The organism is Cupriavidus sp. FW305-F7 (genome assembly GCF_058782875.1).
Genome location: NZ_JBYSYC010000019.1, coordinates 68,321 through 125,648, shown reverse-complemented (window position 1 = coordinate 125,648; position 57,328 = coordinate 68,321). Strand labels below are relative to the sequence as shown.

At 60.7% G+C, this 57,328-nt stretch carries 50 protein-coding genes and 2 pseudogenes; 28 read left to right on the top strand and 24 right to left on the bottom strand.

The features are described 5' to 3' along the window. The first annotated feature begins 107 nt into the window (after window positions 1-107). Entirely contained in the window at window positions 108-566 is a 459-nt protein-coding gene (locus AC3WL8_RS19180; protein ID WP_492378626.1) for a VOC family protein, read from the top strand. A gap of 144 nt (window positions 567-710) precedes the next feature. Here AC3WL8_RS19180 and AC3WL8_RS19175 read toward each other — a convergent pair whose 3' ends face one another. The 3 genes from AC3WL8_RS19175 to AC3WL8_RS19165 all read right to left on the bottom strand — a co-directional run bounded on the left by AC3WL8_RS19175 (window position 711) and on the right by AC3WL8_RS19165 (window position 3,906). After that, window positions 711-1,202, bottom strand: coding sequence for a hypothetical protein (locus AC3WL8_RS19175; protein ID WP_492378625.1), 492 nt, complete (start codon window positions 1,200-1,202; stop codon window positions 711-713). After that, window positions 1,202-2,569 carry an MFS transporter gene (locus tag AC3WL8_RS19170; RefSeq protein WP_492378624.1) on the bottom strand — a complete coding sequence of 456 codons (1,368 nt, stop codon included), beginning with the start codon at window positions 2,567-2,569 and terminating at the stop codon, window positions 1,202-1,204. The genes AC3WL8_RS19175 and AC3WL8_RS19170 overlap by 1 nt, the downstream gene beginning before the upstream one ends. Before the next feature lie 104 nt (window positions 2,570-2,673). Next, entirely contained in the window at window positions 2,674-3,906 is a 1,233-nt protein-coding gene (locus AC3WL8_RS19165; RefSeq protein WP_492378623.1) for a metal-dependent hydrolase family protein, read from the bottom strand. Window positions 3,907-4,035: 129 nt separating this feature from the next. On the opposite strand from AC3WL8_RS19165, the gene AC3WL8_RS19160 reads away from it, so the two are divergent. The 4 genes from AC3WL8_RS19160 (at window position 4,036) to panB (ending at window position 7,848) form a co-directional block, all read left to right on the top strand. Then, window positions 4,036-4,968, top strand: a complete 933-nt coding sequence (locus AC3WL8_RS19160; RefSeq protein WP_492378622.1) for a LysR family transcriptional regulator — start codon at window positions 4,036-4,038, stop codon at window positions 4,966-4,968. A 165-nt stretch (window positions 4,969-5,133) separates the two neighbouring features. After that, window positions 5,134-5,415, top strand: a complete 282-nt coding sequence (locus tag AC3WL8_RS19155; RefSeq protein WP_492378621.1) for a helix-turn-helix domain-containing protein — start codon at window positions 5,134-5,136, stop codon at window positions 5,413-5,415. Window positions 5,416-5,676: 261 nt separating this feature from the next. Next, on the top strand, window positions 5,677-6,861 hold the full coding sequence (locus AC3WL8_RS19150) for a pyridoxal phosphate-dependent aminotransferase (RefSeq protein ID WP_492378620.1): 1,185 nt from the start codon (window positions 5,677-5,679) through the stop codon (window positions 6,859-6,861). Between the two features lie 111 nt (window positions 6,862-6,972). Then, entirely contained in the window at window positions 6,973-7,848 is an 876-nt protein-coding gene (gene panB, locus AC3WL8_RS19145) for a 3-methyl-2-oxobutanoate hydroxymethyltransferase (RefSeq protein WP_492378640.1), read from the top strand. A 90-nt stretch (window positions 7,849-7,938) separates the two neighbouring features. Here panB and AC3WL8_RS19140 read toward each other — a convergent pair whose 3' ends face one another. After that, entirely contained in the window at window positions 7,939-8,889 is a 951-nt protein-coding gene (locus AC3WL8_RS19140) for a LysR family transcriptional regulator (RefSeq protein WP_492378619.1), read from the bottom strand. A gap of 135 nt (window positions 8,890-9,024) precedes the next feature. On the opposite strand from AC3WL8_RS19140, the gene AC3WL8_RS19135 reads away from it, so the two are divergent. Continuing rightward, window positions 9,025-9,936, top strand: a complete 912-nt coding sequence (locus AC3WL8_RS19135; RefSeq protein WP_492378618.1) for a DMT family transporter — start codon at window positions 9,025-9,027, stop codon at window positions 9,934-9,936. Window positions 9,937-10,036: 100 nt separating this feature from the next. Here the strand turns inward: AC3WL8_RS19135 and AC3WL8_RS19130 are convergent, their stop codons facing one another. Beyond that, window positions 10,037-11,419, bottom strand: coding sequence for an MFS transporter (locus AC3WL8_RS19130; protein WP_492378617.1), 1,383 nt, complete (start codon window positions 11,417-11,419; stop codon window positions 10,037-10,039). Window positions 11,420-11,841: 422 nt separating this feature from the next. On the opposite strand from AC3WL8_RS19130, the gene AC3WL8_RS19125 reads away from it, so the two are divergent. The 8 genes from AC3WL8_RS19125 (at window position 11,842) to AC3WL8_RS19090 (ending at window position 18,099) form a co-directional block, all read left to right on the top strand. Continuing rightward, window positions 11,842-12,480, top strand: a complete 639-nt coding sequence (locus AC3WL8_RS19125) for a 2-hydroxychromene-2-carboxylate isomerase (RefSeq protein ID WP_492378616.1) — start codon at window positions 11,842-11,844, stop codon at window positions 12,478-12,480. Window positions 12,481-12,728: 248 nt separating this feature from the next. Beyond that, window positions 12,729-13,676 (top strand): MBL fold metallo-hydrolase, encoded by a 948-nt coding sequence (locus AC3WL8_RS19120; RefSeq protein WP_492378615.1) that lies wholly within the window; start codon window positions 12,729-12,731, stop codon window positions 13,674-13,676. Further along, a complete protein-coding gene (locus tag AC3WL8_RS19115) occupies window positions 13,651-14,166 on the top strand; it encodes a PhzF family phenazine biosynthesis protein (RefSeq protein ID WP_492378614.1) in 516 nt (171 codons plus the stop codon). Before AC3WL8_RS19120 ends, AC3WL8_RS19115 begins: the two co-directional genes overlap by 26 nt. An 82-nt stretch (window positions 14,167-14,248) precedes the next feature. Next, a complete protein-coding gene (locus AC3WL8_RS19110) occupies window positions 14,249-15,100 on the top strand; it encodes an acetoacetate decarboxylase family protein (protein ID WP_492378613.1) in 852 nt (283 codons plus the stop codon). Between the two features lie 3 nt (window positions 15,101-15,103). Beyond that, window positions 15,104-15,811, top strand: a complete 708-nt coding sequence (locus AC3WL8_RS19105; protein ID WP_492378612.1) for an RraA family protein — start codon at window positions 15,104-15,106, stop codon at window positions 15,809-15,811. Between the two features lie 174 nt (window positions 15,812-15,985). Further along, a complete protein-coding gene (locus tag AC3WL8_RS19100) occupies window positions 15,986-16,759 on the top strand; it encodes an enoyl-CoA hydratase/isomerase family protein (RefSeq protein ID WP_492378611.1) in 774 nt (257 codons plus the stop codon). Between the two features lie 9 nt (window positions 16,760-16,768). After that, window positions 16,769-17,449 (top strand): glutathione S-transferase N-terminal domain-containing protein, encoded by a 681-nt coding sequence (locus tag AC3WL8_RS19095; RefSeq protein WP_492378610.1) that lies wholly within the window; start codon window positions 16,769-16,771, stop codon window positions 17,447-17,449. Window positions 17,450-17,451: 2 nt separating this feature from the next. After that, window positions 17,452-18,099 (top strand): DsbA family protein, encoded by a 648-nt coding sequence (locus tag AC3WL8_RS19090; protein WP_492378609.1) that lies wholly within the window; start codon window positions 17,452-17,454, stop codon window positions 18,097-18,099. Here the strand turns inward: AC3WL8_RS19090 and AC3WL8_RS19085 are convergent. Together AC3WL8_RS19085 and AC3WL8_RS19080 are read right to left on the bottom strand one after the other, a co-directional pair. Then, window positions 18,078-18,749 (bottom strand): Crp/Fnr family transcriptional regulator, encoded by a 672-nt coding sequence (locus AC3WL8_RS19085; RefSeq protein ID WP_492378608.1) that lies wholly within the window; start codon window positions 18,747-18,749, stop codon window positions 18,078-18,080. The genes AC3WL8_RS19090 and AC3WL8_RS19085 overlap by 22 nt on opposite strands. A gap of 231 nt (window positions 18,750-18,980) precedes the next feature. Beyond that, the gene (locus AC3WL8_RS19080) at window positions 18,981-20,723 is read right to left on the bottom strand and encodes an AMP-binding protein (RefSeq protein WP_492378607.1); all 1,743 of its coding nucleotides are present in this window, start codon (window positions 20,721-20,723) and stop codon (window positions 18,981-18,983) included. 809 nt (window positions 20,724-21,532) lie between these two features. Here AC3WL8_RS19080 and AC3WL8_RS19075 point away from each other — a divergent pair. The 4 genes from AC3WL8_RS19075 to AC3WL8_RS19060 all read left to right on the top strand — a co-directional run bounded on the left by AC3WL8_RS19075 (window position 21,533) and on the right by AC3WL8_RS19060 (window position 26,010). After that, the gene (locus AC3WL8_RS19075) at window positions 21,533-22,666 is read left to right on the top strand and encodes an acyl-CoA dehydrogenase family protein (RefSeq protein ID WP_492378606.1); all 1,134 of its coding nucleotides are present in this window, start codon (window positions 21,533-21,535) and stop codon (window positions 22,664-22,666) included. Between the two features lie 46 nt (window positions 22,667-22,712). Then, the gene (locus tag AC3WL8_RS19070) at window positions 22,713-24,236 is read left to right on the top strand and encodes a CoA-acylating methylmalonate-semialdehyde dehydrogenase (RefSeq protein ID WP_492378605.1); all 1,524 of its coding nucleotides are present in this window, start codon (window positions 22,713-22,715) and stop codon (window positions 24,234-24,236) included. Window positions 24,237-24,337: 101 nt separating this feature from the next. Next, entirely contained in the window at window positions 24,338-25,243 is a 906-nt protein-coding gene (gene mmsB, locus AC3WL8_RS19065; protein WP_492378604.1) for a 3-hydroxyisobutyrate dehydrogenase, read from the top strand. Continuing rightward, window positions 25,240-26,010, top strand: coding sequence for an enoyl-CoA hydratase (locus AC3WL8_RS19060; RefSeq protein WP_492378603.1), 771 nt, complete (start codon window positions 25,240-25,242; stop codon window positions 26,008-26,010). Before mmsB ends, AC3WL8_RS19060 begins: the two co-directional genes overlap by 4 nt. 179 nt (window positions 26,011-26,189) lie before the next feature. Here the strand turns inward: AC3WL8_RS19060 and AC3WL8_RS19055 are convergent, their stop codons facing one another. The 9 genes and pseudogenes from AC3WL8_RS19055 to AC3WL8_RS19015 form a co-directional block, all read right to left on the bottom strand. After that, on the bottom strand, window positions 26,190-27,023 hold the full coding sequence (locus AC3WL8_RS19055) for an amidohydrolase family protein (protein WP_492378602.1): 834 nt from the start codon (window positions 27,021-27,023) through the stop codon (window positions 26,190-26,192). 414 nt (window positions 27,024-27,437) lie between these two features. Beyond that, window positions 27,438-28,622, bottom strand: a complete 1,185-nt coding sequence (locus AC3WL8_RS19050; protein WP_492378601.1) for an acetyl-CoA C-acyltransferase family protein — start codon at window positions 28,620-28,622, stop codon at window positions 27,438-27,440. A gap of 176 nt (window positions 28,623-28,798) precedes the next feature. Further along, window positions 28,799-29,977: a pyridoxal phosphate-dependent aminotransferase gene (locus AC3WL8_RS19045; RefSeq protein WP_492378600.1), complete on the bottom strand. Its 1,179-nt coding sequence runs from the start codon at window positions 29,975-29,977 to the stop codon at window positions 28,799-28,801. A gap of 128 nt (window positions 29,978-30,105) precedes the next feature. Further along, window positions 30,106-30,831, bottom strand: coding sequence for an NAD(P)H-dependent oxidoreductase (locus AC3WL8_RS19040; RefSeq protein ID WP_492378599.1), 726 nt, complete (start codon window positions 30,829-30,831; stop codon window positions 30,106-30,108). Beyond that, entirely contained in the window at window positions 30,831-31,046 is a 216-nt protein-coding gene (locus AC3WL8_RS19035; protein ID WP_492378598.1) for a hypothetical protein, read from the bottom strand. Before AC3WL8_RS19035 ends, AC3WL8_RS19040 begins: the two co-directional genes overlap by 1 nt. Before the next feature lie 399 nt (window positions 31,047-31,445). Beyond that, window positions 31,446-32,707, bottom strand: a pseudogene (locus AC3WL8_RS19030) (FAD-binding oxidoreductase); the annotation flags it as partial. A 123-nt stretch (window positions 32,708-32,830) separates the two neighbouring features. Beyond that, window positions 32,831-34,141, bottom strand: a complete 1,311-nt coding sequence (locus tag AC3WL8_RS19025) for an MFS transporter (RefSeq protein ID WP_492378597.1) — start codon at window positions 34,139-34,141, stop codon at window positions 32,831-32,833. Between the two features lie 217 nt (window positions 34,142-34,358). After that, a complete protein-coding gene (locus AC3WL8_RS19020; protein WP_492378596.1) occupies window positions 34,359-35,156 on the bottom strand; it encodes an enoyl-CoA hydratase/isomerase family protein in 798 nt (265 codons plus the stop codon). 33 nt (window positions 35,157-35,189) lie between these two features. Beyond that, window positions 35,190-36,041, bottom strand: coding sequence for a 3-hydroxybutyryl-CoA dehydrogenase (locus AC3WL8_RS19015; RefSeq protein WP_492378595.1), 852 nt, complete (start codon window positions 36,039-36,041; stop codon window positions 35,190-35,192). Window positions 36,042-36,365: 324 nt separating this feature from the next. On the opposite strand from AC3WL8_RS19015, the gene AC3WL8_RS19010 reads away from it, so the two are divergent. Then, complete coding sequence (locus AC3WL8_RS19010; protein ID WP_492378594.1) at window positions 36,366-37,367, top strand: GlxA family transcriptional regulator; 1,002 nt, start codon at window positions 36,366-36,368, stop codon at window positions 37,365-37,367. Between the two features lie 221 nt (window positions 37,368-37,588). Here the strand turns inward: AC3WL8_RS19010 and AC3WL8_RS19005 are convergent, their stop codons facing one another. Continuing rightward, window positions 37,589-41,113 (bottom strand): indolepyruvate ferredoxin oxidoreductase family protein, encoded by a 3,525-nt coding sequence (locus AC3WL8_RS19005; RefSeq protein WP_492378593.1) that lies wholly within the window; start codon window positions 41,111-41,113, stop codon window positions 37,589-37,591. A gap of 352 nt (window positions 41,114-41,465) precedes the next feature. Here AC3WL8_RS19005 and AC3WL8_RS19000 point away from each other — a divergent pair, with 352 nt between their 5' ends. The 3 genes and pseudogenes from AC3WL8_RS19000 (at window position 41,466) to AC3WL8_RS18990 (ending at window position 42,439) form a co-directional block, all read left to right on the top strand. After that, window positions 41,466-41,651, top strand: coding sequence for a helix-turn-helix domain-containing protein (locus AC3WL8_RS19000; RefSeq protein WP_492378592.1), 186 nt, complete (start codon window positions 41,466-41,468; stop codon window positions 41,649-41,651). Window positions 41,652-41,745: 94 nt separating this feature from the next. After that, a pseudogene (locus tag AC3WL8_RS18995) lies at window positions 41,746-41,919 on the top strand (LysR family transcriptional regulator); the annotation flags it as partial. Further along, on the top strand, window positions 41,840-42,439 hold the full coding sequence (locus tag AC3WL8_RS18990; RefSeq protein WP_492378591.1) for a LysR substrate-binding domain-containing protein: 600 nt from the start codon (window positions 41,840-41,842) through the stop codon (window positions 42,437-42,439). The pseudogene AC3WL8_RS18995 and the gene AC3WL8_RS18990, both read left to right, overlap by 80 nt. Window positions 42,440-42,790: 351 nt before the next feature. Here AC3WL8_RS18990 and AC3WL8_RS18985 read toward each other — a convergent pair whose 3' ends face one another. The 6 genes from AC3WL8_RS18985 to AC3WL8_RS18960 all read right to left on the bottom strand — a co-directional run bounded on the left by AC3WL8_RS18985 (window position 42,791) and on the right by AC3WL8_RS18960 (window position 49,245). After that, a complete protein-coding gene (locus AC3WL8_RS18985; protein ID WP_492378590.1) occupies window positions 42,791-43,966 on the bottom strand; it encodes a porin in 1,176 nt (391 codons plus the stop codon). 140 nt (window positions 43,967-44,106) lie between these two features. Continuing rightward, window positions 44,107-45,288 (bottom strand): MBL fold metallo-hydrolase, encoded by a 1,182-nt coding sequence (locus tag AC3WL8_RS18980; protein WP_492378589.1) that lies wholly within the window; start codon window positions 45,286-45,288, stop codon window positions 44,107-44,109. A gap of 35 nt (window positions 45,289-45,323) precedes the next feature. After that, on the bottom strand, window positions 45,324-45,719 hold the full coding sequence (locus AC3WL8_RS18975) for a tripartite tricarboxylate transporter substrate-binding protein (protein ID WP_492378588.1): 396 nt from the start codon (window positions 45,717-45,719) through the stop codon (window positions 45,324-45,326). 208 nt (window positions 45,720-45,927) lie between these two features. Continuing rightward, window positions 45,928-47,019 (bottom strand): porin, encoded by a 1,092-nt coding sequence (locus AC3WL8_RS18970; protein ID WP_492378587.1) that lies wholly within the window; start codon window positions 47,017-47,019, stop codon window positions 45,928-45,930. A gap of 55 nt (window positions 47,020-47,074) precedes the next feature. Beyond that, entirely contained in the window at window positions 47,075-48,100 is a 1,026-nt protein-coding gene (locus AC3WL8_RS18965) for an amidohydrolase family protein (RefSeq protein ID WP_492378586.1), read from the bottom strand. 11 nt (window positions 48,101-48,111) lie between these two features. Continuing rightward, window positions 48,112-49,245 (bottom strand): 4-oxalomesaconate tautomerase, encoded by a 1,134-nt coding sequence (locus AC3WL8_RS18960; RefSeq protein WP_492378585.1) that lies wholly within the window; start codon window positions 49,243-49,245, stop codon window positions 48,112-48,114. A 151-nt stretch (window positions 49,246-49,396) separates the two neighbouring features. Here AC3WL8_RS18960 and AC3WL8_RS18955 point away from each other — a divergent pair, with 151 nt between their 5' ends. The 3 genes from AC3WL8_RS18955 to AC3WL8_RS18945 all read left to right on the top strand — a co-directional run bounded on the left by AC3WL8_RS18955 (window position 49,397) and on the right by AC3WL8_RS18945 (window position 53,424). Beyond that, window positions 49,397-50,617, top strand: coding sequence for a LysR family transcriptional regulator (locus AC3WL8_RS18955; RefSeq protein WP_492378584.1), 1,221 nt, complete (start codon window positions 49,397-49,399; stop codon window positions 50,615-50,617). Between the two features lie 168 nt (window positions 50,618-50,785). After that, window positions 50,786-52,114: an MFS transporter gene (locus AC3WL8_RS18950; protein ID WP_492378583.1), complete on the top strand. Its 1,329-nt coding sequence runs from the start codon at window positions 50,786-50,788 to the stop codon at window positions 52,112-52,114. 11 nt (window positions 52,115-52,125) lie between these two features. After that, entirely contained in the window at window positions 52,126-53,424 is a 1,299-nt protein-coding gene (locus AC3WL8_RS18945; RefSeq protein ID WP_492378582.1) for a gallate dioxygenase, read from the top strand. 83 nt (window positions 53,425-53,507) lie between these two features. On the opposite strand, the gene AC3WL8_RS18940 is transcribed toward AC3WL8_RS18945, so the two are convergent. After that, window positions 53,508-54,389 (bottom strand): LysR family transcriptional regulator, encoded by an 882-nt coding sequence (locus AC3WL8_RS18940; RefSeq protein ID WP_492378581.1) that lies wholly within the window; start codon window positions 54,387-54,389, stop codon window positions 53,508-53,510. Window positions 54,390-54,490: 101 nt separating this feature from the next. Here AC3WL8_RS18940 and AC3WL8_RS18935 point away from each other — a divergent pair, with 101 nt between their 5' ends. Genes AC3WL8_RS18935 through AC3WL8_RS18925 form a run of 3 tightly spaced genes read left to right on the top strand, consistent with a single transcriptional unit; the run spans window position 54,491 to window position 56,982 of the window. Beyond that, the gene (locus AC3WL8_RS18935) at window positions 54,491-55,507 is read left to right on the top strand and encodes a tripartite tricarboxylate transporter substrate binding protein (RefSeq protein WP_492378580.1); all 1,017 of its coding nucleotides are present in this window, start codon (window positions 54,491-54,493) and stop codon (window positions 55,505-55,507) included. A gap of 33 nt (window positions 55,508-55,540) precedes the next feature. Next, complete coding sequence (locus AC3WL8_RS18930; RefSeq protein WP_492378579.1) at window positions 55,541-56,272, top strand: PIG-L deacetylase family protein; 732 nt, start codon at window positions 55,541-55,543, stop codon at window positions 56,270-56,272. Beyond that, window positions 56,269-56,982 (top strand): 4-carboxy-4-hydroxy-2-oxoadipate aldolase/oxaloacetate decarboxylase, encoded by a 714-nt coding sequence (locus AC3WL8_RS18925; RefSeq protein WP_492378578.1) that lies wholly within the window; start codon window positions 56,269-56,271, stop codon window positions 56,980-56,982. The genes AC3WL8_RS18930 and AC3WL8_RS18925 overlap by 4 nt, the downstream gene beginning before the upstream one ends. The last annotated feature ends 346 nt before the right edge of the window (window positions 56,983-57,328 follow it).

Here is a 57,328-nt window from a genome sequence, read left to right as displayed (position 1 = left end):
TAAAACCTAGACGCTCTGGTCCCTACGCAAGCAAAGTAAAAGCTCCCTCAGGCTGCGGAACAGCTTCAGGCTTCGCAAGGCCCACCTCAAGCACATGGAGATCGCACATGGCTCTGGACGACGTCTTCCACACCCTTCATCACGTTTGCATCGTTGTCAGAGATATGGATGCAGCCGTCGCATTCTATGAATCCATCGGGATCGGCCCCTGGCATGAGTTTCCATCCTTGGAGATGTATCTCGGCGAGCTTGACGTCCCCAGTCCCGAGGCTTTCCTCAAGCTACACTACCGCTACGCGAATATTTCCAACGTGCAAATACAACTGTGCGCGCCCCCGGAAGGCCCCTCACCGCAGAGGGCCTTTCTGGAAAGCCATGGCGAGGGCGTATTCCACCTCGGCTTCTCGGTACCGGACTGCGACCAGGCGGAAGCAAAGGCGATCGTCATGGGACTTCAGCCCAAGATGCGCGGCAGAGTCGCTAGCCGGCAGGGGTTCACTTATTTCGAGACCGCGGGCCACGGCGCAGGCGTTACGCTTGAGATCCGGGCTACTGATATGTCCTAGACGCTAACCCGGCATGACGTAGAGAAAGCGGGTGCCACATGCCACCCGCTTTCGCTTCCTCGGCACTTCACCAGTGCACACCGCGAGGCAGAACGGCTGAATCTGAGGCGGCACCATACTGCCGCCTCGCCGTCGTTGACCGAACTACCTTAAAACAGCCATCAGCGCGGGCAGGATGAGCTGGGCCATTGTTCGGACATCCTCCAGGTCGACATCAGCATAACGTCCTTCCGCGTCGAGCACGTTCACGGTACCAACCGTTGCGCCTCGCCATCGAACCGGCATGTTGATAACGCTGCCAAGGCCGAGGGCCGCCATCCTCTCAGGCTCGGCAAACACGGAGGTTAGATCGCTCGCTTGATGCCCTACAAAGGGCAGGCCATCGCGGATGACGGATTTCGCCCAATGTTCTGACGCCACGGCGTTGCGTACGCCCGCAGGGTAGGCGTCCGGGCGGCTCGAGTACAAGCGGGTAGCCATGGTCATCATTGAGTCGAACGTCAGTATGGTCAGAAGCTGGTGTCCCACAGATTGTTGGAGGGCTCGGTTAAGCGCTGCGAATGTCGCAACGGGTTGCTCTGGGTCAGTACCGGCTACAATGATGGAACGAAGCAGATCAGGAGTGTCGGCCTTCATTAGCTCAGCTCCTTCGCCACGATGGCTTCGAGTGACAAGCCTTTGGTTCTTGGGCCCAGGACGAAGACTGAGAGCGCGCCCGTCATCAAGATGCCGGTAGTCAGTCCGAACACTCCCTTGAAACCAAGGACCGGGAAGAGATAGCCGACAATGATGGGCGATGCGATCGCACCCACGCGCCCGATGGCGGAAGCGACACCAGCCCCCGTCGTTCGAATCGCGGTCGGGAAAATCTCCGCGGTGTACGCATAAACACCGGCGTAGGTGCCGTTCATGGCAAATGACAGACACGCCCCTGCCAGGATGATGGCCTCGTTGGTGTGGGCGACCGACATGCACAATGCGGCAATGCCGCCCAGCACCATGTAGCAAACGATGGTCGCCTGACGCCCGATCTTCTCGTTCAGCCACGCCGCGGAAAACAGCCCGGGAATCTGCGCAAGGTACATGACAAACGAGTATCCAAAGCTACGCGTGATGCTCATACCGTTTTGCACGAGCAGCCCTGGAATCCAGGTGAAGAACAGGTAATAGCTGAATGTGATCGAGAACCACATCATCCACGTCATAGCTGTGACACGAGCCTGTTTTCCGGACCACAGTGCCCTAAAGTTCGACAGGAAAGATGGTTTCGCTAGTGGCTCGTTTGTCTGGGCGGCGATGTCGTTCCCGGCTGGAATCAAGGCTTGTCCGTCGGACCGCAGTTCTGCCTCGATCTTTTCAATGACCTTACGGGCGTCGTCATGTCGGCCACGGCTTTCGAGCCACCTTGGGGATTCATCGAGGACGCGGCGCCACCAGAGCAGCATAATTACCGGCAATGCGGTGATGACAATTACGGCGCGCCAGCCTTGCTCTATGGCCGGGATGATCAGGTAGCCGAGGGCGGCCGCAGCCACGAATCCGAACGAAAAGAAGCCTGTCAGTGCACCGACGAACGTACCCCGATAGCGCCGTGCAACGAATTCGACAAGATACGGTGCGATGATCACGCTTTCCGCGCCCGTACCGAACCCGGCCACAATCCTCGCCCCCAGGAAAGCAGGCCATGAGGTGGTTACCGCACTCACGAGCGATGCAGCCGAATAGATGGCAAGTGCGTACATCATGACGCGTCGTCGCCCGAAAATATCGCCAAGCGCTCCGGCGACCAGTGCCCCGAAGAAGAAGCCGATATACGTGGCGCTGCCTAGCACACCGGTCTGCACGCTTGTGAGCCCCCATTGGGAACGCAGCACCGGTAGTACGAACGCCAAGACTGCAGCGTCCATCGCATCGAAGGTATAGCCTAGTCCACCGATGAAAAGTAGACGACGGTGGTACCTGGAATAGGCCCAGCTTTCAATTCTTGAAGATACGAATGACACGATACTCTCCACAACACCCATTAGGTCCGCGTCTTATGCGCGGCTTTGATTGCCTGGTTTTCCTGCATGCGTCACCGGCCTGCGTGGCTGGTCGCTTTGTTACATCATTGGAGTCGATTGAGAACTGGCTTGCCCTCCTTCATCACCATCAGCATGTTTTTCTCGTCTAGAAATGCGGAAAGGTCGTCGACCGGATTACCGTCCATTACCAAAAGGTCTGCGCGCGCGCCAGGCGCGATGACCCCGATCTTTCCGGACTGATTCATCAACTCTGCGTTGATGAAAGTTGCGCTGCGCAGTACCTCTGCAGGCGGCATTGCCTGTTGGCGGAGCATCAACTCCTCATGCTGCGATGCGTGCATTTGACCCAGCAGATCCGACCCGAGTCCGATCTTTACGCCGGCCCTGCGTGCAATGCTTAGTGCCTGGATGCCGCGATCCTTGACACGCTCGGTCTTCTCGAGCATGGCAGTCGACCAGCCGAGATCGCGTCCGGAGCGGGCCACCGCCGCGTAGGTCGCCAGTGTTGGAACGAGAAAGACACCATACTCGGCCATCAGGGCGGCGCTTTCTTCATCGAGCAGGTTTCCATGCTCGATCGAACGGACACCGCATCTGACGGCCCGCTTAATCGCCTCTGGCGCATAAGCGTGTGCCATGACGTAGGTTTTTGCAGCCGAGGCTTCCTCGACGATGGCCGTGAGTTCTTCCAGCGAAAACTGTGTGCCTTCCAGCGGGTCGTTGGGCGACGATATCCCGCCACCGGCCATCACCTTGATATGGTGCGCGCCATTCCGGATCTGCTCTCGGACGGCTCGTCGCACTTCGGGAACACCGTCAGCGACAGCGCCCAACAATCCGACGGAACCGCAGCATATGCAATGCATGCCGCTAGAAAAGGCGGGGCGTACGTCGCCATGGCCACCGGTCTGCGTGATCGCCTGGCCCGCGATGAATAAGCGTGGGCCGATGAAATGTCCCTCTTCAATTGCCTGCACCAAACCGGAATCTGCCCCACCTGCATCGCGAACCGTCGTATAGCCGCGGCGCAGCATCGCTTCGAGGACGCTCTTGCTTTGTGCTGCAATTAGCGATTGCGGCATGAGGGACAGCTTAAAAAAGTCCGGCACGGTTGCCGTGACATGCACATGGGCGTCGATCAACCCGGGTAGTAATGTTCGGCCTTTGAGGTCAAGAATCTGGCTGTCGTCCACACGTATGTCGCTGTGCGTGACGGTGACGATGACGTCGCCCTCCACGACCACTGTTGTGCCCGCGATGACCTTTCCTTCGGCGCTGTCAAAAAGCCCCGCATTTCGAAACGTGATACGTCCCATGGCTGTCCACTCGATCCTTGTTCTGCCTGATTATGGATTTGCCGTAAGGAGACAACAACGGTGCTAAGATGAAAATATCGTTGCCTTTGAGGCAACATGGCGTGTGGTGCTGATTTAGAGGGAACGAGCATGAACGGCCTGTCAATGGGACGACTTCAGTACTTGTTTGAAGCCGTGCGACTGGGCGGGGTGCGCGCAGCGGCGGATTTCCTGGACGTGGCGCCATCCGCCGTGAGCCGACAACTCGCTGCGCTGGAAAAAGTGGCCCGGACCCCGCTGCTCGAGACCAACCGGCGGGGCGCCAAACCAACAGAAGCCGGACGCTTGCTCATCGATTACTACCGGGAATCGCTTTCCCGGGAAGAAGCCGTTGCGTCCAAGCTGGACGCCCTGTTGGGCCTCGCGGGAGGGAACATCGCCATCGGCGCCGTGCACGGTTTCACCGATGACCTGATGGGCCACGTCCTGCGGGTCTTCAACGGCATATATCCGGACGTGGGGATCAAGCTGAAACTGGGAGGCGTCAATGACATTCTCGGATGGCTCGAGGAAGACGACGTCCATCTCGGCCTGACTTACGGGCCCGGGCTTGACGTGCACATGGCCAGACTAAAGGAGATTCAGGCCACCGAGCAGCCACTGTGTGCCATTGTTTCCAGTGAACATGCCTTGGCTAAAGAAGAGTCATTGACCCCTGATGCGCTGTTCTCCCAACCCTTTGCCTTGGCCCGTTCGGGTTTCGGAAGTCGGAAGATCGTTGAACAGCTCGAAGCGGTTCTGCAAAGGCAATTGAAGGTCGTGCTGGAAACCGACCACCTTATCGGGCTGACCAGTTTCGTACGTTGTGGAATGGGTGTCACGCTATTGCCGGTCTTCGCCGTTCATGAGGAGGTGGCCCGCGGCGTGTTGAGGGCCATACCAGTCGAGCACGAGCTGATGAAAAAGGTCCAGGCCCAACTCATCAGCCGGCGGGGCCGCGAGTTGCCCTTGGGCGCGCAGAGGCTTCAGCGCATGATTGTTGAACGGATGGTCGCGTTTCGGAAGCGGGTAAGCGTGGGCTGATCTGGCGGTGTGAACCGTCCGATATGATGTAGCGCTACGATCATGAATTCTCTAAGAGCACTACTGTGCCGAGCGAGTGGAGCGGCTTGGCATTGCGCCCGAAGGGCCTGCAAGAACAGACAGGCACGGAAGGCCGATCGTGTTCCGTGGTTCAACCCCACCGAGATGTTCAACCAGCAGTTCTATCCAGCTACCGACAGGATCCTGGGTTTATCCCAAGAGGAATTGAGACGTCTGTCTGGACTATCGCAGCAGAACACAAATCGTGCGCTTCGCGAGTTGGCTGACGCCAAATTGATCGCGGTGGAATACGGGGCGATCCAAATTCTGGACCTTGGCGCGCTGCGGAGATTTGCACACGCGGGGGGATTGAGAGGGACCTCGCCCCCCTTTCCCGAAGGTTATGTGAGCACCGATTCGCCGTCCAAAGGTCACTATCTCGCCTGAGATACCCTGAAAGACGCATTCAATGGCAGCGGTTCCGTCTTGCGGCGCAACCGGATGGAAAGCGCCTCAATTCTTACGCAGGATACAAAACACATTCTCTGTAAGCCATATTGTCCAGTCCGCACGAGGTCACGAGAATTCTCCTTTCGACCCACGCCTGCCGGCGGGAGCGCCCCACTGCTCCGTGGCATTTACGTCGCCTGGCTCGCAATGATTCAGTGAGCCACGCAAGAGCGGGGCGTTCCCGGATGGAGATATTCGATGAAGATTTCGAAGCGTGCTGCTGACATCGAGCCGTTCTACGTGATGGAGGTAGCCAAGGCGGCTACACAATTGGCCTCTACCGAGGCCGCCCGAGCCAAGCCAGTGATCCATCTGACCATCGGCGAGCCGGACTTCACAGCGCCGCCTCTGGTTCAGGAAGCGGCCATACGTGCCGTGCGTGCCGGCGTTACCCAGTACACGCCGGCCATTGGTATTGAGCCTCTGCGCGAACGCATCAGCAACTGGTATCGCGAGCGTTTTGGCGTCGAGGTGCCAGCGCGGCGCATTGTCGTCACCGCCGGGGCCTCGGCTGCCCTGCAACTGGTCTGCATGGCTCTGATCGAACCCGGTGATGAAGTGCTGATGCCGGATCCATGCTACCCATGCAATCGCCATTTCGTCATCGGCGCCGACGGGATCCCGGTACTCGTGCCGACGACTGCTGCCGAGCGCTATCAACTCAGTGCGGAGAAAGTACGGGCAAACTGGCGCGAGAAGACACGTGGCGTATTGCTTGCGTCGCCCTCCAACCCAACCGGTACCTCCATTCATCCTGCGGAGTTGAGGCGTATCCACGACGCAGTCCAAGCCAACGCTGGTTTTACGTTACTGGACGAAATTTACCTGGGATTGAGTCACGACAGCGACTTCGGCCAGACCGCCCTGGCGTTCGACGACAACGTCATCAGCATTAACAGCTTCTCGAAGTACTTTTGCATGACGGGTTGGCGACTTGGCTGGATCGTTGCTCCTGAGCCGCTGGTGCCGGTCCTCGAGCGATTGGCGCAGAACTTCTTCCTCTGTCCGAGCGCGGTCTCGCAACATGCGGCACTCGCCTGCTTCGAGCCAGAAAGTCTGGCGGAGTATGAACGGCGGCGGGCCGAGTTCAAGGCGCGGCGCGATTGGTTCATTCCGGCTCTGCAGAATATCGGCTTCAATGTCCCGGTAGTACCGGACGGAGCGTTCTACGCCTGGGCCGATTGCTCGGCATGGCTCGAAGCCTGGGATCTCTCCAGTAGCTGGGATTTCGCGTTTGAGGCGATGAAACGCACCCATGTCGCAATGTCGCCGGGCCGGGACTTCGGCAACGCCGACGCGTCGCGGTTCGTTCGGTTCTCTACTGCCAACTCGATGGAAAATCTCCAGGAGGCAGTTGAGCGGCTCGCCGCCTTCCGGCCCTGAGCAGGCCGACATCCAGAGGGTTCGCAGCGGTCGGCGCTCGACCCTTGCGCCCTCCCCTACCAGTATTCCGATAGGTCGACCTACGTGAACACAAACCAACCCACACCCCAGATCGAGACTGCAAACCAGGTTACTGCGCCCTACGGCGTGAGCGGACATTCGCTCGGTCGCAAGCGCAAGCCGATCACCACCACTCGGATTGCCGAAATGGTGGCACAGGGTGAGAAGATTGCAGCGCTCACCGCTTACGACGCGACGTTTGCAGCGGTTGCGGATGCCGCCGGGGTGGATTGCATCATGGTCGGTGACTCCCTGGGCATGGTGTGCCAGGGCAAGACGACCACAGTTGGTGTTTCGTTGGAAGAGATGCGATATCACACTCACTGCGTGTCGCAAGGCCTGGCACGGTCAGAAGGCAATGCGCTGATTATCGCGGATCTCCCTTTCGGCTCCTACCAGCAGTCGCGCGAGCAGGCGATCGCATCGGCGATACAACTTATGCAGGCCGGCGCAAACATGGTCAAGCTCGAAGGCGGCGGCTGGACAGTCGAGGCCGTGGCATTTCTGGTTGAGCGTGGGATTCCCGTTTGCGCTCACCTGGGCCTCACGCCGCAAACGGTCTCGGCACTGGGCGGCTATCGGGTGCAGGGCCGTCAGGAGAATGCCGCACTCGAAATCCGGCGCGACGCAGCCGCGCTCAAGTCCGCCGGCGCATTGATGATGGTGCTGGAGATGATTCCCGGCCAACTCGCAAAAGGCATCACCAATGAGATGACTACCTGCGCAACCATCGGTATTGGCGCGGGTAGTGCTACGGCGGGGCAAGTGCTGGTCATGCACGATATGCTCGGGATAAATCTCGGGCGCATGGCGAAGTTTGTTCGGAACTTCATGCGTGGCGCGGATGATGTGCACGGGGCCTTCTCCGCATACGTCGCGGCCGTCAAGGACGGCTCATTTCCAAACGACCACCAACACGCCTGGTAATCTGCACGATCGCAGCGAACGCCGCGCGACCGACGAGTCGGCGGTCTCGCTGCCATGCACTGGCCTGTACCCGTCGTCCGCATGCCGGAGCTAGCGGCGCTTGCCGTCAATAAAGCGTGCGTCCTGCTCGATTGCGGGTGCAATTCGCTCATCGATAAAGTCGAGCCAGGCGCGAGTTTTCGCATCCATGTAATGCCTCGAAGGCATCAAGGCGAACACGCCGATGTCAGGCGAGCGCCACGGCGCGAGTATGCGCTTCAAGCGACCCGACCGTATCGCGTCAATCACGCTGAATAGCGGAAGCAGCGCGATGCCCATGCCAGCTTCCGCGACGGCGCGCAAGACATCGGGCGTATCGGCGACGCATGGCCCTTCAGGCACCAGTTCGTAGTCTTGCTTGTCTGGTGCAGCAAGGGTCCATATTGGACTGACCGACGGATTGACCGCTTGCAGACAGGGATGACGGGCAAGGTCAGCCGGTGTCTTGGGCGTGCCATGTTCCGACAGGTAGGCCGGCGACGCACAGAGCACCGAGAAGGTTGTTCCCAGGCGCCGCGATACAAGCCCGGAGTCCGGCAATTTCTCCGCCACGTACAGGCTTACGTCCGTGCCCCGTGCCAGCAGGTTAGGCAGGTACTGCGACGTGCTGTATTCGACCTGAATCCCCGGGTAGCGCCGGAAGAATTCCGGCAGCAGCGGCGCGACGTAGTGCTGACCGAAGCTGAACATACATTGCAGCCGCAGGCACCCGCTCGGAACGATCGCGGTGCCGGATGCCTGCGCTTCCGCCTCGGCTACCAACGCCAGCACTTCGCGGCAGCGCTCCAGGTAATCCGCGCCAATGTCGGTCAAGGAGCGCTGCCGGGTTGTGCGATGCAGCAACTTGGCGTTCAGCCGCTTTTCCAGTTCCCCAACTAACCGCGAAACCTGCGCGGTAGTCAGCCCGAGCTGCTCAGCAGCCATGGAAAAGCTGCCCGCGTCGACAACGCAGACATAAGCGCGCATGGCGTGGAAGACGCCGCCGTCCAGATTCTTACGCATGACGTAAATAAGATTGCAATCAAGCCGTATTGTTTCCCTCGATGCGAGTAAACACAATCCCCCATATCACTTCGATTTCGAGCTTTACCCATGACATGTCTCCCTACCTCTAAACCCGCGCCCTTCGTCGCATGGTTGACGCTACTGCTGCCGCCCTTGCTGTGGGCAGGCAACTTCGTCGTTGGGCGAGCCGTTCGCAACGAACTGACGCCGATGACACTCTCACTCGGGCGTTGGGTCATTGCCTTTGCTTGCCTGCTTCCGTTCGCCCTTGGCGCGATGCGTCGCGACTGGCGGCGCTATTGGGAACATCGGTGGATGGTACTGGGCACGTCGCTCATGGGAATCGCGGCGTACAACTCGCTGCTGTATTGCGGCCTGCAGACCACGACCGCCAGCAATGCCCTGCTGCTCAATTCGCTAGCCCCATTGCTGATCGTGCTGTTCGGGGCGACGTTCTATCGGCAGCGCTTGAACTGGAACCAGGGCGCAGCGCTGATTCTCTCTTTCATCGGCGTCCTGATCCTGGTCCTTCAAGGGCATTGGTCGCGGTGGCAGAGCATCACGTTCAACGCGGGTGACGCTATCGTCCTGGGTGCGGCGGCATGCTGGGCCGTGTACACACTCTGGCTGCGCCAACTCCCGGCCGATCTGGATCGCCTTGGCCTGATGGGTGTCCAAATCGCGTTGGCGCTGCTGGCTCTGCTTCCCTTTGCCGTGATGGAACACGGCGCGTACTCCGCGCCGGCATGGGGAGCGAAGGCTTTTGCGGCGGTGGCCTATGTGGGGATCTTTGCGTCGGCGCTCGCCTATTTCCTGTATATGCGGGCCGTGCAACATTTCGGCCCTGCGAAAGCGGGCTTGTGTGTGCACCTTGCGCCAATGTTTGGCGTCGTGCTGTCGGCACTATTCCTAGGGGAGCATCTCCATCGTTACCATGCGCTCGGCATGGCGGCCATCGTGGGGGGCCTGGTTTGTTCCGGACTTGGCGCAGGCCAACGCTCGATCCCCGGTCTCACGCCACGGGTTCACAGACAGGCTCTATGAGCCCCGCCGGTGCAGCGCGCGGCGAGCCTTGCTTGATGCCGGGCTCGCCGCTAATCCGGTAAAGGGCCAATGAAGCTGCGCCTCACCCCTGAATATGACCTCAGCGGTGCAGGGTCCCCGCTACCGTGCCAACCGCCGGACGGCCCGACGTCACCGCGCCGATCCGCTCCTCATGCACGAAGGCGGAGCGCCGATGGTTGACCATGGCGATGGCGACCAACGCAATCACCGCGGGAATGGCAATCACAATGAAGTTTTGCTGCAAAGGCAGATTCCTACCCACCAGGATGCCGATCAAGATGGGAGCGAGAATCGCGCCACTGCGCCCGACACCCGAGGCCCAGCCGATTCCGGTGGAGCGAACGGTCATAGGGTAGAACTGACCGACATAGGCGTAGGCCAGAATCTGCGTGCCGATGGTTGTCGCACCGGCCATACCGACGACGAAATATAGCGCCGCCGTAGGTACACCATAGCCGAGCAAGTAGATCGACACAGCCGCCAGCGCAAAGAACCCCACGAGCACATGTTTGATATGGAAGCGGTCAGCCAGCCAGCCCCCTCCGATCGCCCCGACGATCGCCCCAAAGTTCAACACCAGGACAAAGGTCAACGCGGAGCCCAGACTGTAGCCTGCTGTGGCCATCAGCTTAGTCAGCCATGAACTCAGCGCGTAGGCCATGAACAAGCACATGAAAAAGACAACCCAGAACATGACGGTACTGAAGCCACGCCCCTCACGAAACAATTGGCGAATCGGCGCCTCGCCGGTGTTGTCCGCGGCATGCAGCGCGATGTGATCATCCGCTTGCGGTTGGTAACTCGGCTCCAGCTTTGAAACAGTCTTCTTTAGTTCTTCAGTGCGGCCCGCCTTGATCAGGAACGGCATCGATTCGGGCAGCGACTTCAGGATGAGCGGGACCAGCAGCACCGGCACGCCCGCTGCAAGGAAGACGGACTGCCAGCCGTATGTCTCGATCAGACCTTTGCCGAGGACAGCGGCCAGCATGCCTCCCACCGCATAGCCGCTGAACATCAGCGTAACCATGGTGCTGCGAATCCGCTTTGGCGAATATTCCGTCATCTGCGCAACCACGTTAGGCATCACGCCCCCGATCCCGAGGCCGGCGAGAAACCTGGTAACGCCGAACGTCACCGGATCGCTGGTGAAGCCGGCCAACGCAGTGAACACACTAAAGAGTCCAACGCATATGGCGATGGCCCGGCGTCGGCCAATCCTGTCAGCTACCGTACCAAGAAAGATGGCACCAACCATCATCCCGAACAGCGCTGAGCTAACCATGAACCCGGCACTCGTCGAGTTGACACCCATGTCCTTCATGATTGACGGCAGCGCGATTCCCGCTACCGCGAGGTCATAGCCATCGAAGACGATGATCAACGCGCACCAGAATAGTACGAGCCCGTGAAACCGGTTGAAGCGAGCCTCGTCAGCCAGCATGTGAATATCGATATGACGCATTGCTTGTCTCCTGATGCTGCTTGCACCAATGCTTTCGTCCTCCATACATCTTCAACGCAGCACGCCATACCCCTTCCAACGTTGAACTCCGAAGGAGCGCTATCGTCGATTCCGGCTTGGTGCATCACGCCATTGATGTACGCATCTACAGCACGCGGTATGCGGTACCTCGCTGATTGATTGCTCTCTTGAGCGCCCTTGAGAGCAACCCCTCATTTGCTGTCCGGCGTCAGCTTAGGTTATCCGTGGGCGGTCACCTGTCATTACAATGACAGCGCGGGATGCGGAATTACCCTAGTGTTCAGTGATACGGGAGTGGAATTCATAAGGCTGTCAGCGGTATGCCTTGTGGCAGAGCCCCAGCGACTGCGCTAGCCATGCCAGCCTTTGCAATACGATGATCCGCCCTAGCGGATACGACAATGAGGATTGAAGCCGTGGAAAAAGCCGACTGGTACTTCGACGTCATCTCTCCGTTCGGGTATCTGCACTACCACACGCTGAAAGCCCTGCGCGGACGCATTGAGCTTCAGCCCGTCCCCATACTTTTCGCTGGCCTGCTCAAGCACTGGGATACAAAAGGACCGGCAGAAGTACCGCCGAAGCGCCTTTACACATATCAGTATTGTGTTTGGCGGGCGAGCCAGTTGAACATCCCGTTCAGGATGCCGCGAAGGCACCCTTTCAACTCGCTGCACGCACAGAGGTTGCTCATAGCGATCAATGCTGACGAAGGCGCGCTAGGCGATGCCTTCGACTTTGTCTACGGCGAGGGACGCGATCCCGAGTTCGAGTTCGACGCCTTCGCTGCACATCTAAGCGTCAAAGATGCGCTAGGCCGTGCAAGCGCTCCCGAAGTCAAGCAGCAGTTGCAAAGCAACACGGATCGGGCCGCCTCCCTAGGGGTTTTCGGCGTCCCCACTCTGGCGATACGCGGGCGTTTGTTTTGGGGCAGCGATACCGTCGAATGGTCCCAGGCATTTCTCGACGATCCGACGCTGTTCGACCGTCCAGAATATCAAGACGCGGCAAGTCCCGAGTTCGGCGCCGCACGTCGCTAATCGTCGATCCTCCAGGCTGCCCACGCGTGCACCTGCTCAGGCCCGCCGAGCAGGGTGGCCGCTCCGTAAGCCACCGTCTCAGGACAGGCTGTCGTAAGTCGCACAGATTATGTCCTTTCAGACAATGTACAGCTATGGGATGAGCGATGAAACTGTCTCGGTTACCCAGCACAGAGCCTTGTTGGCCAGCGCGCTGAACTCGCGCTGGCGAAGGGCCCGCTCGCTGCACAAGACGTCGCCCTCCCGAGATGAACACTGTCACCAAACCAGAGCACACGGCGAACATGCCCACCGCCATGCATGTATTTGAGCGCGGCTGGCTATCGTCGAACAGCATCCTGTTCGTCGATGGCGATGACACCGTCCTGGTCGACTCAGGGTACCTGAGCCATGCCGAGCAAACCATAGCCCTCCTCGAGCGCCAGCTTGCGCACCAGCCACTGCGCCGACTCATCAATACGCATCTGCATTCTGACCATTGTGGCGGCAATGCCGCAATCCAGCGCCGTTGGCGTCCTCGCACCTACATCCCCGCTGCATCTGCTGATGCCGTCTCCACATGGGATGTCGAAGCCCTGAGCTATCTGTCTACCGGCCAGCAATGCGAGCGCTTCACCTATGACGACGTGCTTCGAGATGGCGACGTACTGCGGATGGGCGGCATGTACTGGCAAGTCCTCGCTGCGCCGGGACACGATAATGACGCTGTGATGCTCTATGCACCGCAAGAGCGCCTGCTTATTTCCGGCGATGCGCTATGGGAAAACGGCTTTGGCGTGATCTTCCCCGAACTCGATGGCGAGAGCGGCTTCGCGGAGCAGCAGGCGGTGCTGGAGCAGATCGGAAACCTTGAGGTGCGGCTGGTGATCCCAGGGCATGGCCGGCCTTTCTCGGCCGTGGATGGCGCGCTCGAGCGCGCCGCCAGTCGGCTTGCGTACCTACGTGCCGATCCGATGCGAAATGGGATGCATGCGCTCAAGGTGCTGGTGAAATTCAAGCTGCTCGAGCAGCAGAGCATTCGGCATGAAACGCTGCTTGCGTGGATGGCGCAGACCCCGCTGCTGCAGCGCCTCCACATGCTCTATCGCAGCCAGCAGACCTTGACCGACACGCTTGACGAGGTGCTGCTAGCGCTGGCCAAGGCAGGCGCGATTGCACTGGACGGCGATCTTGTGCGCAATATCGAGCAACACTGAATATACGCCCACCGCAATCGAATCCATTTCCTTCGACATGCCTGAGCCCGCGATTACGCCGCTTGATCAACGCCAGGTGGATGACCTGGAATGCGTTCTGGGTGCAAGAACCTGCCGCAAATACAGTCCGGCCATGGTCGACGTCGGCGCCCGGTGGATTATTGCGCAACTCGACGATGCGGACGCCGTCTTAGCCGTGCATCCCGACTTTCAGATGATGCTAGAGCAGAGTCTGACAGCGAGAGCAACGGGCGTCGTCATCTTTGGAGAATGCAACGGCCAGAGCCGGGTTGAGGTTCGGGCATTTGCGCCCTCGTGCGTCGTCAACCAGGAATCGGTGTGCATCAGCGGCAACGGCGCCGTAGCAGCCTTCCTTCAACATACCAGCCAGATCGGTCGGTCTGGCTCGATCCACCTTGCGTTACGCATTGACCGAATCCAGGCCAGAGGCGCTGCTTTCACATATTTCGACGGCAACACTGCCATTTGACCGACGCCTGTGTCACCTACGTCAAACCGATCATTTCCCTACCACGAACAGCAGGCCTGCCAGGCAACTTACCGCTTATCACATGACACGATTCGCCACCGCTCAAGGTTTCATGGGTCCGTTCTCGTACGACGGCAATGCCAGCATTGCCCCGTATCCGCCCTGGCACTACGCAGCCGACTTCACCACGATCGAGTACTGGGCAGATCCCGCCGCCGTCGAAGCACTGCTCCCGCCCGGGCTCAGCCTGCATCCTGGCGAACGAGGCCTTGTCACGGTCTCCTTCGTCGACTGGCAGGCCTGCACCGACGCAAGGGCTGAGTTGCTCGATCCCGTGCGAGCCCAGTATCGCGAGTGCATTGTTCTGGCCAGTGTGCAATACGAAGGCAAGCTGATGCAATACTGCCCCTATATCGTGGTTGACCAGGACACCTCACTGGCACGAGGTTGGGCACTCGGCTATCCGAAGAAGCTCGGTTCGGTGTGGGTCACACGCTCCATGGGGGTAACCTCAATCGCCTCGCCGGGCCTCCAGCCTGGAGGCGTATTTGCCGGGACGGTCGCTGTGAAGGATCGCCGCGTTGCTGAAGGCCATGTCACACTGAAAACCTGCGCCGACGAGACGGCGGTTACTTTTGGCAGCCGGCCAATCGTCGCCCTTCGCCACTTTCCGTCGATGTTCGAAGGCCAGCTTGATCGACCCGCCGTCTTCGAACTGGTTCGGCTTCAGGCCGAGAACGTGCAAGCCGGCGCGGTATGGGAAGGCGATGCCGAGCTCGCCGTCCTCGAATCCCCAACAGAGTTGTTGAGTGCACTCCAGCCGCTCCGGATCGGTCGCGGCTGGAGATATTCCCTTGCGATGACAAACAGAGTCAATCACCTGCTCCGCGATCTTCGCGGCCTCACTCAACACGACCATGCCAAGGAGGCTTGACTGATGGAACCTGTTCAGCTTCGACGCACGTATCTCGATCTCACCACACCGCATGTCGCCGATGCTTGCATGCGTCTCGGCATTCCGGTTCGCTGCGCGCCCGCGGACATCCGGCCGCTATGGAGCGACACGCACTTGGTGGGGCGCGTCTCTCCGGCACGGCACTTCGGCAGCGTCCACGTATTCCTGGAGGCAATCGAACGCTCGAATCCTGGCGACGTCCTGGTGGTCGACAATGGCGGCAGGCTCGACGAAGCCTGCGTGGGAGATCTGATCACTTTGGAGGCGAGTGGGGCTGGGTTGTCGGGCATAGTGATCTGGGGCCTGCATCGCGACTCATCCGAGCTCCGAACTATCCGCTTGCCTCTGTTCAGCCTCGGCGCGTTGCCCACCGGCCCCCAACGCCTTGATACGGGGGATGACCCGGAGATCTTGTCCGCCACTTTCGGCCAGCACATCGTTACACCCGACGACTTCGTACTTGGCGACGACGATGGCGTCATCTTTGTGCCGCTCGAACGCGCTGCCGAGGTGGCGGAACTGGCGACCACAATTCGGGACACCGAGCGCCTCCAGGCAGCCAAGATGCAACTCGGCACCACATTCAGAAAGCAGGCGCGCTTCGAAGAATACTTGGCCGCGCGCCGATCTGACCCCCGTCTCACGTTCCGACAACATTTGCGTTCAATCGGCGGCGCCGTCGAGGAATAGCCGCCGAAGCCAAACAGCCTTCCGGATCGGAGGACGCCCCCGAATCGGCGCGATGGGACAACAGCTCCGCGCGTCGCTCCATCGCGCCTCCTGTCATCCAAAAGACAGCATCCCATTGACGGAATTGCTAATGTGGTGCGACAACGGATTCACCTAGACCCCAAGGAGACCTCCATGGCATGGACTATCGAAGAGTTCCACGGTTGTGCGCTCGTGCGCATGAACACCAACAAAGTGAATGTGCAGAACGACCAGTTCTTCGCTGACCTCCACGACGCTTTTGACCGGCTCGAACGCGATTTCAGCGAACTCCCTGTCATTCTGACGGGCCAGGGTGACGCATTCTCCGCAGGCATCGACTTTCAGTACAGTTTCGATATCTTCGGAAGCGGCGATCAAGACAAGATCCGTGAATGGTATCGCGCCTATCGCGAGACAAACCTGCGTATCTTCCAGTACCCGCGACCCACCGTCGCCGCCATCAACGGCCACGCCATCGCAGGTGGCCTCATCACAGCGCTTGACTGTGATTTCCGTGTTGCCGCGCGCAAGCCGGCAAAGTTCGGCCTGAACGAGGTGCCCATTGGCATCCCGATGCCGGCTGCCTATGTCGAGATCATTAAGTACACGCTTGGCGACCAAGTCGGAGCCCTGACCACGCTACGCGGAGAACTGTACGGACTCGACGAGGCAGAGCGACTTGGATTCTTCCACGAGGTAGTCGAGCCGGATCAGTTGCTTGCGGCAGCAGTGAGCTATGCGCGATGCATTACCCCCGACTGCAACACGGCCTACGCAATGTCCAAGAAGGCATTGCAAGACAGCGTCATGCGACAAATCGAGGAGCGCACGATCGTACTGGACGAGAGACTACCGGCTGGAATGAGCGACGAAGGCAACCGGCGAGCACAGGACCACCGTCGACAAGAGATCATGCGTAAGCGATAGGAGACGCAGATGCTCGACCTATACAGTTGGCCAGCCCCTAACGGACATAAGGCCCATATCCTGGTCGAAGAGCTGGGGATCCCATACCGAATCATCCCGATCGATATCACGAGTGGCGCCCAACATCGGGCAGGCTACCGTGCTATCAACCCCAACGGGAAGATCCCCGCCATCGTCGATCACGCCCCGCTCGATGGCGGGGATCCGATAACAGTCTTCGAAACCGGGGCTATCCTGCTGTACTTGGCAGAAAAGGAAAATCGATTCCTTCCGGGAGATCTACGGCAGCGCAACGAGGTCCTGCAATGGCTCTTCTGGCAGGTTGGTGGCTTAGGGCCGATGATGGGACAAGCACAGCATTTCTACCGCTACGCGTCAGCTCCCGTGCCATATGCCATTGACAGGTACCAAGCCGAAACTCGGCGTCTGCTGAGGATCCTGGATGATCGCCTGGAAGGCAGGGAGTACGTCTGCGACACGTACTCAATCGCGGACATGGCATGCTTCCCCTGGGTCCGCATCCACAAGATGACAGGGGTAGCTCTGGACGATTTTCCCCGCGCGCAAGCGTGGTACGGGCGAGTACGCGCACGCCCTGCCGTGGGACGAGCCCTCGATCTACTACGGGACCGCTGGGTCGACGTCACCACGTCGGACCGGGCCAAGCAAAACCTGTTCCAAACCACTTAGCCATGGACGCACAAGACGCCGTAGTCGTGGACGCGTTTATCGATTTGCGCAGCCCCTACTCCTACCTTGTTCTGCAGCCTGCCCGGGAGCTGGAAAAGCGCTGCGGCGTCAAGTTCGAATGGTGGCCGTTTATCACGGATTTCCGATCCGCCTATGGGGGCGAGGTCGAACAGCGATCGAGTCGCGATGTCGCCAAACTGAAGTACCTGTACATGGACTGCCGCCGGCTGGGCAGACGGCAGGGGCTAACCATACGATCCACTGTGAAGCTCTGGGATGCGAGACTCGCAAGTCAGGCCATGCTGTTCGCGAAGTCCAGGGATTGTCTTTGGAAGTTTTGCGATCCCCTGTTGGCTGCATTCTGGCGCAGAGAATTCGATCTGGAATCGGCGGCCTCGATTGAGGAGGGCCTGAAAGAAGCGGGCCTGGCCCCACAGGACTGGCGCGCCTACTTGGAAGCCAATGCATCAGACGACCTCATCGCCGCGCTGGCAAGGGCTGAGGAGCTTGGAGTCTTTGGCGCGCCCACATTCGTCTACAAAGAGGAACTCTTCTGGGGCGGGGACAGGCTCGATCTCCTTGCCGAAGCCCTCGGCCAGCCAGGCGGGAGTTTCGGCGCGAGCGCCGGTCAAGCCCCCCCTGCAACGTGACGGCGCAGCGCTGCAACATGGACCAGCAGGAATCCTTTGCACGGCTCGCTTTCGACAAGCCCATGCCGCCTGAGTTCGCTGATGGCGATATTCACTCGCTGCCTGGACAGTCCGCAAATCAGGGCAAGTTCATGCTGCGGAATCGACAACTCCTGCGCGCCCGCTCCCGTCTTGTCGGCGAGCATCAGCAACGCCCTGGCCACCCGCATCTCGGGACTAAGCAGGCGAGATGCGGCGAGCATGCCGACGAAGACTCCCATCCGCTCGTTCATGATATCGCAGAGGAAGTGGTTGAAATCGATAGACGATTGCCGCAGAGCCTCAAAAGTCGAGGCGGGTACCAAGCAGATGTGAGAGGGGGTCAGCGATCGAAGATCGTACTGTCGCATCTCCTTTTTCAGCAAGGATCCTTCGCCTCCCCACTCCCCTTCCCGCAAGCAATACAAAGTCGTCTCGGCGCCGTCCGCGCCGACAACATACATCTGCAGGAAACCGCGCATGAGCCCGTACCAGTGGGTGCTGGGCTCACCCGCCCGCGCGATGTAGTCGCCTACCTCAGCGGTCCGCTCTTCGATGGTCCCCAATACCAATTGGCGAAGCTCCGCAGGCAGCATGCGATACCACTGCCACCTCTCCAGGAAGCTGTGCACGCAGGTGGTGCTCTCCCGAGTGGTTGTCCACCTATCCATGAGCCACAATGTCTAGTTTGTTCGACCCAGTGTATCGTCCCACCCGCGCGAATTCAACGATTCGCACGGTACCCCGGACCGCATCCTTCCCATTAGCCCGATCCCCACGAACTATGCGACTACACCGCTCGAAGCGAGGTTGACGACCAGTGGGTGGCCGCCAACCTCTTCGACACCCGGGAATATCGCCCGTCAGGCAGCCCTCGGGTCGGCAAGTTGGATCTCCTCGATCATCTTCTGCCTCATCGCGAACTTCTGCACTTTCCCGGTCACCGTCATCGGCATCTCATCCACAAATCGAATGTAGCGCGGCACCTTGCTATGCGCGATCTGGCCACGGCAGAATTCCCGAATCTCCTCAGGGGAGCATTGCTCGCCAGGCCGCAGAATAATCCACGCGCAGACTTCTTCGCCGTACTTCTCGTCCGGCACGCCAAAGACTTGAACCGACTGCACCTTCGAGTGCCGAAAAAGAAACTCTTCAATCTCCCGCGGGTAGACGTTTTCGCCACCGCGAATCAGCATGTCCTTCAAGCGCCCCACGATATTGCAGTAGCCGTCGGCATCGATAGTGGCGAGATCACCGGTGTGGATCCATCCATCGATAATGGCTTCCCGCGTCTTCTCGTCGTCGCCCCAGTAACCCTGCATGACAGAATAGCCTTTCGTGCAGAGTTCCCCGGTCTCACCCACTTGAACCGTCTGCCCGGACGCGTCAACGACTTTGACCTCCAGATGAGGGTGTACTCGTCCAACGGTGGTCGTGCGCTTTTCGAGCGGGTCCTCAGGCGAACTCTGGAATGAAGTCGGGCTTGTCTCGGTCATGCCATACGCGATCGTAATCTCGCGCAGATTCATCTTTGACACCACACGCTTCATAGTCTCTACCGGACAGGGCGACCCGGCCATCACGCCTGTTCGCAAACGACTTAGATCGTAGCTGTATAGCTCTGGATGGTCGAGTGCAGCGATAAACATGGTAGGGACGCCGTGAATCGCCGTGCAGTGTTCTTCGTGAAGCGTGGAAAGCGTCTCGCCCGGATCGAACGCCTCGCCCGGGAAGACCATCGTGCAACCTGTTGCCACACACGCAAGCACTCCAAGCACCATGCCAAAGCAGTGATACAGCGGCACAGGAATGCAAAGGGAGTCATCTTCTGTCAGCCTCAACGTCATCCCGACGAATCGCGCGTTATTGATGATGTTGCGGTGCGTTAGTGTTGCACCCTTCGGGCTGCCGGTTGTACCGCTGGTGAATTGAATATTGATGGGATCGTTAGCGTTTAGAGATTCTGCCAACTGCCCGAGCTTCGCTTCTTTTCGTTGCTGCCTGCCACAGGACATCACGTCCGGGAAGTTGAGCATCCCCGGCGTCTTCGCATTCCCCATGCGAATGATCGCTCGCAGGTCCGGTAGTCTTCGCGCATGCAGTTCGCCGGGCATCGCCGTCGCAAGCTCCGGCGCAAGTTCTTGCAGCATCTCGAGGTACTTCGAGCTTTTGAAGGCCTCGGCCGCCACGAGAGCCTTGCATCCGACTTTGTTCAATGCGTACTCAACCTCTGCCAGACGATAGGCCGGGTTGATATTGACAAGGATTGCACCAATCTGCGCCGTGGCGAACTGCGTTAGTATCCACTCAAAGCGATTCGGTGACCAGATACCAACGCGGTCTCCCTTTACGATGCCGAGGTTTGCGAGCCCAGTGGCAAGTATGTCAACTTCATGCACAAGTTCTTCCCATGTGCAACGTACATTCTGAGCTCGGAACACCGCGGCGCTACGGTCGGGATAGCGTGCCGCCGTCGCGCGCAGGAACTCCCCGATGGTCTCGTTGCTCAACGGGACATTGGTCTCGCCACTGACATACGCAAGCCCCTTTTGCAGCATGCTCGATGCCGTGAGATTACTGCCGGTGGATACTGTCTGGTTACTCATGGCTGTCTCTTCCGAACGACTATTTGTCTCGATCTGCACACCCAAAACTTCAAAGGAAGCAATCAGCCGTTGAACCCTCGTCCGGCTCTCAAGTGGTGGCCTGGCTCCGCCGGGTCTCAAGGCATGACAACATCGTTGTCACGCCCAGGGGAAGGCGTTCCCATGGGGTGCGCTGCCGCACGTGGCGTGCACTCACAGTTTCCTGCCCCAAGTAGCGGTTGTACATTGTCAAAACTGACACATCTATGGTTAATCACGCCACGACTACGACCAGGGCTCAGCCAGACATGCTTCTTGCTGCACCATTTCTCGCCGAATTGCCTAAAAGTCAGAGCTGCGCGTCGCCCAATCACGCCGCTACAACCGCAAACGATGACACCATCCTCCGTCGGCCGACATCGCAAAGGGAGCGCTCACAGGTTTAGCTCTTCCATAGCACAGCAGTCCTCCATTGGTAGTTGATTCGCAGGACTTCAATGAAGGTGCGAGCTTTAGTCTGGTCAGCGCCCGGTCTGGCCGCACAAGCTCATCACGTGTACGTAGAGATCCGATGCTCGCTGACTACTTGCTCGGCTCTTAGCAATACCCCTACAACGTATGCGCTCACAGCGAAGCTGTCGGTCCCACGATAGCCAATATGTGCAAGTAACTCTGTCGCAGAACTAGCCGAGTGGCAAACGAGTTCAGAGAAGTTGGCGGAATTCGGCATAGAACGCTGCCATCGGTGTTTCTACACTGCGCCCACACAGCTAAGCCCGTTCCAGACCTGCGTCGCTGCTCCAGGAAGCGAACGCCACCGTTAATCTGCCATGCAAAGCGAATTCACCGAAGAGCAAACGATGATCCGTGATAGCGCACGCGCCTTTGCCAGCGAACGGCTGGCGCCCAGCGCAGCGCAGTGGGACCGCGATGGGCGCCTACCTAACGAAGTCGTCGCCGAGATGGGCGCACTGGGCCTGCTTGGCATGATCGTGCCAGAAGAATGGGGCGGTACCTATACGGACTACGTTGCCTATGCACTCGCAATTGAAGAGATCGCGGCCGGCTGCGCCGCCAGTGCGACGCTAATGAGCGTGCACAACTCGGTCGGCTGCGGGCCAATCTTGCACTTCGGCACCGACTTACAGAAGGAACGCTACCTGGCACGTCTGGCAAGCGGCGAGATAATCGGCGCCTTCTGCCTGACCGAGCCGCAGGCTGGCTCCGAGGCCCACAACTTGCGCACTCGCGCTCGGCTCACGGACAACGGCTGGGTTCTCAATGGCAGCAAGCAGTTTGTCACCAACGGCAAACGTGCCGGCGTGGCCGTGGTGTTCGCCGTCACCGATCCCGAGCGTGGCAAAAAGGGCATTTCAGCCTTCGTGGTACCGACCAATACTCCAGGATTCATCGTTCACGCCCCGGAAAAGAAGCTGGGGATCCGCGCGTCGGACACTTGCGCGATCACGCTGGAAGACTGCGTCGTGCCGCACGACGCGCTGCTGGGCGACTCTGGCGAAGGACTGCGCATCGCGTTGTCTAATCTGGAAGGCGGTCGCATCGGCATCGCCGCACAGGCGATTGGCATTGCGCGGTCGGCATTCGTAGCCGCCTGTCGCTATGCCACTGAGCGCATCCAGTTTGGCCGAGCGCTACGCGAACATCCGCCCATCGCCGACATGCTCGCCGACATGGCGACCGAGCTGAACGCCGCGCGTCTGCTGGTGCACCACGCTGCACGTATGCGTAGCGAAGGCTTGCCATGCCTGTCAGAGGCTTCTCAGGCCAAGCTCTATGCCTCTGAACTCGCCGAGCGCGTCTGTTCCAAGGCATTGCAGATCCACGGCGGCTACGGCTACCTGGAAGACTACCCCGTTGAGCGCCACTACCGCGACGCCCGCATCACCCAAATCTACGAAGGCACCAGCGAGATCCAGCGCATGCTAATCGCGCGCAGCCTGTAGTCCTACCCTCACCCTGCCAACAGACCGAGCTTCTCTGGAGAGAACCATGAGTGCCGTGCACAAGACCGACAATGCCGTGCCGACCGTACCACTGCTGATCAACGGCGAATGGGTGGAATCGTCCGCAACCGAATTCCGCCAGGTAGTAAATCCCGCCACGCAAGAAGTCCTGGCGCGCGTCCCGCTGGCTACCGCCAGCGAAGTGGCCGCCGCCGTGAGCGCTGCCCATCACGCGTTCGCCACCTGGCGTCACACCCCGATCGGAGCGCGCCTCCGCGTCATGCTGCGATACCAGGCGCTGATTCGAGCGCACAGCAAGCGGATCGCCGCCATCCTGACCGCCGAACAGGGCAAGACGCTCGCCGATGCTGAGGGTGATATCTTCCGTGGTCTGGAAGTGGTCGAGCACGCCTGCTCGATCGGCACGCTGCAGCAAGGCGGCTTTGCCGAAAACGTGGCCTCGACCGTCGACACGTATACGCTGCAGCAGCCGATCGGCGTTTGCGCCGGCATCACGCCGTTCAACTTCCCGGCGATGATTCCGCTGTGGATGTTCCCGATGGCCATCGTCTGTGGCAATACCTTCGTGCTGAAGCCATCTGAACAGGATCCGTTGTCGACAGTCGAACTGGTGAAGCTCGCGATTGAGGCCGGCGTCCCGGCAGGCGTGCTGAACGTGGTACACGGTGCCAAGGAAGCAGTCGACGCACTCTGTACGCACCCGGACATCAAGGCGGTGTCGTTCGTTGGCTCCACCGCCGTGGGCACGCACGTCTACAACCTGGCTGGCGCGCATGGCAAGCGCGTGCAGTCCATGATGGGCGCGAAGAACCACGCAGTGGTACTGCCGGACGCAAACAAGGAACATACACTGAACGCTCTCGCGGGTGCCGGCTTCGGCGCAGCCGGCCAGCGCTGCATGGCTACCTCCGTAGTCGTACTGGTGGGCGCCGCGCGCGAATGGGTGCCTGAACTCGTGGCCAAGGCGAAGACGCTCAAGGTCGGGGCTGGCGCGGAAGCCGGCACCGATGTCGGCCCGGTGGTTTCGGTGGCAGCGAAGGAGCGTGTCCTTGGGCTCATCGCCTCCGGCGAGAAGGAAGGCGCCACGCTGGCGCTCGACGGCCGCAACGTGGAAGTACCCGGCTACCCGCAAGGCAATTTCATTGGCCCCACCATCTTCACGGACGTGACGCCCGACATGTCGGTCTACACCAATGAGATCTTCGGCCCGGTGCTCGTGGTCATCGGCGTGGAAACACTCGACGACGCCATCGCGCTGGTCAATCGCAACCCGTTTGGCAATGGCACCGGCGTATTCACGCAGAGCGGCGCGGCGGCACGCAAGTTCCAAAGCGAAATCGACGTTGGGCAGGTGGGCATCAACATCCCAATCCCGGTACCCGTGCCCTACTTCAGCTTCACGGGTTCGCGCGGATCCAAGCTCGGCGACCTGGGCCCTTACGGCAAGCAGGTGGTGCAGTTCTACACGCAAACCAAGACAGTGACCGCACGTTGGTTTGACGACGCGACTGTCAACGACGGCGTCAATACGACTATCAGCCTGAAGTAAAGCCACCACTGGGTAATCATGTGCCGCCGTTTGCGTTCCGTTCCTGAGTTCGGGACCGGGTGCAAGTGGGCGGCTTTGAACTATCTCTGACTGAAGCTTCCATGCATATCGCCTTCATCGGCCTGGGTAATATGGGCGCGCCAATGGCGCGTAACCTGCTCAATGCCGGCCATACCCTCACCGTCTTCGACCTCAATGCTGTCGCCGTAGCCTCGCTGTGCACCGAAGGCGCCACCACTGCCGATACCGCGCGCAACGCCGTCGCCTCGGCCGATCTCGTCATCACGATGCTGCCCGCCGCCGCGCATGTGCGCAGCGCCTACCTAGGCGAGAACGGCGTGCTGGCGGGGGTACGTCCCGGCGTGCCACTAGTCGATTCCAGCACCATCGACCCGGCCACCGTTCGTGAGTTGGCCGCCGCCGCGGTGGCCCACGGCAATGCGCTGGCCGATGCGCCGGTGTCCGGCGGCACCGGCGGCGCGCAGGCCGGCACCCTGACTTTCATGGTCGGCGCCCCGCCCGCACTGTTCGAGCTGATCAAGCCCGTGCTTGCGAATATGGGCCGCAACCTGGTCCATTGCGGCGACACCGGCACCGGCCAGATCGCCAAGATCTGCAACAACCTAATCCTCGGGATCTCGATGGTCGGTGTGTCCGAATCGATGGCGCTCGGCGTGCGGCTGGGCATCGACGCCAACGTGCTGGCGGGCATCGTCAATACGTCGACGGGGCGCTGCTGGTCGTCGGACACCTACAACCCCTACCCCTGCGTGATTGAGACCGCACCTTCGTCGCGCGGCTACACGGGCGGCTTCGGCGCCGAGCTGATGCTCAAGGACCTGGGCCTGGCGGCCGACGCCGCGCGCGGCATGAAGCAGCCGCTGTTCCTCGGCGCGCTGGCCCAGCAGATCTATCAGGCGATGAGCCAAGCCGGCGACGGCCAGCTCGATTTCTCCGGCGTAATCCGTCAGTACCTATTCGCCGCCGGCGAGGAGCCCAAGCAATGATCCAATATTCCCAAGACGGCCACGTCGCCACGCTGACACTGAACCGGCCGCCGGCTAACGCTTTCAACTCCGACAGCCTTGAGCAGTTGCGTGCTTTGGTAGCAGACATCGACGCCAATCCCGAAATCCGAGCCGTGGTTATCACTGGCGCTGGCGAAAGGTTCTTCAGTGCCGGGGCCGATCTGAATGGATTCTCGGACGGAGACCGCGCCCGCGCGCGGCAAATTGCACAGCAGTTCGGCGCCGCCTTTGAAGCGCTGCAGAACGCGCGTCCGCCGGTAATCGCCGCGATCAACGGCTACGCCATGGGCGGCGGGTTGGAATGTGCGCTGGCCTGCGATATTCGCATTGCCGAAGAGCACGCACAAATGGCACTTCCCGAGTCCGCCGTAGGGCTATTGCCGAGCGGCTGCGGCACGCAGACCCTGCCATGGCTAGTCGGCGAAGGCTGGGCCAAGCGCATGATTCTGACCAATGAGCGCGTCGATGCCGCCACGGCGCTGCGCATTGGGCTGATCGAAGAAGTCGTGCCGCGGGGGAAGGCTTTGGAAACGGCACTGGCCATGGCCGAGCGCGCTTGTAGCGTGAGTCCACGCGCAGCGGCCTACAGCAAGCAACTGGTACATCTGGCGCGTCAGGGTGTTCCACGCCAGGCGGCGCTGGCGCTGGAGCGCGAGCGCTTTGTCGATCTGTTCGACGGCGCGGACCAGCGCGAAGGTGTCAATGCCTTCCTTGAAAAGCGAGCGCCGCAATGGCGCAACGCTTAGGCATCCCAAAGCGCCTGACTGAAGCTGGCGCTATAGCGCCAGCTACGAGTCGGTGGCTTACGGTGACTTGCAGGCGAGGGCCAAGCCCCAGTTGGCGCCGGGCGAGCCGCCATCGCCCCCACCTATGTGCGCATGATCAGTAGTCGGCGGGCGCTGGTTGCGCCCGCCATTTCCCCGACTTATGCGTCCAACTTGAACGCGCGTCGCGCATTACCCGCGAGAAACAACGGCAGCACATCTTCGCCCAAGTTGAGCGAGTCAATGCCGGCCAGGCACTCCGCGGGAGTCAGCATGGGATAATTGGTGCCGAACAGCACCTTGTGCTTGCCCGGCCCACGCATATAGGACACAAGCTCCTGCGGAAACCTTGAAGCCTTGTATGCCGACGTATCCACATATACGTTCGGATGCTTCATCATGAGCGAGATCATTTCGGACGCCCATGGAAACCCGATGTGCCCGCCTATGATGCGTAACTCCGGAAACTCGTGGGCAACGTTATCCAGGTATGGAATAGGACGCCCTGGTTCCGAGGGACGCATCGGGCCCGCATGCCCGACTTGGAGACAGAACGTAATGTCCAGTTCGATGCATTCGGAATAGAGCGGATAGTACCGGCGATCGTCGGGAGGCAGGCCCCACAACCATGGCAAAACCCGCAAGCCCTTGAAGCCAGATTCCTTTACGCACCGGCGCAGTTCCCTCACCGCCTCCATCGGCCGGCTGATGTCGACCGACGCGACACCAACAACCTGTTCCGGATGCGCGCGAACTGCCGCCGCAACCTCGTCATTTGAGATCATCGGCCCAGTTGGGCCCCACCAGGCACTGGCGATGACGCGCGAAACGCCCTGAGAGCGAAAGGTTTCGAGCGCTTGTTCATGCGTAATTTCAGGATTGTCGAGGGCCAGTGTCTTCCAGTTCGTCGGCCACCTCCGCAGCGAGTCGAACATGGCGTTGAGCAGATAGTCCTTGTTGGGCAATTGAATCCAAGCGTCAATGATCTCGCTCATTCTCGTACTTCCCGTATAAGTTGGTGCTGAAAACTGCCGATCTTTCGCAGTTGCCGGCACACCAAACAGCCATCATCTTCCGAGCCGGAGGCAAGACGCCCAGAAGAGGGTCCTAAGCGCCAGACAAGTGGACGCAACCTCACGGCACTCTTCAAAATGCGCTGCACTCAAGAATATGCGGCGCTCGGCTGCGCAGGCAAAGTGCACAACCTTTTGGCGAGGGCGACTGTGAGTGATCCGGGCTTCGAGAATTGCCCGTAGTGCCTCTTTTTCACGGCCCGGGGAAGCCAGCAAGTGCACTTCGCGCGAGGCCTGGACGCTCGCCGCCCGTACCTCGCGCCTCAGTTCGCCCAGCTCTTCCGTTAGCGTCATGCTTGACGTGCAGGTCTTGCAGGATGAAGTCCCATCAAAGCTTCAGATGCGTTCGTAGATTGCCGCGATGCCCTGGCCACCGCCGATGCACATCGTCACGAGCGCGTAGCGCCCCCCCGTCCTGTGCAGTTCATAGATCGCCTTTACCGAGATGATCGCGCCCGTCGCGCCAACCGGATGTCCCAAGGAAATGCCCGACCCGTTGGGATTGACCTTTTGCGGATCGAAGCTCAACTCCTTCGCCACTGCGCAAGCCTGCGCAGCGAATGCTTCGTTCGCCTCGATCACGTCCATGTCCGAGAGCTTGAGGCCCGTTCGTTGCATTACCAGACGCGTAGCCGGCACCGGTCCAATCCCCATATACTCGGGCTCCACGCCTGCATGCGCATAGCCAACCAACCTGGCTAAGGGCTTGAGCCCCAGAGCGGCTGCCCTGCTGGCTTCGGCAAGAACCAACGCGGCCGCGCCATCATTGATGCCTGAAGCATTGCCGGCCGTTACCGATCCGCCCTCCCTGAATACGGGCTTCATCCTTGACAGTGCGTCAGAACTCGCGTCCCTGCGGACGTGCTCGTCTGTATCGAACTCAACCACACCTTGCCGGGTCTTTATCGCAACGGGAACAATCTGGCTCTTGAACCGACCCTCTTCAATCGCCGCGACAGCGCGTCGCTGGCTCTCCAAGGCCAGTTCATCCTGTTCAATGCGGGAGACGCCGTAGCGCTCCGCGACGTTCTCCGCCGTCACGCCCATGTGAATGCGCTTCCACGGATCATGAAGGATGCCATTCATGTAGTCGACCATCTGGCCATCGCCCATGCGCATGCCCCACCGCGCAGCCTGCGCGATGTACGGACCGCGGCTCATGGACTCGGCGCCTCCCCCGACCGCCAGGTCCACATCGCCTAGCATGACGGACTGCGCCGCACAGATGATCGCCTGAAGACCGGAGCCGCAGAGGCGATTAACGTTGAATGCCGGAGTCTCCTTTGGAATTCCCGCATCCATTGCGGAAACGCGGCTGAGATACGCATCCTTAGGCTCGGTGGGAATGACATTGCCCATGACGACATGCCCGATATCGCTAGCCTGCGCACCGGAGCGCTCCAGCGCCGCGCGAACCACCGTGGCGCCCAGAACAGTCATCGGAACATCCTTCAGCGACCCACCAAAGGTACCGATCGCCGTACGGGCGGCGCCGACCACTACCACTTCACGATTGCTCATTGCAAAATACTCCCCACTCAGGCTGATTGCCTGTCAAATCACTACATTGATTGCCTGTCAAATCACTACATTGGTACTGGTGTGTCGCCCTCGCTTTGACACGAACGCCATCGAACCCGAGCGCGGACCACCCACATACCCGTGACTCGGTTTCGGGAAGGCGCCGACCGACGCCATTACCCCTTAAGAAAGCGCTCGATGCGCTTCACAGCCTCACCAAGACGATCGACGTCCGCGGCATAGGCAAAGCGAACGTAGCGGCCGGGTTCATTGGCTCCGAAATCCAGGCCAGGTGCGACCGCCACTCCGGCTTGCTCGAGCAGTGCCTTCGCAAATGCAAAGCTGTCGCTCGTGAAGGCAGAACAGTCGGCGTAGATGTAGAACGCACCCTCAGGCCTTGCCGCAATACGGAATCCGAGTCGCGCGAGCTCTGCGGATAGAAAGTCCCGGCGACGCCGGAATTCAGCCCGACGATGCTCCACGAGGTCCAGCGTCTCGGGATCGAATGCCGCCAGCGCTGCGTATTGCGCTGGGGCCGAGGGGGACAGGAACAGGTTCTGCGCCAGCTTCTCGATATGACGGGTATATGCTTCCGGCACCACCAGCCAGCCCAGACGCCAACCTGTCATCTGGAAGTACTTCGAGAAGCTTTGTACGATCCAGACGTCGTCACAGCATTGCAGTGCCGTGGATGTCTCGTTCTCGTACGTCAATCCCTGGTAGATCTCGTCCAGAATGAAGTGCCCGCCCTTGTTTCGAATATAGTCGGCGAACGCACTGATCTGGTCCAGGCTGAGCATCGTGCCAGTGGGGTTGGCCGGGGAAGCCAGCATGACCCCTGCCGTGGCGTTGCTCCAATGAGCATGAAGGTCATCCAGGGTGGGCTGGAAATTACTTTGCTCTCCCACTGGAATCGACTTCGGTACGCCCTCAAAGATGCGGACGAAGTTGCGGTTGCATGGATAGCCGGGATCGGTCAGCAACCATTCTTTGCCGGGCTCGGTGAGGCAAGCCAAGGCGAGAATCAGCGCGCCGGACGCGCCAGGGGTCACCGCGATGCGTGAAGCGGGAACGGATACGCCGTAGCGACTTTGGTAGTAGCCGGCAATAGCCTCTCGGAGCTCCGGTATGCCTAGCGCAGGGGTATAGGTGGTCTTGCCATTGGCAATGGCCGCCTGGGCGGCAGTGATGACTGCGGGCGGCGTCGGGAAGTCGGGCTCACCGACTTCCATGTGGACCACATCCCGCCCTGCCGCTTCGAGCCGCTTGGCTTGGGTCAGGATATCAATGGCATAGAATGGAGCGACATCGGCCATGCGCGTCGCAATGGCCGTTCGCTCAACAGGCGACTTCATACAACGTTCTCCGCTTTGACAGGCGACGACTGTAGGGCCATGCAGCCGGGCCCCGTGAGGCCCGGCGACGGTTCTCCTGCCCGCATATCAATGACAATGGGACTGTGTCGGTCAGGCTTTGACCGCTATCAAACTGTTTCGCTTTGCTCTGCTCTTTTGAGCGGATACAGCAGTTCATCAAAGTCATTGAGACTCGGGAACGAAAGCGGGACCGCATCGTCAAGCGTGGCAATCCGCTCACGCCACGCCTCCAACATCGCGACTCTGTCCTCGTGCGTGATGTATGGCACGTGCCACGCAAAGAACGGCGGCAGTACGTCAAGTCCTGTGTACCCCAACGTTCCCTGCAACAAGTGCCTCAACATTGATTCGAGCGGTCCGTGCACACCGTCGCATCCGAACATGTGTTCCTGTCCGCCAAGCGTAACGCTCACCAGCGCACGCTTGCCGCGAAGTCCTCCACGGTCATAGAAGCGTGTTCCTCCATAGACCGTTCCAGAGACGAGCACGCGGTCAAGCCATCCCTTGAGGATCGCCGGCGTCGAAAACCAGAACAACGGAAAGTTGAGCACGAGGAGATCGCACTGCATGAGCTTCTCGAGTTCGCGTTGAATATCCGGGCTGATAGTGCCGGTCGCCACGCCATTGCGCTGCTCCAGCGCATAAACACAGTACTCAGGATTTGCCCGATCGCCGAAATCGGCAGCAGACGCAACCGGGTTGAAGCCCATTGCATAGAGATCTGAGACCTGGACTTCGTGCCCGGCTTCGCGGAAGGCTTCCACGGAGACGGTTTTCAAGGCCGAGCTAAACGACTGGGGCTCCGGATGAGCATGAACGATTAGGACTTTCATTACGGGAGAATTCCAACGGCAAAGAACACAATACCGACCACGACAGCTATCACGGCGGTTGCCATGGCGACCAAGGCATACCCGCGATAGAAGTCCCTCACCTCATTAGTACGCACACTGGTGAGTGCGAGGCAGCTACCCACCACCGATACGGAATCACGGTCGTCCTTCGACGAGTCCGCCTTCGTCACCGTCTCTGAAAATCTGGCATCCATACAGACTCCGTTCGCTTCGCAAGTGAAGTCCCCGCGCTCACGCCACTGCGCCGAGCATCGGCACCTGCCACCTTCCACCAACGTTGGACACCATGCGGACACCCCGTCTTTTCGACGACGACGTTGTGCCCACGATGTGCCGACCATGTTCAGGTGGATAGACACAGTTTCCCGATACCACCCGCTATTGACCATTGTCTACTCTGACACATTCAATGCGATTTACGCCATGCAAGAGGCAAGGACAACTATGCGCCGGTTACTCAACTTACTGTTGCCTCCCCTGCCGTGGCAAACGGAAGGGGCGACCATCATCTAAGGCTGATGTGGAGTTCGCAAGCTGATTTCCGTGTCGCGTACCTCGCTAAAAACAGCGCCCCGGGCAGGCGCTTAAGGCGTCCAGGAGAAGATCTTGCCTGGATTCATCAGGTTGGACGGATCGAGAGCGTGCTTGATTGTGCGCATCGTATCCACGGCGGCGGCACCGTACTCCTGAATCAGGAAATCCATCTTATGCACACCAACACCATGCTCACCTGTGCAAGTGCCATTCATGTCCAGCGCGCGCTGGACGATACGGTGGTTCAGGCGTTCTGCTTCTTCGAGTTCCTCGGGCTTATTCGGATCGACCAGAATCGCAACGTGGAAATTGCCATCCCCGACGTGGCCCACGATCGGGCACGGCAGTGTCGCCCCCCTCAGATCTTTCTCCGTTTCAATGACACACTCCGCGAGCCGAGAGATCGGCACGCATACATCCGTGGTCACCGCCTGGCAGCCGGGCTTCAGTTGCAGCATTGCGAAGTAAGCGTTGTGCCGCGCGTTCCACAAGCGGTTGCGGTCTTCCGACCGCGTCGCCCACTCGAAGCCTTCCCCGCCATTCTGTACGGCGATCTCCTGCACCAGTTCCGCCTGTTCCTTCACGCCCGTGTCGGTTCCGTGGAACTCGAAGAAGAGCGTCGGCGTTTCACGAAGCGTCAGATTCGAATGACGGTTGATCGAATGGATGGTAAGTGCATCGACGAAAACGCGCACACCGCCGCAGATACCGCTTCGGGCTGCGGATAGAGTCGCAACGTAACTTCGGTGATGATCCCAAGCGTGCCTTCCGAGCCGACAAAGAGGCGCGTCAAATCGTAGCCTGCCGATGATTTTCGCGCGCGCGTTCCGGTATGGATGAGGCGTCCGTCGGCGAGCACGACGGTCAGATCCAGCACGTCGTCGCGCATCGTGCCATATCGCACAGCATTGGTACCCGACGCGCGCGTCGCCGTCATGCCACCGATAGTCGCATCCGCGCCGGGATCAATCGGGAAGAAGAGACCGGCTTCGCGCAGAGCTTCATTCACTTGCTTGCGTGAGATACCAGGCTCGACAGTGACAGTCAGATCTTCGGCGTTGATCGACAACACACGATTCCTCTCCGACATATCGATGGAAACCCCACCCTGCACGGCAAGCAGATGGCCTTCCAGCGACGAGCCGTTGCCATAGGGAATGATTGGAACGTCGTATTGCGCACAGAGCTTTACGATGACTTGCACGCCTTCGGCGCTTTGTGCGAATACCACCGCGTCGGGTAACTGCGGATTGAAAGGCGATTCGTCTCGACCATGATGCAAGCGGACTGCCTCCGCGGTCGAGACACGCTCGCCAAACATGGACTTGAGCGACGCGCGCAGTTCACCTGGAAAAGGACGGCGCACGGATGTCGACTGCGCTGTCTTGTTCACACATGTCTCCTGGTAATTGGAAGCCCTACGTTGTGAAGAGCCAAACGTCGATCATTTATTGACGAGGCGACTGGGTACGGTCAGCGTCAACAGCACACCCACGACGTAGACTGCTGCGAGCACAAGCATGGCAAGATTGGTACTGCCCGACATCTGTTTGACCCAGCCGATAAGATAGGAACTGACAAAGCCGCCGATGTTGCCGACCGAAGTGATGAACGCAATAGCAGCCGCGGCACCTACCCCCGTCAGAAAGGCAGTCGGAAAGCTCCAAAAGATCGGAAAAGCCGAATACACGCCGATGGCCGCGATGGATAACGCGACGAGTGCTCCAGTTGTGTTCGAACTGGAGAAGACGCTGAGAATCAATCCGCATGCCCCAATCGACATTGCGCTCACGAGGTGCAGCTTGCGCTCGCGTCGTGCGTCGGCACTGCGACTAAAGAGCAGCATACCGACAATCGCCAACAGGAACGGAACCGCGGTCAGCAAGCCAATATGTAGCGGGCTCACGACACCGGTCGTCTTGATGATGGTCGGCAACCAGAAGCTAATGCCATATCCAGCCGTCGTCGCACAGAAATAAATGGCAGCCATGACCAGCACGCGCTTGTCGCAGAAAATCGCTCTCAACTTGACGTCATCCTTATCCCGCCCCTCTGCTTTGACATTTGCGGCGAGCACGCTCTTCTCTTGCGGTCCGAGCCATGAGGCGTCCTGGATACCGTCCGGCAACACCAGAAGGATCACCAGACCCAGAAGAATCGATGGCAAAGCCTCGAGAACAAACAGCCATTGCCAGCCCGCGAAGCCATATGCGCCGGAAAGCGATTCCAGAATCCACCCAGAAAGCGGACCACCGATCAATCCCGACGCCGGAACGGCAGCAAAGAACAATGCCATGATCCTTCCGCGGCGTTGCGCCGGATACCAGTACGTCAGATACATGACAATGCCTGGCAGGAACCCCGCCTCCGCGACACCAAGCAGGAATCGCAGGACGTAGAAGGTGGTGGGCGTCTGAACGAACATCATGGCGGCAGAGAGCAGACCCCATGTGATCATGATTCTGGAGATCCAGCGTCGTGCACCGACTCGGTGCTGGATGATGTTGCTGGGGACCTCGAAGAGCACGTACCCCAGGAAGAAAATCCCGGCGCCAAGTCCGTACGTCGCCTCGCTGAAGCTCAGATCGGACAGCATCTGCAGCTTGGCGAAGCCGACATTGACCCGATCAAGGAACCCCATCACGTAACTAACGAAGAGCAGCGGGATCAGTCGCAAGGTGACTTTGGCATAGGCCTCCCGTTCGAAGGAATCAGGCTGAGTGATACCATCGGCACGTGCAACGCTGTTAGACATGTTGTCTCCTGTTTGTATTTTCTTATGTGGAATCGGGATCTGAAGCTGAGTACTGGTCACCGCGCCATGAAGTGGAACCAGGCGCTAAGCACGCATGTCGCGGCGTTCCTAAGCAGACTTGTTCCGTGACCGACTACGCGCGCCTGAGGGCTCTGCGGCCCTCTTGCGCACACCCGGCAATCGCGCATTGCCGCCTTGCGGCTGGATCCCAGCGATGCTAGGCTCCAGAGAACCGCGCGGGCTGGCGTTTCTCGATGAACGATGAAACACCCTCGACGAAATCATGGGTGGCAGCAGACGCGCGGAAGGCCGCCAGTTCTTCTGACAATTGCGCTGCGAAAGGACGGTCGAAAGATGACCGCAACAGCCGCTTCGTTTGCGCATAGGCGAGGGTTGGTCCCGTGGCGAGATGAGCCATGACGGCGTCCGTTTCTCGCGCCAAGTCCTGCCGAGGCACTAGCCGGTTGATCAGACCGAGCTTCATCGCCTGCTCCGCATCGAGGCTCTGGCCGAGCAACGCAATGCCCATCGCATTGCGAAGCCCTACCGTACGAGGCAGCATCGAAGAAATGCCGAGATCCGGGCTGGCGCCAATCTGCGTGTAGCCAAACGAGAACTGGACGTCGTCGGACGCCACAGCAAGATCACAGGCGAGCGCGACACTCATTCCTGCCCCTGCCACCGGCCCGTGCAAGCTGGCCACCACCGGCAATGGAAGCGATGCCAGAATGGACAGCGCCTCATTCATTGGCGCGATCATCGCCTCGGCCGTATCCGCGGCCACTTCGAATCCCTGATAGAAGCGGCTCAGGTCGCCTCCGGCCATGAACGCACGCCCTTCGCCACTAATAACAACCGCGCGGCAGGCTGTACTCGCCCGGACTTCCCGACACCGTTGAAGGAATCGCTCAGCCAACTCTGGCGATATAGCGTTAAGGCTACGCGGCCTGTTAAAGCGGAGCTTGGCAACTCCGTCCTGGAGCTCAAGCAATACCGCATCGTCGCTGCTGCTCATGATCAACCTGTCTCCTGACGCAATTTCTTTGAATTAGCAGTATTGGTAGAAGCCTCGCCCGCTCTTTCTGCCGAGGTAGCCGGCGTCGACCATTTCCTTCAGGAGCTGAGCGGGTCGGTACTTGGGGTCGTTGAAGCTCTCATAGAAGACCTCCATGACCGAGAGCATCGTGTCCAACCCAATCAGGTCCGCTAGTGCGAGTGGACCAATGGGATGGTTAGCGCCGAGCTTCATGCCGTTGTCGATGTCCTCCGCCGATGCCAGGCCTTCCTGCAGGGCAAAAATGGCCTCATTGATCATCGGGCAGAGAATACGGTTGACCGCGAATCCTGGACTATTCTTCGCAAGAATCGATTTCTTTCCGATGGCTTTGACGAAGTCCCCGATTCGCCGCTGAGTTTCATCGGAAGTCTGCAGGCCAGGAATCAACTCCACCAGGGCCATCAATGGCACCGGGTTGAAGAAGTGCGTACCGATGCATCGCTCCGGACGCGACGTAGCTGCCGCCAGCTTGGTGATGGAGATGGATGATGTGTTCGTCGCGATGATTGCATCGTCCCCAATCACGGCATCAACATCCTTGAGAATGCGTAGTTTCAGGACTTCATTTTCAGTGGCGGCCTCAATCACAAGGTCGACGCTAGCCAGATCACTGTACTGGGTCGTCCCGCAGATTCGAGCCATCACCTCCTTCTTGTTGTCAGCAGACAGGACGCCCTTCTTGATAAGACGGTCTAGGCTCCCGGAAATGACCGATACCCCTCGCTGTAGCGCCTCGTCGGAAACATCCAGGAGCACGACATCGATGCCTGTGGATGCGCATACTTGCGCGATTCCATTACCCATTGTCCCAGCGCCGATGACGCCGACATTTGATATACGCATAAGATCAATCCTTCCAAGTACTGAATCCGAATATGAGGTCGCGGACAGCTATTTAGGGGTATGGAGCTGTGACGCGTTGGTTTGAGGAGTGCTTTGTCTCGCCCGCGCTGCCCCGGTTCAATCCGAGTCGCCCCCAATCAGTCCAACCTTAGGTGCCCAGCGGATTGGGGTTACGCTGAATCACTTCAAGTGCGACCGACCGGATTGCGCGATCTCCACATACCCCTTGGGCGATCGCGCCTCATGGAATGGCTACAGTTTCCCCAGCAGCGCCTTTGATGTACATTGGCTAGACTGACACATTTAGTGTGAATTACGCCAACCATGACGCACCGCGCCGCCGTCCTCGCTTATGACGAATGCTACGCTTCCAGCCTTGGAGGATTCGCTGATCTACTTCAGATCGCGAACTCCCATTTGCGGCGACAACTGGGGGCCGGCGCGGTGCAGTTTGAGTGGCATTTTGTTTCGCCTGCCGGAGGGCCCGTAACCACGAGTAACGGGCTGCAAGTGGACACGGAAGCCATTCGCGCACGAGGGAAGTTCGATCTCGTTTTCGTCCCTAGCGCCCACTATGCCGGCAGCAAGGCATTCGAACGGTTGCTGGCGCGTCAGTCAGCGGCATGCGATTGGCTTGTCTCTCAGTGGGATGCGGGCGCTTGCCTGGCTGCTAGCTGCACCGGAACTTTCGTACTTGCGAAGACCGGCCTTCTCGACGGGCGCCCCGCAACGACCACATGGTGGCTGGCTGAGCAGTTCCGTACCAAGTTTCCGCGGGTAGATCTTCAACTCGAACCCGTGATTACCGAAGCTGACCGGTTGATCTGCGCCGGCGCACAGGCCTCCTATCTATTGCAGACCGTTCACATCATTGAGCGCTTCTGCGGACCCATGATTGCGTCCCAGTGTGCCAAGACGATGCTCATCGACGTCAGTCAAACGAAGCAGACGCCTTACCTTCCGCTGCTGACGGATAAAGCCCACGCCGATTCGCTGGTGCACCGTGCGCAACACTGGCTCCAGAAGCACATGACCAAGGATGTGAGGATGTCTGACATGGCAAATGACCTGGGCGTGAGCGAACGCACAATCATTCGCCGCTTCCAGGCAGCGCTCAATCAACCGCCGCTCCGGTACCTGCAAAGCCTGCGCATAGAGTCGGCGCGGAGCCTGCTGGAAGCCGGAGACCTTAACGTTGAACGGATTGCCGCGCAGGTCGGTTATACCGACACGAGCTCCTTTTGCCGGCTGTTCAAGGAAAAAGTGGGCCTTAGTCCGGGTGCTTATCGCAGTCGCTTCCGCGGCCCCTCAGCGAAGGAGCAATAGGCTTGCACCTCCGCCCCACGCCGAAAGCGTAGGCATTTCGGCGATGGTCATTCTGTACTCGCGCTTTTGCGGTTAGGAAATGACCACCTCGTTGCCACAGACGCTGCAATAAGTCAGGCGCCATCTGTTGATGGCGCCTGAACTCAAGGAGAACTCCGTCCGTCAGGACGGAGGAGATTGGATACGCTGTCTTGCAAAGGGTGCGTCCGTGAATTGGTAGGCTAGGCAGATGGCTCCGAGTAACCAATGCGGGAATGGTCTTTGCCAGTGATTTCGCGAAGCAATGACCTTTGACGCAAACGAGCGCTTTCGATAGCTGCCGCCTTTACATGTCCAAAGCCGCGGATCTGCTCTGGAATACGCGCGAGCTCCATGCACTTCTCCGGATGAGTTGCCACAAAGGGCAGCGTCGCTCGAATCCCAGCCCTGTACTCTTCGATCAGAGCACGTTCCACACGACGTTCATGCGTGTATCCAAACGGATCGACGAGCGTTCCCCTCAAGAATTTCAGGCCTGCAAGCACGCGAAACCCTTGGTGCATCCAGCCTCCGTACAGCTTCTTGCGAGGGAGTCCATCAGAACCACGCCGGGCAAGTAGCGGGGGGGCCAGCGAGAACCTGAGCTTGTACTGGCCATCAAACTGACTCTCGATTAGCTTGCGCAGATCCGAAGACGAATGGAGTCGCGCGACCTCATACTCGTCCTTGTATGCCATCAGTTTGTACAGGTTCTTCGCGACTACCCGATCGAAGCCGCTCGGCGTCTGGCCATCGAACGACCGCACCATCTGCAGGAACACTTCGTATTCATTTGCATAGCGCGCATTCTGATAAGCCACCAGCCGGGCACGACGGTCTTCCATCAACTGCTGAATGCTCTCTCGATCCGCACGTGGCATCCATTGCACCACCGAGGTCGAGCGATCATCCAGCCGACCTGGTGAAGCCACATACTGCCGGCCAATCTTGAACGCTCGCATGTTGGCGTCCACCGATTGTCCGTTCAGTTCGATGGCCCGGCGCAGAGCATCGAGAGACAGCGGCACGTGACCGGCCTGCCACGCAGCACCCAGCATGATCATGTTCGCATAGACACCGTCTCCGCAGTAACGCACCGCTAGGTCCTGAGCAGGCACTTTCGCCAGGCTCTTCTCCTCGCATGACTTCTCGACGATCTCCCAGAGCGCCTTCTCCGGCATGGCGAAATCGCGATTCTGCTGAAAGTCCGCTGTGGGCGAGACGTTCGCGTTCACAACGGCGCGAGCCATCGCCTTTAGCCTGCTTACGGAGTCGGGATGCGCGCTCACCACCAGATCGCCGCCAATCAGTGCATCCGCCGCTTGTTCCGGAATCTTTGGCGAATGGATTTCCTCCGCCGAATTGCCGATCCGGACATGGCTCCACACGGCGCCGCCCTTCTGCGCTAGCCCCGCCATGTCCATCACCGAGCAGTGCAAGCCCTGCAGATGGGCAGCCATGCCCAGAATGTTGCCGATGGTCAGTACTCCGGTGCCACCCACACCGTTGACGAGGATGGCATATGCGGCATGGAGATCCGGCAATTGAGGATACGGCGGATCGGGCCAGGCCGCCGGGTCGCTCTCCGGGCTCGACCCAACCGGCTTCTTCCGCAGCGCCCCTCCTTCCACAGCCACAAAGCTCGGGCAGAAGCCATCCGCGCAGGAATAGTCCTTGTTACAGGCAGATTGATTGATCTGGCGCTTGCGGCCCAACGGTGTCTCCAGGGGTTCAACCGAGACACAGTTACTCTTTACAGTACAGTCGCCGCATGCCTCGCACACTTCGGGATTGATCACGTAGCGGACGGCCGGATCCGGATACTTGTTGCGTTTGCGACGGCGGCGCTTTTCCGCGGCACAGGTCTGGTCATATACCAGCGCCGTAACACCCGGCACTTCACGCAATTCCCGCTGAACAGCATCAAGATCACGCCGATGATGGAAGGTGGTACCGAGCGCAAATGCCGCCTGATGTCCCCGGTATTTGGCCACGTCGTCGCTGACGACCACAATGCGTTCGACACCCTCTGCGTGAAGCAGTTGCGTGAGCATAGGCGCAGTGAGTGGGCCGTCGTGCGACTGCCCACCAGTGAGCGCTACAGCGTCATTGAACAGAATCTTGAACGTCATGGGCGCCTTGGCCGCCACGGCCTGGCGAATCGCGAGCGATCCTGAGTGGAAGAACGTGCCATCTCCCATGTTCGCGAACATATGCGACCGCTTGGAAAAGCGGCTTTGCCCGACCCAGGGCACACCTTCGCCGCCCATGTGCGTGTAGCTCTCGGTACGGCGATTCATCCAGTTGGCCATGTAGTGGCAGCCAATACCGGCTGTCGCCCGGGAGCCTTCGGGTACCTTGGTCGAGCTGTTGTGAGGGCAACCAGAGCAGAAGTATGGCCGGCGCGCCACCGGCGGAGCCAGCTTACCGTTGCCATCCCTCGATGGCATGGCTTGGCACATGCCGATTCCATTGGCGTGCAGGCGCGCAAGAATGGCCGAGGCAATCTCAGCAGGGCCCAGTTCGGCGTCACCACGGAGTAGCCGCTGATCGGCAGGAATCTCAAACTCCGAGCATTGAAGTCCGCTGCCCGCCTTTCCAACCACTCGCGGTGCTTTGTCCCCACTCGCAGCCAATGGATAAAGGATGTCCTTGACCTGCTGCTCAATCAGGGCCCGCTTCTCCTCAACGACGATAATCTCATCAAGATTCTGTGCGAACTCCCTGACGATGTGGGGCTCCAACGGCCAGACCATACCAAGTTTCAGAAGGGCAATTCCCTTCGACGCGAGTTCGTCCTCGCTAAGGCCCAGCAGCGCAAGAGCTTCGCGCACGTCGTTGTATGGTTTGCCTGCCGCGATGATGCCAATTCGCGAGCCCGCACCCTTCAACACAATACGGTTCAACCCGTTGGCGCGACAGTAGGACAGCGCCAGTGGCAGTTTTGAGCGCACGAGGCGCGGCTCTTGTTCCGCCCACACGTCTGGCCAGCGGATGTGAACGTCTTCAGACGCCTTGAAATCTTCGGGGGGACGACAATCGACCCGAAACGGATCCACATCGGCAACTGAGGTTGTCTCGACGATATCGCCAACACACTTCATCCCGACCCACAAGCCGGACGCCCGGCTCATGGCCCAGCCATGGATCCCATAATCGAGATACTCCTGCACGTTGCTCGGGTACAGGATGGGAATGAACGAGGCGACCAGCAGTTGCTCGCTCTGGTGCGCAAAGGAGGACGACTTGGCAGTGTGGTCGTCGGCAGCCAGCACAAGCGCGCCGCCGTGCGGGGATGTTCCTGCGGCATTGGCATGCTTGAGCGCATCCGCACTCCTGTCTACGCCGGGTCCCTTGCCGTACCACATGGCGAACACACCATCGACCGCGGCCTCTTCCGGGCGCTGCATCAACTGCTGCGTGCCCCAACACGCGGTTGCCGCCAAGTCTTCATTGATGCCGGGGATAAACTCGATCTGCTTCTCTTTCAGAAGCTTCTTGACGCCAAAGAGCACCTGGTCCAGCCCGGACAGCGGCGACCCACGATATCCGCTGACAAAGCCTGCAGTGTTCAAACCATCCGCACGATCACGCGCGCTCTGATTGAAGAGCAACCGAACCAAAGCCTGCGTGCCGCTGATGTAGGCGGGGCCGCGTTCCAGTTGATAGCGATCTTCGAGCCGTGCCGGACGCAGTGGCGCTGCCAGAGGTGGAGTGAGTTCAGACATTTTGGCCTCCCTGGTCCTGGCAACCGCAGCGATGATTCAAGCCGAAGGTCGCGTCGTAGGGAGCAGCCGCTCGCAACGACAAGTTCATGGGGATATCTCCTCGTAGTAATAGGCTCGGCGTGAGGGCTGCCGACTCCTGATTAACCACCATGCCGTCGTTGACGCATAGCGTCCAAAGCGACATAGTCTGTGCGATTTATGCCATCTACTTGATTGGCAAGCCAGCGGAGCGCGCTTGTCGCTCGTTCGGCCGATCACCCCGGACAGCTCGTCCAAGGTAACCACTCCAAGGTCATTGTCTTTGGGCGCGAATTTGCAAACAATACGCACCGGAAGGAAGGTTATTTACGAAATGAGTAACAATCTGAGCGTACTCCACGCGTTGCGTGCGTTTGTCTGCGTGAGGGACGCTGGCAACTTCTCGAAGGCAGCCGAGCAACTCGAACTGACGACTGCGCAGGTATCGCGCCTCGTCAGCGAGTTGGAGAAGCGTCTTGGTGCCAAACTGCTGCATCGATACCGGCGCAGCCTATCTTGAGCGATGCCGGGAAATTCTCGATTTGGTCGCTGAAGCTGAGGCCCAGGCTGCCGGGGCGGCAAATACCCATACAGGCACGCTTCGCTGGCAGTCCATGACCAACTTCGGTCAGCGCTACGTGGTGCCGGCTCTACCAGAGTTTTTTCGGCGGCAGCCCGGGATTCGGGTCGAATACAGTACGTCCCAGTATGTGCCGAACCTGCTGGCACGCGGTACCGATGTCGGAATCTGCTTGGCCGAGTCACTACAAGACTCGGGGCTGGTATCACGGCGTTTGGGCACGATGTTTTCAGTGCTACGCGCGTCGCCCACCGCCCTCTTATCTCAGGACGTATGGGACACCGCAAGCACCGGATGACCTCAGAAACCATGCCTGTCTACAGGCCGCCACGTCTGTCAGTCCCGTTTGGAAGCTTATGGGCCCTGGCAATCGTAGCCACGAACTTGTCCCCAAGGGTCCATGCGTGGCCGACACGCCAGATGTCCTTCGGGACATTGCCGAAGCCAGTGTTGGGATCGCACTATTGCCGGTGTTCAGCGTCATAGACGCTGTGCGCAATGGCCGCTTAGTGCAGGTGCACGCACCGTGGCGCTCTCCTGACATTGGCGTTTTTGCGCTGATGCCATCGCGGCACTTCATGGATGCCAGACAAGTGGGTGGCTGGCATATAACGATGAGCAGGTGGCGCCAGCGATCGAGCAGGATGCTCGATTCTTCATGGCCCCATCCCAGTGAAGATCGAGCGCGCACTGCCGGCTCAGCCGTGAGCCGGAAATCGCGCTCGTAGCGGTATCTAGCAACGGGATAGCGATTCGTAGAAGCTAAATGCCAAGACGCTCACTCGCGCGCTAGCGACGGTGCCCACAAGCCAGGCCAACCGGATCATGCCAGCGCGAGATCCAGAAGGGCGTAACCCGGACGAGCTTAGGCCATTCGCGGAGGGGTACGCGAATGACCAAGGGTCGGTCAGAGGAAACGGTACGCTGACGGCCGGCGTTCGGCCATGAGCGGACAATGGCCCAGACATTCCCAGTGGCAGCTTCCTAGACGACTTCAGCCGTTCGGATTTCGCTACAAATCCGTCCGGCCGCCTACTCACGAACGGCAGTTGGGACCGGACGGCCAATGTGCCGATGCCTCAGAATTTGTGCCGGACGCCAACCGACACGCCCATCATTGACGAGTTGCCGCTGCCGAGTACATAGCTGTTGCCCAGCGCGAGGCTATTCGCATAGGCAATCAACGCCGAGTCGAACATCAACCCTGCATTCTTGGCATAGGCTGCGGACAGGTACACGTCCGTCCGCTTCGAAACGTTGTAGTCGGCAATTAGGTTTACCTGCCAGGAATTGGCGACGTTGGTGTTTCCGAAGACATTGCGGACCTTGTCGTAGTCGTACTCGAGCGTGAGACTGAAAGCAGGTGTCACCTGATAGATGCCGCCGACCCAGAAGAAGTCATCGCGTCCAATCGTTGCTCCGGATGGCGTCTTGTTTTGTCCCCAACGATAGCCGCCCATGACCCGTCCCCAAGGCAGGCTATAGCTGAGCGCCGCTGTGGCCTTCTTGAAACTGCCACTGCTCGCGCTGGTCGTCGTGCCGATGGAGGGATTGAACTGATCGTAGGCGATCGCAGCCCACAGAGCCCCACCGGTGTAGGACAGAGACGCGCCATAGGCGCTGTCTCTTCGCACCTGGCCCGGCACTTCGCCATTGCCACCGATTGCCAGGCCAGTCTGCACTGTTTGCGGGAGGGCTACACCCGTACCGAAGGAGTAATGCGCCACGCCCGTGAACTGGCCTGCATTCAATGTGTACTTGATCGTATTGTCTTCACGGAAGTTCGCACCGGTGAAGAGCGTGATCGGCTCGTACTGCGTGGCAAAGTATGCCGGCACAAAATTGACAATGCTGTCGAACAACGAGGTGTACTGACGCCCAAGGCTGATCTGGCCATAGGTCGCGTTCTTGATCCCCACAAAAGCCTGCCGACCGAAAAGCCGGCTCGACTGTTGCATGGTGCCGGTATCGCCGTTGAATCCATTTTCGAGGACAAACACGGCTTGTGTCCCCGCGCCGAGGTCCTCCACGCCGCGGATACCCCAGCGAGAACCGGATAAACCGCCCGAGTTCAGGCGAACGACATCATGTCCAGGCCCCGGGTTAAAGCCATTGGCCACTGTCGGCACCGCGCCCACGTGGTCCACATACTCCACGCTTGCATCGATCACCCCGTACAGTGTGACGCTCGACTGTGCCAATGCGGAACCCGAGCACGCGGCCAGCGCAACTGCTGCGAAACGATTCAATTTCATCACTGTCTCCTTTGTTATCGTGATACATCTGGCTTGCGGGATTCGTCAGCCTCGTCATCAGGACGAGCGTGGGCCGCACGCGTCAGGCGTGCCTATGCCACAGGAAGAAATTTGGAAAGTTTGTGCGTCTTAGCTGCGCGCTATTCCGGCTCGGGTGCGGGGGCTACAAGAGGAATCCACTGGAGATCGCGACCAACGATCACCTTCCCCGAAAAGCCTTGAGTGGCTGCTGACCATCGACCGGGGTCACCGTCGGCGGGAGCCAGATGCGACAGGACGAGGGTCTTGACGTGAGCCGCTTCGGCGACGGCACCAACATCCGATGCAGCGGTATGCGCATGCACAAGATGGTGCGCCTTGGCTTCCTGTGCCGCGCTTCGGGGCTTCGGGTACAGGGCATCCACCCAGGCGGTGTCGATCACTTCATGCACCAGCACATCAGCGCCTTGCGCCAGCCGAATCAGATTTCGGTCCGGGCTGGTATCGCCTGAGAAGACAACGGTCCCATTCGCGGTGTCGAACCGATACGCGAATGACGGATAGACGGGCGCATGCTTCACCAGCGTTGCTGTCACCCTGACGTTCTCATCTCGGTAGATCTCGAACGGTGCCATCGTCGGCGCCGGATCGCGATCGGGATCAACGTCAAGACCAGCCGGCAGCGTGATATCCATGACATTGACACGGCTATGGGGACTCGGCTTGCGGCTATCCAGAATGTTGTCATTGATGTCCACCGCGAAAGCGCGGTATAGCGCTTCGGTCATGGCAACGGTGCCAGGCATCGGCTGTTCGGGGGCTACGATGTCCGCCAGACCATCCTTGCCGCCGCTAGCAGGTGGCAGCTTGCCGCGCGAGCCAGGCCCGATCACCGTGAGTTTCTGACGCCGTTCTGCCAAGCCGTCCGACGCGCCAAACAGGAATAGCGACGGATAGTCGACGATGTGGTCCGCGTGCATATGGGTGATAAACGCGGCTCGCAATGTCTCAAGGCCCCGCCCTGGCGGCGGCGCACCCAAGCCCGCCTGGAAGTAGCGTCGCAGCCAGCCCGCGCCGAAATCCACGAGGTAAACCTGGCCATTGACTACTACTGCGGATGAGATTCCTGCAGATTGTGAACCACGCCACGACGTCCGGCCGCCGGCCGTTCCGAGCAATACGAGGCTGGGTCCGGACTGCGCCACCGAGTGACCTTGCGTCTGGCCGACCGGCTCTGCATGGGAAGTCGCAGCCAGCACGGCGAGCGCCGCGCATGTCCAAGCACAAAGCACGCGGAGGGCATTGACCGGGCCAACCCCGGCCCGCGAAAGAAGAGCTCGCATGTGTTCTCCGAAGGAAGGTCAGGACCGGGCCGGCGTCATTCGGGCTTCACGCCTGCGTCCGAAATCACCTTCTCCCAACGGAGCTTCTCGGCTTCGATGAACTTTGCGCCTTCCGGCCGCGACATCGGCATCGGATACGTGCCCAGATCCTTGAGCCGGTCGATAAACGCCTGCTGCGTCAATGACTGGTTGACGGCAGCATTGACGCGATCCAGCACCGGCACTGGCGTACCCTTGGGTGCGAAGATCGTGAACCAGCCCTTGGCGACAAGACCAGGCGCCACGTCCTTGGCCAGCGGAATTCCTTCCAGGCCGGGCAGGCTTACGTCCGACGTTAACGCAAGTGCCTTCAGGCGAGGCCACCCGCTGCCAATGGCAGCGAATAGGCCCACTTTAGTCGTTAGGATACCCCTACAAATCCGTCCAATCATGCCTGCGCACCAACGACCCCGCGCAAACGGACGGTGCGGTTCCGGTACGTCAGAACCGAACCAAACCTCCTAGTAACGCGCTGCCGTGGATTAGTACATAGCTTTTATCCAGTGCAAGGCTCTTCGCAAAGCCAACCAAAAAAAATCCCACACCCGTCAGCACTAACGGAGTGTGGGCAGTTGGAGCTCCCCGTGTGTCGCGACGAGGTCAGAAGACGTGTTTGACGCCGAGCATCGCGCCAAGCTGGGTGCCACCCGCTACCGGGCTGGCACCGGTCGATGCGCTATCCACCGAGAGGGCGAGCTTGCCACCATTGTCGATGTAGCCGAACGTCGAGTACACCGAGGTCCGCTTCGAGAATGCGTAGCTGGCGCGTACGGCGCCGAGCCATGCACGGTCGGAACTGTGGCGGTAGTCAAGGTAGAACGCTTCGCCTGACAGCGTTACCTGTGGCGTGATGTCGTAGGCGACGCCTGCGTAGTACATGTTGCTGCGCGGTGTGGCCAGTGCCCCGTTGCGGCGCGCCAGCCAGCCGGCGCCGATCTTGGCGTGGCCTACGAGCGCATAGCCGCCCACCGTGGCACGATCGTCCTTGAGCTCGCTCGATGTCAGGCCGGCGAACGCGCCCGGGCCGCCGCGCAGCGAGTCATAGGCAGCGAGCACGCCCCACCAGTTGGTCTCGTAGCCGAGCATGGCCGACCATTCGCGGCAGGTGGTCATGTTGCCGGGGGTTTCGCCCGCGCAGTTGGTGCCAGATGGGCTGGGCCCCGCATTGACCGAATCGCGGCCGAAGCTGTACGTCGCCCCGACCGTGAACCCGCCGAACTTGCCCTTGTAGGCGATGGCGTTGTCCGCGCGGGCGTTGGGCAGGTAATTGTCAAGCGAACTGGAACCATAGGCGTTGGGCCCGAGAATGTCGGTATCGAGCATGGCCCAGAACAGCATCGTGTACTGCCGGCCCAGGCTGACCTGGCCCCAGTTGCCGCTCAGGCCCACCCATGCTTGCCGGCCGAACAGGCGGCCGCCCTGGTTGGTGACGCCGCTATCGGGAGCAAAGCCGGATTCCAGCACGAAGTTGGCCTTCATGCCGCCGCCGAGATCTTCGGTGCCGCGCAGGCCCCAGCGCGACGGCACGGTGCCGCTCAGGTTGGCCATCTTCACCACCGAATTCCCGGCGGTGCCGACGTGATTCAGGTACTCGATGCCCGTGTCGATGACGCCGTAGAGCGTCACGGATTGAGCCTGCGCCAGGGCGGGCAGCCCGAGCGCGATCGGAAACGCCAGGTGGCGCAGTTTCATCGTTTTCTCCTCCGTTGATATTCTTGTTCGGTCTGTGCCGCGCGACTAGGTCCGCCTACATGCCGCGCGCCTTCAGCCGCGCATCCAGGCGCGTGTAGACACGACGTGCGTTGCCTTCATAGATCAGGTGCCGTTCCTGGGCCGACAACGCAGCCTCGTCGATATAGCGGCGGGTGTCGTCGTAGTAATGTCCGGTCTCGGGGTCGATGCCACGCACCGCGCCGATCATTTCGGAGGCAAACAGCACGTTTTCCACGGGGATCACGCGGGTCAGCAGGTCGATGCCGGGCTGGTGGTAGACGCAGGTATCGAAGAACACGTTGTTCAGCAGATGCTCCTGCAACGGCGGCAGCTTCATTTCCTCCGCCAGGCCACGGAAGCGGCCCCAGTGGTAGGGCACGGCGCCGCCGCCATGGGGAATCACGAACTTCAGCGTGGGAAAGCGCCGGAACAGGTCACTGGTCAACATCTGCATGAAAGCCGTGGTGTCGGCGTTCAGGTAGTGGGCACCGGTGGTGTGGAAGCAGGCGTTGCAACTGGTGCTGACGTGGATCATCGCCGGCACGTCGAGCTCCACCATCTTTTCGTAGATCGGGAACCAGTACGGGTCGGACAGCGGCGGCGACGTCCAGTGGCCGCCAGAGGGATCGGGATTCAGGTTCACACCGACAAAGCCGTACTCGAGCACGCAGCGTTCCAGCTCGGCCACGCAACTCCGCGTATCCACGCCCGGCGACTGGGGCAGCATGGCGGCACCCACGAAGTGATCGGGGAACAGTTCGCTGACGCGATGGCAAAGCGTGTTGCAAATCGCGGCCCACGTGGCACTGGTCTCGAAGTTGCCGATGTGGTGCGCCATGAACGAGGCGCGCGGCGAGAAAATCGTCAGGTCGGCGCCGCGCTCGCGCATCAGGCGCAACTGGTTGCCTTCGATGGCTTCTCGCAGTTCGTCGTCGCTGATGTGCAGGTCGCTGATGGACGGCGCCTGCTCTGGTGCGGTGAGCGCGGCAATCTGGCGCTTGCGCCAAGCTTCCAGTGCGTTCGGGGCGGTGGTGAAATGCCCGTGACAATCAATGATCATAAACAGAGAGCTCAGAGCAGCCAGGCGCTGGCCGGGACCAGTACCTCGCCGCGCATGATGGGACGCGCCGTACGGATCAGCGCGCTGCGGAGTATCGTGCCGGGATCGGCGAGATCGGTTTCAAGTTCCACTGCGAAGTCGCCGGTGGGATGTTCGACGTTGATGGCGTGGACCGGGCCTGCGCCGACCACGGCCACTCCTTCCGCGACCGTGCCTGGAAGCACGCACGCCGTGCCCACCGTGATGGCAGCCAGTACGCCAATGGCGTCATGACAGACGCGTGGGATGAAGCAACGCGTGGCAATGCTTCCGGCGGTGCGCGGCGCTGCGATCAGGCACATCTTGGGATAGCTTTTCTGCGCCACATTGCCCAGACCCATCATCTCGCCGGCAACCAGCCGCAAGGCCTCGATGCGCTGCTTGAGCGGGGTGTCGGCATTCAGGGCGGCGACGGATTCTCTGGCCGTGCGATCTAGGTCTGCCGCGCGCATCAGCACCATGGGCATGCCGTTGTCGATCAGCGTGGCATCGATGGCGAGAGGCTTCCCGGTTACGGGGTCGATGATCGTGAGGCAGTCGACAGCATTGCCTGTCGGCAGCAGCGCATGGCACACCGAGCCGGCCGTGTCGAGAAAGTTGATCACGATGGGCGATGCAGTGCCCGGCACGCCATCAATGCGAGCATCGCCACAGAAGCGCGGCACGCCTTGCGGAGTCTGCATCGTGACGTCGCACAGCATGCCTGTGTTGCGTGTCAGCACGCGGGCACGGGTGAAGTCTCCCTGCGGTGCCACCAGCCCGCGCTCGATGGCGTACGGCAGTACCGCGGCCAGCATGTTGCCGCAGTTCGGCGTGGTGTCCACGGTGTCCGCATTGGGCTGCAATTGCGCGAACGTAAAGTCGAGATCGGCCTGCCCCGGCGTGCCGCGTGCCACGATGCCGGCCTTGCTGGTTAGCGGGTGCGCGCCGCCCAGTCCGTCGATCTGGCGCGGGTCGGGGCTGCCCATGGCCGCCAGCAGCACGCGGTCGCGTACGGCGGTGTCCGCGGGAAGGTCGCTGGCCAGGAAGAACGGTCCGCGCGACGTACCGCCCCGCATCAGGGTGCAAGGAATGCCGCGCAGATCAGAATCAAGGCATGGCGTCATGGCGGGTTTAGCGTAGGCGGGCTCGGCATTTGTCGGGTGCCCGCAGTATCCGCGCCCGGTACAAGTCCTTGGTTGCGATCTCGCACGACAATTGTTCTAATCTGCTTATCGCCCGTAGGCGCCCTGCCCACACCGATACGACAATAGCGATATGGAGACCGTCAGCCTGCATCACCTGCACGTATTTGCCGGCGTGGCCGCGGCCGGGGGCGTGCGCCGTTCGTCCGAAACGCTGCACCGTGCTTCGTCGGCCATTGCGCGGTCGGTGGCGGCGCTGGAACAGACGCTCGGTGTGGCGCTGTTCGAACGCAAAGGTCGGGGCATGTTGCTAACCCGCGCCGGCGAGATCGTGCTGGAACGCGCGCGCCATATCGAAGCGGCGTTGCGTGAGGTGCGCGACGAAGCGGTGCGTCTGCGCACCCGGCCCGGCGTCACCGTAGCCAGCCTCGAAGCCCTGCACAACGAGCGCCGGCTGGAGGTAGCAGTGATGCTGGCCGAGGTACACCATATGCCTAGCGTGGCCGCGTCGGTGGGTGTTTCGCAATCGGCGGTGAGCCAGGCCATCGCTCGGCTGGAGGATGCGTTGGGCCAGCCCGTCTTCACGCGGACCGCGCGCGGCATGGTGCCCACAGATGCCGGCAGCCGGTGGGTGGTACGGTTCGAGCGCGCGCTGGCCGAACTGCGCCACATCCGGGCCGATATTGCCGCGCTGCAAGGGGTGCTGGAAGGCGCCGTGACCATCGGCGCGCTGCCGCTCGGCCGCACGCTGCTGCTGCCCATGGCCATCGCCAACGTCCATCACCGGCATCCGCGGCTGCGCTTCCGCTCGCTGGAAAGCCCTTACGAAGAACTCACCGGGGGCCTGCTGAGCGGGCGCATCGATTTCATCCTGGGCGCATTGCGACCGCATCCATCGCAAGGACTTGCCACGGAAGTCCTGTTTACCGACCGTATCGCGCTGATCACGCGTGCTTCGCATCCGCTGGCCCGCAGCAAGCGCATCACTCTTGCCGACCTGGAGCCCTATCCCTGGGTGCTGTCGCGCGCCGCATCGCCGTCGCGGCAGGCGCTGGATGGCGTATTCGCATCGCGCGGGCTGGCGCTGCCGCAACCGCTGGTGGAAACGGGTGACCTGGCTCTGGTGCGCGGCTTGCTGCTGCAGGGCGATCTGGTCACCGCGCTGTCGGCGCACCAGTTGCACCACGAGATCGAGGCCGGCTGGCTTGTCGAACTGGACCTGCCGCTGTCCGACACGACGCGCAGTATCGGCATCACCACACGCGCAGGGGCACGCCTCTCTCCGGGCGCCGATGCCCTGATCGCCGCGCTGCGGCAGGCCAGCCAATCTATGGAAACCCGTTCCGATAAGTAAATGGCAACGCGGGCCGCCCCACAAAGCAATACTGCAGACCCCGCCCGAACGTAGACTGCCGTTGCCGTACACAGGGGGTGCGCGGCCATCCGCCCATGCGGCGATTAGCTTACCGATAACAAGATTCCGCCGCAGCATGCTCGGCGGGGCTATGCCAGGAGACGGCACATGACCATCCAACGGCTCGATATCCGGGCCCATATCAACGAACGAAAGATGTCAGGCTACCAGTGGCTGCTGCTGGTACTGTGTTTCATGATCGTCGCCACCGATGGCATCGATGTGGCTATCATGGGCTTTCTGGCGCCGGGCATCACCAAGGAGTGGGGTATATCCAAGGCCGCCTTCGGCGTGGTGATGAGCGCCGCCCCAATTGGGCTGGCCATTGGGGCACTGTTGGTAGGTCCGATGTCTGACCGTTTCGGCCGCAAGAAGCTGTTGATCGGCTCGGTCTTCCTCTTCGGCGTCTTCAACCTGCTGTGCGCGTTCGCGGAAAACACCACGCAGTTGTCGCTGCTGCGCTTTCTGACCGGCCTGGGATTGGGTGCGGCAATGCCCAGCACCACCACGCTATTGTCGGAGTACGTACCGGAGCGTTCGGGAAGCATGCTGCTTGCCACGATGTTCACGGGCTTCAACCTCGGCTCGGCGTTGGTCGGCTTCGGTGCCGCCGCCATCCTGCCCGAGCACGGATGGCGCGCCGTGCTGATCGTTGGCGGAGCGATCCCGCTGGTCTGCCTGCCCCTGTACATCTTGCTGATTCCGGAATCGGCACGCTTCCTGGTGGCGCGCAATGCTTCGCCCGAACACATCGCTCGTACGCTGCGGCGCGTGGTGGGCAGCGAGATTGCCGCAGGCACGACCTTCACGATTAGCGAGCCGGCCGTGCCGGGCAAGCAGCCAGTGCGTACCCTGCTGTCCACGGGCTATCGCGGCATGACGCTGGCACTGTGGGTGACCTATTTCATGGGCCTGCTCGTGATCTACCTGCTCAGCGGCTGGCTGCCCACGCTGATCAAGGACGCCGGCCTGCCGATCGAACGCGCCGCCAACCTGACTGCACTGTTCCAGCTCGGCGGCACCGTTGGCGCGCTGGTGGTGGGATACTGCATGGACCGCTTTGCGCCGCATCGCGTAATCGGTGTGGCGTATGTGACGGGCGCGGTCTTTATCCTGCTGTTGGCTTCAGGCAGCGTGATGTCGTCGATGTTCGCGGCCTATGTGCTGTTGGCGGGCTTCTGCATGAGCGGTGCGCAGACCGGCCTGAACGCGTTCGCACCGCAGTGCTACCCGACGCTGGTGCGAGCCACCGGCGTGAGCTGGATGCTCGGCATCGGCCGATTCGGCAGCATCACGGGCTCCATGGCCGGTGGTCTGCTGCTTTCGATGGGCTGGAGCTTCAGCGCGGTGATCGCCATCCTGGCCATCCCCGCGACCGTGGCAGCGATTTCCATTGTTTCGACCAAGCGTGCACAGCTTCGCGCGGTCACAGCGTGACGTACTGACTTATGGCCACCATCATCGGCGCAATCGCCTCCTCCCATACGCCCACCATCGGCTTTGCACTGGACGCGGGCAAGCAGCAGGACCCCGCATGGGCCCCGATCTTCGCGGCCTACGCGCCCGTGAGCGAGTGGCTGCAGCAAAAGAGGCCAGACGTGCTTCTGGTGATCTACAACGATCATGTCACGTCGTTCTTTTTCGATCACTACTCTGCTTTCGCACTGGGCATCGGCGAGAAATACGAGGCCGCCGACGAGGGGGGCGGCCCGCGCAACCTGCCGCCGGCATATGGGCACGTTGAGCTGGCCCGGCACGTTGGCGCGTCTCTGGTGGCCGATGAGTTCGACATGTCATTCTTCCAGGACAAGGCGCTCGATCACGGCTGTTTTTCGCCGATGTCGGTGATGCTGCCGCACGACGGTGCATGGCCGGTGAAGATTTTGCCGCTGCAAGTGGGGGTGTTGCAGTTCCCGGCGCCGTCCGCGCGCCGCTGCTTCAAGCTTGGCCAGGCGATTCGCCGTGCCGTCGAAAGCTATCCCGAGGACCTGAAGGTAGCGATCGTTGCTACCGGCGGACTGTCTCACCAAGTGCATGGGGAGCGCGCGGGCTTCAACAACACGGCGTGGGATCACGAATTCCTGGACCTGTTCGAGCGCGAGCCGCAAACGTTGCTGGACATCACGCATGCCGAATTCGCAAAGCGTGGCGGCTTCGAGAGCGCCGAGGTAGTGATGTGGATGGTCATGCGAGGCGCGATGGGCGACGTGCGCTGCCTGCATCGCGACTATTACCTGCCGTCGATGACCGGCATCGCCGTGGCGGTGTACGAGAACGTGGCCACCGAGGCCGCCGACGTGGTGAGCGCGCGCGCCGCCCAGCAGCGGCAACATATCGGCCACCAACTAGAGGGGATCGAGGAACTCGAAGGCACGTACCCGTTCACGCTCGAACGCAGCGTGCGGGCGTATCGGATCAACCGCTATCTGCACCAGCTCATCGACCCGGATTTCCGCAAACGTTTCCGGAGCGATCCGGTCGCCACCTATGATGCGGCCGGCCTGGCCGACGAAGAGCGCGACCTCATCACGCGGCGCGACTGGCGCGGCATGATTCACTACGGTGTGATCTTCTTCCTGCTGGAAAAGCTCGGTGCAGTGAGCGGGGTGTCCAACCTGCACATCTACGCGGCCATGCGCGGACAGTCGCTGGAAGAGTTTCAGAAGACGCGCAATGCGCCGGGCGCACTCTATTCCGTGGCTGGCGGAACAAGCAGCGGCACGCAGTGGACAAGCAGCAAGTCGTAACCGTCCAAGGGTGATCGAGCCAACTTCAAGGATCCTGGTCAAGCCGAGCGTGGCAGGATCGGCAGGCGGGAAGCGGCCGCCTTTCAGAAATACCCCACGAATCGCTTCATGATCGGCGACAACGCTTCGGCGCGATGCGCCATCAGGATGCGGCTGGCGGCGTCCGGGCCGGCGATGGGCAAGTAGGCCACGCCCGGAATGCCCGTCCGAGCATAGATCTGCGGCAATACCGAAATTCCAGCGCCGCTGGCCACCAGGCCGATGATCGTGGTGGCCTCGCGCGCCTCCTGTGCGACGTTGGGCGCGAACCCCGCGCGGTTGCAAAGCGTGGTGGCGTGATCGAACAGGCCGCAGCCCAGGCCGCGCGGGAACAGCAGGAAGCGTTCGCCAGACAGCGCGCCGATGTCGATCTCGTGCTGGCCCGCCGCCAACGGATGAGCTACCGGCACCACCGCCACCAGCCGGTCAGCCAGTACCTCGCGCACGGCAATGCTGGCCGGCGGCCGGAATTGCGGCGATGGGCGCAGGAACGCGATATCGATCTCGCCGTTCTCCAATTGCTGCAGTTGCTGTCCCGTGGACATGTGGACCAGTTCCAGCTTCGCATTGCGGTGCGCCTCGCGGAACGCATGCACGGCACGCGGAAAGATGTCCTGCATCGGCACCGACGCGGTGAACCCGACCCGGATCTCTCCGGCCTCGCCCGAAGCCACCTGCTTGACCACTTCGCGCGCCTGGTCCAGGTTCGCCAGCGCCGCGCGTGCCTTGTCCAGAAACAGCTCACCGGCGGGTGTCAGGGCCACGTGATGACGCGACCGCTCCAGCAGCGCACTGCCCAGTTCTTCTTCCAGCGCCTTGATCTGCACACTGAGCGGCGGCTGGCTCACATGCAGTCGCCGTGCGGCTTCACTGAAGCTCAGTGCCTCGGCCACGGCCACGAAATAGCGAAGTTGGCGGAAGTCCATTGATAGGGTTTCGGAATAACAAGCAATCTGAAAACGTATTGGACAGTATCACGGGGGCGACCCAGAATGCGAGCACATCCTTACAACATATGGAGACTTGCATGCTGCGCGGGCTCGTGCGTATTCGTAATCTGCAGGGTGACAGCCGCCCGGCACTGGCAACGCTGATGGCCGCCGCGGTGGCAGCCCTGTCGCTGGGCGCCACGGTGGCGCGGGCCGACAGTTATCCGGACAAGCCGATCCGCCTGGTGGTGCCGTACGCGGCCGGCGGCGCGGTCGACATCGTGGCCCGCTCGGTAGGCCAGCGCATGAGCCAACTGCTCAAACAGCCGATAATCGTCGACAACCGGCCCGGCGCCAGCACCAATATCGGCATGGATTACGTCGCCAAGGCTCCGGCCGATGGCTACACGATCATGATGGCGTCGAACAGCCTGGCCACCAATGCGGCACTGTTCAACAAGCTCAGCTTCAACCCGACCACCGATTTCGCGCCCGTGGCGCGCATCGGCGAAGCTTCGCTGGTGGTGGTGGTGCCGGCCAAGTCGCCCTTCAAGTCGTTGAAGGACTTGGTGGCACAGGCCAAGGCGCAGCCGGGCAAGCTCAACTACGCATCGGCTGGCAATGGCAGCTCGGGCCACCTGGCCGGCGAGATGCTCAAGGACACGGCCGGCATCGACGTGCTGCACGTGCCCTACAAGGGCGGCGCGCCCGCGATTACCGACCTGATCGGCGAGCGCATCACGTTCATGCCCATCAATCCGCTAGAAGTAGTTTCGCATATCAAGGCCGGCACGCTGCGTCCGCTGGCGGTGGCCAGTGCCCAGCATTCGGCGCAACTGCCGAACGTGCCGACGGCCAAGGAAGAGGGCCTACCGAACTTCACCGCGTCGGTGTGGTGGGGCCTGGTGGCGCCGGCCAAGACGCCCGCGCCGATCATCAAACAACTCAACACCGCCGCCAACACCGCGCTGGCCGACCCCGAGGTCAAGAAGCAACTGGGCCAGCTTGGCGTGACGATCGTGTCGGGCACGCCGGAACAGTTCGGCCAGTTCGTAAAAACCGAGACCACGACGTGGAACAACGTGATCCGCAAGGCCGGCATCACCGCGGACTGACGTTCCTACAGTTACAGATTTAAGGAAGTTACGATGTCCCAACCCCAAGCAACCCAGCCGTCGATCCTGGTGGTGAGCGCCCATGCGGCCGACTTTGTCTGGCGTGCAGGCGGCGCGATCGCGCTGTACGCCGAGCGCGGCTACCACGTGCGCATCGTGTGCCTGTCGTTCGGCGAGCGTGGCGAATCGGCCAAGATGTGGCGCCAGCCGGGCATGACGATCGAGAGCGTCAAGGCCGCGCGGCTGGAAGAAGCGCAGCGCGCCGCCGACATCCTGGGCGGCACGCTGGAATGCTTCGACCTGGGCGACTATCCGCTGCGCGTGCCTGACAAGGCGCTACTGCGCCTGGCCGATATCTATCGCGAGATCCGCCCGGAACTGGTGCTCAGCCATTCGCGCGAGGACATCTACAACTTCGACCATCCGCTGGCCACGCACGTGGCGCAGGAAGCGCGGGTCATCGCCCAGGCCCACGGCTACAAGCCCGAAGTGCCGGTGATTGGCGCGCCGCCGGTGTTCCTGTTCGAGCCGCATCAGCCCGAACAGTGCAACTGGAAGCCTGACGTGCTGCTGGACATTTCATCCGTCTGGGAGAAGAAGCAGCGGGCGTTCACGACCATGGCCGCGCAGGAGCATCTGTGGGAGTACTACACCCGCGTGGCGCTGCAGCGCGGCGCGCAGGCCACGCGCAATTCGGACAGCAAGATTCAATACGGCGAGGGCTATGCCCGCGTGTTTCCGCAAGTATCGGAGGTTTTGGCATGAGAAACGTTGCCTACCGCAACATCCTGCGCGCCGAGGCGCGCGACATCGATTCGCTGGGCAAGTCCGGCGTTGCGACAGTGCACGAGGCCCAGCGCCGCACTGGCCTGATGAAGCCGTACCTGCGCCCGATCCAGTCGGGTACGGCCATCGCCGGCAGCGCCGTCACGGCCCTGATGCATCCGGGCGACAACTGGATGATCCACGTGGCCGTGGAGATGATCCAGCCGGGCGACGTCCTGGTGGTGGCGCTGACCAGCGATTGCACCGACGGCGTGTTCGGCGACCTGCTGGCCACGTCGCTGAAGGCACGCGGCGCTCGGGGCCTGATCCTCGACGCGGGCTGCCGTGACGTATCGACGCTCAATGCGATGGGCTTCCCGGTGTGGTCCCGCGCGGTGTCGGCACAAGGCGCGGTCAAAGAAACCTTGGGCGCAGTCAATGTGCCGGTGGTCTGCGCCGGTGCGCAGGTGCGCCCGGGCGACGTGATCGTGGCGGACGACGACGGCGTGGTCGTAGTGGCTCGTCCGCACGCCGCCGACATCGCCCGCAAGGCAGCCGAGCGCGAAGCCTTGGAGGCGGCCAAGCGGGACAAGCTGGCATCGGGCGTTCTGGGGGTGGACATGTACAACATGCGCCCCGGCCTGGCCGACAAGGGCCTGGTCTATCTGGATCAGCCCGTCGACTGGTACAGCGGCGCCGACGAGGCGTGACGCGCTGACACGCCGGCCTAGCCGGTACGCCGGCTTGTCAGCCAACCTGGCACACGGACCGGGATGCCGGCGTATCTGATACAAGGTGCCCTACAGCATCGAAGCAAGTCCCTCTGCAGTGGCGCACCAGAGCCAGACGGCTGGAAGATTTTTGGCATAGCCGAGTTGGGATGACGTAGAACGCCCCTCTGCACTCTTGCGGCCCGTCAGTCTCGAGGGTCCACCCAACTTGCCTTTCGATTTCTAGCTCCATATCTAGCTCCATAGTGGCCGTGCCATCTTCGCTTTTCGTAGAGCGGCAGCCTGGCCACGGCCCTTCCTCCCAAAGCCCGCCACGAAACGGGAA

Bases quoted from the DNA above. Each gene is read 5' to 3' on its own strand.
- AC3WL8_RS19125 (WP_492378616.1), top strand. From the start codon at position 11,842: ATGAGGATTGAAGCCGTGGAAAAAGCCGACTGGTACTTCGACGTCATC.
- AC3WL8_RS18955 (WP_492378584.1), top strand. From the start codon at position 49,397: ATGGAGACCGTCAGCCTGCATCACCTGCACGTATTTGCCGGCGTGGCC.
- AC3WL8_RS18960 (WP_492378585.1), bottom strand. From the start codon at position 49,245: ATGACGCCATGCCTTGATTCTGATCTGCGCGGCATTCCTTGCACCCTG.
- AC3WL8_RS18950 (WP_492378583.1), top strand. From the start codon at position 50,786: ATGACCATCCAACGGCTCGATATCCGGGCCCATATCAACGAACGAAAG.
- AC3WL8_RS18930 (WP_492378579.1), top strand. From the start codon at position 55,541: ATGTCCCAACCCCAAGCAACCCAGCCGTCGATCCTGGTGGTGAGCGCC.
- AC3WL8_RS18975 (WP_492378588.1), bottom strand. From the start codon at position 45,719: ATGATTGGACGGATTTGTAGGGGTATCCTAACGACTAAAGTGGGCCTA.
- AC3WL8_RS19020 (WP_492378596.1), bottom strand. From the start codon at position 35,156: ATGAGCAGCAGCGACGATGCGGTATTGCTTGAGCTCCAGGACGGAGTT.
- AC3WL8_RS19090 (WP_492378609.1), top strand. From the start codon at position 17,452: ATGGACGCACAAGACGCCGTAGTCGTGGACGCGTTTATCGATTTGCGC.
- mmsB (WP_492378604.1), top strand. From the start codon at position 24,338: ATGCATATCGCCTTCATCGGCCTGGGTAATATGGGCGCGCCAATGGCG.
- AC3WL8_RS18965 (WP_492378586.1), bottom strand. From the start codon at position 48,100: ATGATCATTGATTGTCACGGGCATTTCACCACCGCCCCGAACGCACTG.
- AC3WL8_RS19140 (WP_492378619.1), bottom strand. From the start codon at position 8,889: ATGCGTAAGAATCTGGACGGCGGCGTCTTCCACGCCATGCGCGCTTAT.
- AC3WL8_RS19175 (WP_492378625.1), bottom strand. From the start codon at position 1,202: ATGAAGGCCGACACTCCTGATCTGCTTCGTTCCATCATTGTAGCCGGT.
- AC3WL8_RS19120 (WP_492378615.1), top strand. From the start codon at position 12,729: ATGAACACTGTCACCAAACCAGAGCACACGGCGAACATGCCCACCGCC.
- AC3WL8_RS19000 (WP_492378592.1), top strand. From the start codon at position 41,466: ATGAGTAACAATCTGAGCGTACTCCACGCGTTGCGTGCGTTTGTCTGC.
- AC3WL8_RS19105 (WP_492378612.1), top strand. From the start codon at position 15,104: ATGGAACCTGTTCAGCTTCGACGCACGTATCTCGATCTCACCACACCG.
- AC3WL8_RS18925 (WP_492378578.1), top strand. From the start codon at position 56,269: ATGAGAAACGTTGCCTACCGCAACATCCTGCGCGCCGAGGCGCGCGAC.
- AC3WL8_RS19075 (WP_492378606.1), top strand. From the start codon at position 21,533: ATGCAAAGCGAATTCACCGAAGAGCAAACGATGATCCGTGATAGCGCA.
- AC3WL8_RS18990 (WP_492378591.1), top strand. From the start codon at position 41,840: ATGTGCCGAACCTGCTGGCACGCGGTACCGATGTCGGAATCTGCTTGG.
- AC3WL8_RS18945 (WP_492378582.1), top strand. From the start codon at position 52,126: ATGGCCACCATCATCGGCGCAATCGCCTCCTCCCATACGCCCACCATC.
- AC3WL8_RS19050 (WP_492378601.1), bottom strand. From the start codon at position 28,622: ATGAGCAATCGTGAAGTGGTAGTGGTCGGCGCCGCCCGTACGGCGATC.
- AC3WL8_RS19130 (WP_492378617.1), bottom strand. From the start codon at position 11,419: ATGCGTCATATCGATATTCACATGCTGGCTGACGAGGCTCGCTTCAAC.
- AC3WL8_RS19150 (WP_492378620.1), top strand. From the start codon at position 5,677: ATGAAGATTTCGAAGCGTGCTGCTGACATCGAGCCGTTCTACGTGATG.
- AC3WL8_RS19095 (WP_492378610.1), top strand. From the start codon at position 16,769: ATGCTCGACCTATACAGTTGGCCAGCCCCTAACGGACATAAGGCCCAT.
- AC3WL8_RS19025 (WP_492378597.1), bottom strand. From the start codon at position 34,141: ATGTCTAACAGCGTTGCACGTGCCGATGGTATCACTCAGCCTGATTCC.
- AC3WL8_RS19055 (WP_492378602.1), bottom strand. From the start codon at position 27,023: ATGAGCGAGATCATTGACGCTTGGATTCAATTGCCCAACAAGGACTAT.
- AC3WL8_RS19060 (WP_492378603.1), top strand. From the start codon at position 25,240: ATGATCCAATATTCCCAAGACGGCCACGTCGCCACGCTGACACTGAAC.
- AC3WL8_RS19015 (WP_492378595.1), bottom strand. From the start codon at position 36,041: ATGCGTATATCAAATGTCGGCGTCATCGGCGCTGGGACAATGGGTAAT.
- AC3WL8_RS18970 (WP_492378587.1), bottom strand. From the start codon at position 47,019: ATGAAACTGCGCCACCTGGCGTTTCCGATCGCGCTCGGGCTGCCCGCC.
- AC3WL8_RS19070 (WP_492378605.1), top strand. From the start codon at position 22,713: ATGAGTGCCGTGCACAAGACCGACAATGCCGTGCCGACCGTACCACTG.
- AC3WL8_RS19010 (WP_492378594.1), top strand. From the start codon at position 36,366: ATGACGCACCGCGCCGCCGTCCTCGCTTATGACGAATGCTACGCTTCC.
- AC3WL8_RS19110 (WP_492378613.1), top strand. From the start codon at position 14,249: ATGACACGATTCGCCACCGCTCAAGGTTTCATGGGTCCGTTCTCGTAC.
- AC3WL8_RS18985 (WP_492378590.1), bottom strand. From the start codon at position 43,966: ATGAAATTGAATCGTTTCGCAGCAGTTGCGCTGGCCGCGTGCTCGGGT.
- AC3WL8_RS19165 (WP_492378623.1), bottom strand. From the start codon at position 3,906: ATGGGACGTATCACGTTTCGAAATGCGGGGCTTTTTGACAGCGCCGAA.
- AC3WL8_RS19080 (WP_492378607.1), bottom strand. From the start codon at position 20,723: ATGAGTAACCAGACAGTATCCACCGGCAGTAATCTCACGGCATCGAGC.
- AC3WL8_RS19040 (WP_492378599.1), bottom strand. From the start codon at position 30,831: ATGAAAGTCCTAATCGTTCATGCTCATCCGGAGCCCCAGTCGTTTAGC.
- AC3WL8_RS19100 (WP_492378611.1), top strand. From the start codon at position 15,986: ATGGCATGGACTATCGAAGAGTTCCACGGTTGTGCGCTCGTGCGCATG.
- AC3WL8_RS18940 (WP_492378581.1), bottom strand. From the start codon at position 54,389: ATGGACTTCCGCCAACTTCGCTATTTCGTGGCCGTGGCCGAGGCACTG.
- AC3WL8_RS19035 (WP_492378598.1), bottom strand. From the start codon at position 31,046: ATGGATGCCAGATTTTCAGAGACGGTGACGAAGGCGGACTCGTCGAAG.
- AC3WL8_RS19180 (WP_492378626.1), top strand. From the start codon at position 108: ATGGCTCTGGACGACGTCTTCCACACCCTTCATCACGTTTGCATCGTT.
- AC3WL8_RS19155 (WP_492378621.1), top strand. From the start codon at position 5,134: ATGTTCAACCAGCAGTTCTATCCAGCTACCGACAGGATCCTGGGTTTA.
- AC3WL8_RS19160 (WP_492378622.1), top strand. From the start codon at position 4,036: ATGAACGGCCTGTCAATGGGACGACTTCAGTACTTGTTTGAAGCCGTG.
- AC3WL8_RS18935 (WP_492378580.1), top strand. From the start codon at position 54,491: ATGCTGCGCGGGCTCGTGCGTATTCGTAATCTGCAGGGTGACAGCCGC.
- AC3WL8_RS19005 (WP_492378593.1), bottom strand. From the start codon at position 41,113: ATGTCTGAACTCACTCCACCTCTGGCAGCGCCACTGCGTCCGGCACGG.
- AC3WL8_RS19045 (WP_492378600.1), bottom strand. From the start codon at position 29,977: ATGAAGTCGCCTGTTGAGCGAACGGCCATTGCGACGCGCATGGCCGAT.
- AC3WL8_RS18980 (WP_492378589.1), bottom strand. From the start codon at position 45,288: ATGCGAGCTCTTCTTTCGCGGGCCGGGGTTGGCCCGGTCAATGCCCTC.